This is a genomic window from Streptomyces sp. NPDC002776 (genome assembly GCF_053592195.1).
In genome coordinates this window covers 381029-436704 of the sequence record NZ_JBSFVG010000004.1, presented here as the reverse complement: position 1 = coordinate 436704, position 55676 = coordinate 381029, and the positions used below count along the sequence as shown (strand labels likewise).

Here is a 55676-nt window from a genome sequence, read left to right as displayed (position 1 = left end):
CTGCGGCTGCGGCGGCGGGCCCGGCGCCCACGACACGGCCATCGCGCCGCCGACGAGGGCGAGCAGGAAGCCGATCAGGAAGCCGCCGAGGTTGGACACGGGGAGGGACACCAGCGCCAGCAGGATCGCCGCGACACCCGCGAAGGTGCGTACGTGCTTCTGGAACCAGAGGCTGACGCCGAGGACGACGAGCAGCACGCCGATGATCAGGGACCCGGCGCCCGCGGTGGTGGCCATCGCCAGCGTCAGGTGACCGATCTGGAGGTTCGCGTACGGGAAGTAGGCGATGGGGAGTCCACCGAGGATGATGAACAGACCGGCCCAGAAAGGCCTCTCGCCCCGCCAGACGCGGAAGTGCCGCCTGATGACCCGGAGGTAGTGCTCGTCGCGGCCGGGTACGGCAGGAGTCTCGGCGCTCATGGAAAACAGCTCCCTGGTACGGCTTTGCTGTGGTGGTGAGTTGTGCGGCTCGGGCCGGGGGTGTGCGGACACGGCCGGAGTGGGGACGGGCGGGGGCGCCACCGGCTCCCCCGCCCGTCAGCGAGTGCTTAGTAGCACTCCTTGACACCCGTCGACAGCTTCATCGACAGACCGCTGAGCTTGAAGGTTCCGGCGGTGGTCGCCCACGCCGTCTGCTTCACGTCCTTCAGCACGACCGAGTCGGCCTGCTGCGCGAAGCCGAACGGGTTGGACTGCTCCTTGCCGCCCTTCATGCCGGGACCCTTGACGGCGTCCTTGGCGGCCACACCGATGTCGATGCCCTTGAACGTCGCGTCGGCGTTGAGCTCGGCGACGTCGATGTACAGGTTCTCGGCCTCGACCGGCTTGTCCGGGTCCTGGCCGGCCCGCAGGATCAGGCTGACACTCCCGAGGACCGGGATGTCGGGGGTGACGACCGACTGGCACAGGCTGTTGATGGTCGCGGTCTTGAAGGCCGAGACCGCGACGGGGTGAACCGTCTTCTTGCCGCTGAGCGTGTAGCCCTCGTCAAGGGCGCCGTACTGGCTGAAGCCCGTACCGTCGAGCTGCTTGGTCGTCACCTTGAACGACTGGCCCGACACGCTGAACGACGCGGCGAGAGCGCCCTGCGCGAGGGCGACACCTATCGCTGCCGTGGCGGCCACGCTGGGCACCATCACGACGGCGAACCGCTTCCATCTGGTCCCGCCACGCACCTGGGACTCCATATTTCCTCCTTCTCGGACGTACATCTCCTGGCCCTGACTGCCGCTTTCGAACGCGACGGCTCAGCCGGGCAGGGATGGGAGAAGTGCTACGTCCTCGGAAAGGAGAGCGCCTGCTTCGGCGGCGCGAACCGCGCCCGAATCACCGGCGATCACCCCCGAGCGACAACCACTGGTCGCGCCTGACACGCATCACGCACAACCTTGCTGGACAGGCTTCGCCTGGTGGCGAAGACCCCCCTGCCCGAGAGCCGGCGCCACTGCCGCCGGCTCTGCTCGGTGGGGACCCTGGACTCCCGTGACCCGACCGGCTGTCGGGTAGTTCGGGAATGGACCGAGCGTCGCCGATCGTGGTGCATTCTCGGCGCCCGCACAAGGGGGTTCGTTACTCGCTAGTAACGGCCGGATAACCGAACAACGACCCGCTGGTCTCGGACATCGACGGAGGGTGGTGCGAGGGGGGTGGACATGTCAGTGAATGGCCGGACAGAATCCGACAGAACAACGCCCTCGACTTACTGGAAGTAACAGCGGCCGCGATTACCAAGATTTGGTAAAGCGCGGCCGCTTTGGCACTTCGTCGGCAGTTCTTTCACTCGGGCAACACGCGCCCTCGCGTTTAGTGACTGGTCAGAACGGGGTTCGCGCCCCGGTCAGAACAGAGCGCGCGCCAGTGCCCTGCGCGCCGCCGTCACTCGCGGGTCGTCGGAGCCGACGACCTCGAACAGTTCCAGCAACCGCAGGCGTGCGGCCTCGCGCTCGTCGCCCGCGGTGCGCTGGACGGTCTCGATGAGCCGTCCGAAGGCGTCCTCGACATGACCGCCCACCAGATCCAGGTCGGCGGCGGCGATCTGCGCCTGCGCATCGGTCGGCCGGTCCGCCGCCTCCTTGCGCACCCGCGCCGGATCGGCGCCCTGCACCCGCTGCAGCAACTCGGCCTGCGCCAGGCCCAGTTTCGCCTCGGAGTTCCCCGGGTCGTCGCTCAGCACGTTCTTGTAGGCCTGGACCGCCCCGCCGAAGTCCCCCGCGTCGAGGGCCTGTACGGCGGCCTCCAGCAGCGCGTCGTACGGGCCGGCCGGTGCCGCGGGCGCCGGCTGGGCGGCGCCGGGCTCGGCCTCGGGGTCGACGGCGAGACCGGTGAGGCCGAAGCGCTGCTCGGCCACCGTCACCAGCTGGTCGAGGGTCCCCCGGATCTGCGCCTCGCCGGCGGCACCCTGGAAGAGCGGGAGCGCCTGGCCGGCGACGACGGCGAACACGGCCGGAATGCCCTGCACCCCGAACTGCTGCATCAGCATCTGGTTGGCGTCGACGTCGATCTTGGCGAGGACGAAGCGGCCGTTGTACTCGACGGCGAGCCGCTCGAGCACGGGGCTCAGCTGCTTGCAGGGCTGGCACCACTCGGCCCAGAAGTCGATGACGACGGGCACCTCGGTGGACCGCTGAAGTACGTCTCGCTCGAACCCGGCCTCGTCGACGTCGAGGACGAGGTCGGCGGGCGAGACGGCCCCTCCCCCGCCCTGCCGGGCGGCATCGGCGCGCGCCTGCTCCGCCTTCGCCTTGGCCTCTTGGGCCGCCTTCACCGCGGCGAGGTCGACGACTCCGCTCATGGACATGTTCCGTGGCTGCATGCGTCTATCCTCCCCCGTCTTCGCGCGCGAGTGAAAAGCGATGAGAAAAGCCGATCGGACGCCGGGTCCCCACCCCACGCCAGTGGTTTCGCTACGAGTCGTAGCGTAATGGCACCGGGCGCCTCCGGTACACCGTGCCCCGGTGATCTGTCTCACGGCGGCGACGGGAACCGCGGTGGTTATGGTCGGGGGATGCAGAGCAGCCTTCCCGCCCCACGTGCCACCGGGCGCCCCCGCAGCGCGGCGGCGGACGCCGCGATCCTCGCGGCGACGCGGGAGGCGCTGGTGGAGCTGGGCTGGTCGAAACTGACCCTGTCGGACGTGGCCGTGCGGGCCGGCGTCGCCAAGACGACGCTCTACCGCCGCTGGGCGGGCAAGAACGAGCTGGTGGTCGACGCGGTGGCCGAGCTGTTCGACGAACTCGAACTCCCCGACCGCGGCACCCTGGGCGCGGACATCGAGGGAGTGGTGCTGCAGTTCGCGGCGATCCTGGCCCGCCCGGAGGCCAAGAGCGGCCTGATGGCGGTGGTCGCGGAGTCCACCCGCGACGAGGCGCTGCGCGAGCGCATCCGCACGTCCATCGTCGACCGGCAGAAACGCCTGGTCCTGGAGGGCAGGGCACGGGCCCAGGCCCGCGGCGAACTCCCCCCGGAGACGGACGCGTCGGAGGCGGCCCGCACGGTGGACCTCATCTTCGACGTGGTCGCCGGCGCGGTCGTCCACCGCTGCCTGGTCAGCGCGGAACCGGCGGACGAGCAGTGGGTGCGGGGCTTCACGAAGGTACTGGTGGCGGGGCTGGCGGCAACGGCCGCGGGATGAGGCCGGCTTCGGCCGCCGGGGGGAGGCACTGAGCGACCCTCCCGGCCGCCTCGGCCGGCCCCGGGGTCAGAATCCGGCGGGCTCCGTGTACACGCCCCACTCGTCCCGCAGCACCCCGCAGATCTCGCCCAGCGTCGCCTCGGCGCGTACGGCGTCCAGCATCGGCCCGATCATGTTGGACCCGTCCCGGGCCGCGGCGAGCATCGCGTCCAGCGCGGACCGCACCGCCGCCTCGTCCCGGCCCGCCTTGCGCCCGGCGAGCTCCCGCACCTGCTCCCGCTCCACCTCGTGGCTCACCCGCAGGATCTCCAGATCGCCGGTGACGGACCCGGTGTGGACGTTCACGCCCACCACCTTCTTGTCACCCTTCTCCAGCGACCGCTGGTACTGGAACGCCGACTCGGCGATCTCGCCGGTGAACCAGCCGTCCTCGATCCCCCGCAGGATCCCGGAGGTGATCGGGCCGATCGGATGGCGGCCGTCGGGATGCGCCCGCAGCCCCCGCTCCTTGATCTGGTCGAAGATCTTCTCCGCGTCCGCCTCGATGCGGTCCGTGAGCTGCTCGACGTACCAGGCACCGCCCAGTGGGTCCGCGACGTTCGCGACGCCGGTCTCCTCCATCAGCACCTGCTGGGTGCGCAGCGCGATCTCCGCCGCCTGCTCGCTCGGCAGCGCCAGCGTCTCGTCCAGCGCGTTGGTGTGCAGCGAGTTCGTCCCGCCCAGCACCGCCGCCAGCGCCTCCACCGCCGTCCGCACGACGTTGTTGTACGGCTGCTGCGCCGTCAGCGAGACACCCGCCGTCTGCGTGTGGAAGCGCAGCCACTGGGCCTTGTCGGAGGTAGCGCCGTAGACGTCCCGCATCCACCGCGCCCAGATGCGCCGCGCCGCGCGGAACTTGGCGATCTCCTCGAAGAAGTCGAGGTGCGCGTCGAAGAAGAAGGACAGGCCGGGGGCGAACACGTCCACGTCCAGGCCCCGGGACAGGCCCAGCTCGACATAGCCGAAGCCGTCCGCCAGCGTGTACGCCAGTTCCTGCGCGGCCGTCGCCCCGGCCTCGCGGATGTGGTAGCCGGAGACCGACAGCGGCTTGTAGGCGGGGATGCCGGCCGCGCAGTACTCCATCAGGTCGCCGATCAGCCGTAGATGCGGCTCGGGCTGGAAGAGCCACTCCTTCTGGGCGATGTACTCCTTGAAGATGTCCGTCTGGAGCGTGCCGTTCAGCACCGCCGGGTCCACGCCCTGGCGCTCCGCCGCCACCAGGTACATGCAGAACACCGGCACCGCCGGGCCGCTGATCGTCATCGAGGTCGTGACATCCCCGAGCGGGATGTCCTGGAACAGGATCTCCATGTCCGCCGCCGAGTCGATCGCCACCCCGCAGTGGCCGACCTCGCCCAGCGAGCGCGGGTCGTCCGAGTCGCGGCCCATCAGCGTCGGCATGTCGAAGGCGACCGACAGACCCCCGCCGCCGTTGGCGAGGATCATCTTGTAGCGCTCGTTGGTCTGCTCGGCGTTGCCGAAGCCGGCGAACTGCCGGATGGTCCAGGTACGCCCGCGGTAGCCGGTCGGGTACAGGCCGCGGGTGAAGGGGTACTCCCCCGGCCAGCCGATCCGCTCGAAGCCCTCATAGGTGTCCCCGGGACGGGGACCGTACACCGGCTCCACGGGGTCCCCGGAGAGCGTGGTGAAGTCAGCGTCGCGCTTGCGTGCGGCGTCGTACCGGGCCTGCCAGCGTCGGCGGCCCTCCTCGATGGCGTCAGCGTCCATGACTCCAAATTACTAGGACGTCCTAGTAAATGTCGATGGCTGTCGGCCATTCGCCGGGTCGCCCCAGCAAGGCTCCAGCAAGAACCGCCGGACGGTCGAGGCCGTCCGGCGGTGTACGCGGCTACGCCTTGGCGACCGCGGGTGACTCCTCGGCCACCTGCGCGTCCAGCTCGCGGCTGATCCGCCGCTCCACGAAGAACGCGGCCGTCGGGATCGTCCCGGCGAGCAGCACCCACAGCTGCTTGGCCACCGGCCACCTCGCCTTGGAGCCCAGGTCGAAGGCGAAGACCAGATAGAGGACGTACAGCCAGCCGTGCGCGATCGAGACGACCCGGGTCGCGTCCGCCGCGCCGTCCACGTCCAGCACGTACTTGCCGATCATGCACAGGCACAGCAGCACCAGCAGCACACCGGTGACGTAGGCCATGACGCGGTAGCGGGTGAGCACGCTCTTTTTCATACGGTCGAGCGTAACGACCCGTTCCGGGCGATCTTTCCCCGGGTCACTGCTCCTCGAAGTCGTGCGCGGCGATGCGCAGCGGGCGCAGCATGGCGAAGATCTCCGCGCACTCCTCCGCGTCGTACACCCCGAGACCGAAGTCCATCGCCATCAGGTCACGGGTGGCCGCCTCGACCACCTCGCGGCCCTTCTCCGTGATGGAGGCGAGCGTGCCGCGCCCGTCGTTGGGGTTGGGGCGCTTGTCGACCAGGCCCGACCTGACCAGCCGGTCGACGGTGTTCGTCACGGACGTGGGGTGCACCATCAGCCGCTCGCCGATCTTGGACATCGGCAGCTCGCCGGCCTTGGAGAAGTTGAGCAGCACCAACGCCTCGTACCGGGCGAAGGTCAGCCCGTACGGCTTGACCACCGCGTCGACCTCGGCGAGCAGGATCTGCTGGGCGCGCATGATCGAGGTGATCGCCGCCATGGACGGCACGTTTCCCCAGCGCTGCTTCCAGAGTTCGTCGGCGCGGGCGATGGGGTCGAAAGGAAGACTGAGCGGCTTCGGCACGGCACCAGACCCTACCGGCCGGTCATATGGCGGTCAGCCCTGTCTCGCTCCTCGGTCGGCCTGCCCCGGGAGCGGTGTGCGCCATGTCTTTTCCAGGGCGATTCGCACGGTTATGCAACGATTGATCACACATCGTCATCTATCGCAACCGACCGTCACCTCATCTCACCTCACCAAGGGAGCAGCATGCCCCGGCTGATCCACACCCTCGCGGCTCTCGCGGTGCTCGGAGTCGCGGCGGGCTGTGCCCCCGGCTCCGACGTCGACGAGGCCTCCGCCGTCGGCGCCGCCTCGAGCAAGGGGAGCCCGGCGCCCGCCTCACCGTTCTGGGTCGATCCCGAGAGTCCGGCCGCACGGCAGATCACGCAGTGGGAGCGCGAGGGCCGCACCGAGGACGCGCGGCTGCTGCGCCGGATCGCCGACCGCCCGGCCGCGCTGTGGCCGCCCGCCGAGACCGACCCCGGCCCCCTCGTCCGCAGGGCCACCGCCGCGGCCACCGCCCAGGGGCGGACCGCCCTCCTCGTGGCGTACGACATTCCGCACCGGGACTGCGGCCAGCACTCGGCGGGCGGGGCCGCGGACGCGGACGCGTACCGCGGCTGGATCGAGAAGTTCGCGAGCGCGCTCGGGGAGAGCAAGGCGCTGGTCGTGCTGGAACCGGACGCGGTGGCGCACATCGTGGACGGCTGCACGCCGGGCGAGTTGCACGCGGAGCGGGAGCAGCTGCTGGGCGAGGCGATCCGCCGGCTCAAGAAGCAGCCGCACACCAAGGTGTACCTGGACGCGGGCAACCCGTCCTGGATCAAGGAGCCGGCCAAGCTGGTGGAGCCGCTGCGACGGGCCGGGATCGCCGACGCGGACGGCTTCGCGCTGAACGTCTCCAACTTCCAGACGAACGCGGTGACCGCGGAGTACGGCCTGCGGCTGTCCCGGAGCCTGGGCGGCAAGCACTTCGTCATCGACACCAGCCGCAACGGCAACGGTCCGCTGCCCGGCGTCTGGTGCAACCCGCCGGGGCGCGCCCTCGGCACCCCGCCCTCGACGGACACCGAAGAGCCCGCCCTGGACGCCTATCTGTGGGTGAAGCGGCCCGGGGAGTCGGACGGGACCTGCGCGGGCGGTCCGAACGCCGGGCAGTGGTGGCCGGAGTACGCGCTGGCGCTGGCACGCAACTCCGGCTCCCGGTAGATCACTTCACCTTGATCCAGTGCGCCACGGACGGGGTGCCCTCCGCGTCGGTGACGAACAGCATGTACCAGCCGGGCGGCACCAGCGCCGGGTCCTTCGGCACGGTCACCGTCACCGAGCGGGCGTCCTTGGTCAGGCCGAGCTCGATGGAGCGCTGCTCGACGTCCGTGGTGTGGGTGACCGCGCTGGGGCGCATCAGGCGGGCCTTGACGATCCGCTCCGGGTGCTCGGTGCGGTAGGTCGCCCGGTGCTCGGCGTCGAGGAGCTTCGGTCCCTCCTTCAGTACGGGGCGGTCGGCGCCGTTGCGGTGCAGGGCGGGCGGGGTGAAGACCTCCATGCGCTGCTCGAAGTGGCCGAGCTTGGTGTTCTGCTGGTCGTCGAAGAGGGGGTCGGAGCCGAAGGTGGCGACCCGGCCGTCGGGCAGCAGCAGTGCCTCGGAGTGGTAGTTGCGGCCCACCTTGGGGGCGGCGGCCTCCCGGAAGACGTTCTCCTTGGGCAGGTAGAACTGCGCCTTGAGGATGTTGCTGGCGCTGCGGCCGCGGTAGTCCTCGGAGCCGTTGGCCGTGAAGACGGTGTCGTCCGGCATGATCACGCTGTTCAGGTAGCGGGTGCCCTGGGGCAGGTCGGGGCCGTCCTGGAAGACGGGGTTGTCCTTCTTCAGGTCGATGACGGCCGTGCGCGGGGTGGACTTCTTCGACTCGCCGACGCCTCCGCCGCCGAGGATCATGACCTTCTGGTCCTGGGCGGGGGGCAGCAGGAGGGATGCGGCGGTCTCGGTCGCGTCCGCGTCGCGCAGACCGGGCACCTTCTCGAAGGTGTTGGTCTTCAGGTCCCACAGCCCCGGGTCGCGGCCCATCTCGGCGGGGCCGTAACCGGCGTTGGCCGCCGGGTAGAAGAGCTTGCCGCCCTTGGTGAGGAACAGGGCCGGATAGGTGGGGAAGTAGCGCTTGGGGCCCGGGGACCACTTCTTGGTCTCCGGGTCGTAGATCTCGTTGTCCCCCGGGTCGACCACACCGACGTCGTCCAGCCCCGACACGGCGAGCACCCGTCCGTCGTCCAGGCCGACCAGGGTCGGGTACCAGCGGGCCTTGTCCATGGGGTCGACGGGGATGTACTTCTCGGCGACGGGGTCGAACTCGTAGGCCGCGCGGATGCCCTGGAAGTCCTGCTTCTCCAGCGTGATCTTCTCGGAGAGACCGTAGATGTTCTTGGCGTCCCGGCCGTTCAGCCCGACCACCTCGTACTGCGTCTGGGTGTCGGTGACCGACAGGGGGCCCTTCTCCACGGCCTCCACGAAGACCCGGGCCTCGCTGGCGGTGACCTTCGTCCGCCAGGGCCGCATCGCGCCGCTCTGGGTGTACGTCACCTTGAAGGTGCGCTTGGCCTTGGGGACGGTGACGTCGAAGCGGGTGACGTACTCGACGCCCGCCGGTGAGCGGAAGCGGGTGCCCTTCTTCAGGATCACGGCCTTGTCGGGGTTCTCGTTCTTGACCCGCATGCCGCCGCCGGCCCGCTCGACCTCTCCGTCGAGGAGTTCGTAGCGGGCCGTCCCCCCGGCCACCAGCAGGCGGCCGTCGGGGAGTTGGGCGTGGCCGGAGCAGAAGAAGTCGTCGGGGGTGGGGATCTTCTTGAAGGTGTTGTCCCGCGGGTCCCACAGGACGGTGTCGAAGGACCCCTTGTCGAACTTCTTCTGCTCGTTGCCCGAGCCCGCCACGATCAGCACCTTGCCGGTGTGCAGCAGGGCCGCGTGGATGGCGTTGGTGCGGTACTCCTCCGGGATGTCGATCTGGGTCCAGGAGCCGTAGCGGGCCTTGTAGGCGGGCTGGGCGATCTTGTACTCGTGGTAGCGCTCACCCGCGAAGTCCAGTGCGGCGGGGGCGTTGAGGCCGGCCAGGACCGCGATGCCGCCGATGCCGAGGACGGTCTTCTTGGTCTTCTGCGAGGGCTGGTAGGCCATGAGCTAGTTGCCTCCTGTCGTGCTGCCGGGGGCGGTCGCGCCGCTGGTGGCGAGGGCCGGCTCGGTGCCCTCGACGGGCCGTGGGGCGGGGCGCGGCGCCTGCCGTGCGCGGCGCTCCGCGTACTGGGTGCCGGCCCATACCGCGACCGGGGCCAGGGAGATGGCCATGGCCAGCACCGCCCAGGTGCGCATGGCGGCATGGGTGTGGTCGAGGACCGTCGAGGCGACGAGCGAGACGGCGAGCAGGGCGGCCCAGCCCAGGTGGATGCGGAAGGTGAGCAGCCGGTCGGGGCTGGCGTCCCCGCCCTTGGGGGTGACGACGAACCTGCTGGGACGGCGGATCAGCGCCTCCCCGAAGGACTTGAGGTAGATCGGCGCGGAGAGCGCGGACATCGCCATGCCGGCGAGTCCGCCGGAGCCCCGCGGTTCGTGCGGGGAGACGTTGTGCCGGCGGTTCCACAGGTAGAGGCCGATCTGCAGGGCGGCGGCGTCGCTGTAGAGCATCAGCCACACGGAGGCCGCGACCTGGGTGCCGGAGGCGCCGAACCAGAGGAAGAGGACACAGCTGAGGATGCCGAGGAGCCAGTTGACGGCCGTCATCGGGTAGTAGACGAGCATCATGGTGTACGAGAAGAGACGGCCGGGCGGCATGCTGAACGGCGCCCTCCAGTACTGCTTGAAGAGGGTCTCGTAGGTCCCCCGGGACCAGCGCATCTGCTGGGTGAAGAAGTCGGTCCAGGAGGCCGGTCCCTCGCCGACGGCGAGCACGTCCGGGGTGTAGACGGACTGCCAGTGGGCGCCGGTTCGCGGGTTGCGGTGCCGGTGCAGCTCGAAGCCGGTGGCCATGTCCTCGGTGATGGAGTCGTACAGGCCGCCGATCTGCCGGACGGCGGAGATCCGTACGACGTTGTTGGTGCCGACGAACATGGGGGCGCGGTAGCGGTTCCCGGCGCGCTGGATGAGCGCGTGGAAGAGGAACTGCTGCGACTCGGCGGCCTTGGTGACGGGGTTGTGGTAGTTGCCGTAGACCTGGGGGCCGACCACGAAGGCGACGTCCGGGTCGCGGAAGTAGCCCATCATCCGCTCCAGGAAGTTCGGGAGCGGGACGTGGTCGGTGTCGACGGAGGCGAAGAAGTCGTAGTCGCCGCCGTGCATGGCGATCCACGCGTTGTAGTTGCCGTGCTTGGTGCGGGCCTTGTGGACGCCCTTGGCGCGGTTCCACTCCGGGACGCCGAGGCGGGTGAAGTGGCGGACGCCGAGTTCGGCGCAGAGGGCCTTGGCCCCGTCGTCGTCGCCCTCGTCGAGGAGCCAGATGTCGAGAGGGCCGGGGTGGGTGATCCTGGTCGCGCCCTCGAGGGTGGCGCGGAGCATGGAGAGGGGTTCCTTGCCCGGGACGTAGGTCGTGAGGAAGGCGACTCTGGTGCCGGGTTCGGGGGTGACCGGGACCGGGTCGCGGGCCACCAGGGTGGCGTGGGCGACGGAGGCGACGTTGACGACCATGAAGAGTTCGATGAGCCCGATCGATATGAGCATGGTGACGTCGAGGCCGGTCAGCCAGCGGTCGGCGCCCTCGCGCTCGACCCAGTGGGTCGGCCAGACGAGGTAGACCAGCAGGGCGCCGGTGAGCAGGGGCGCCAGGGTCATCAGGAGGACGGCTCGTATTCGGCGCGGCTCACGGGCGAGTAGCGAGGCGTACTGCACCCGGTACCCCGCGTCGGCCGGCTCGGTGAGCGGTCCGGCGAGTCGGCTGTGGGTGTCGTAGTCATAGCCCTCCGGCCGCACAGCGCCCTCCAGTGATTGAGGAGTCATCGGCGAAATGCGCCGATACCCCTACACAAGATGAGATACGTGGTCGTGTCGAACTGGGGGCGTCCAGGTGGGTGCCCGCCCCGCCAGGAGGACGGACCGGTTCCGGATCCGCCTGACGGGACGGCGAGTTCGGGGGCGCTGCTGCTGTGGGGGGCAGGGGGCGGCCCGGCGGGCTGGAGCAGGGGCCGGTCGCTCGGTAGGTGCGGAATGCCGCCGGGGCTGTGCTCCCGTGTGTCCGGGGGGCTCGGCTGGGGGTGGCGAGGACACCGAGGCCGTTGCGCCGGACGGCGGGTCAGCGCGGGCGGGCGAGGCGCAGGGGTGGTGCGGACTGGGCGCCAGGATGGGTGGGTGTCGGTTCGGGCGGCGGGCGGCGGGCGGCGGGCGGCGGGCGGCGGGCGGCGGGCGGCGGGCGGGCCAGGGTGACGGCCGGGACGGCGCCGACGTCGGTGAGGGGCCGCATGCAGCGGGAGGCGCGGCAGAGCGGGCCACCGAGCCGGTCCAGCGGGTGCCCAGAGCGTACGGTGACGCCGTGGACGGGCAGGTCGGGGGCGCAGCCCCCGGGCGCCGGATGGCGCCGCGACACCCTCACCCCCGCCTGGCACAGCGGGACCACCCACCGCCCGCCGGGACCGTGCGCTGCAGCCGCTGCGGTGAGGAGCAGGTGACGCCCCTGCCGTGCGCCCAACCGCCCGGCACGGCCCGCCGCCCGCACCCGGCCGGACGCCCGTAGGAACACCCCTTCGCCCCCGCCCCACCGACGCTGCGCCGGAACGACTCAACACTGCCCGCGCCGCAGGCGGTACCGGACCGCACGCTCGGCCAGCACCCCTCGACCACACCCCACCCCACCCCGAACCCCTCAGCGCTGCGTCCGCCGCAGGCGGTGGCGGACCGCTCGTTGGGCCACCGGTCCCAGGTCGTCCAGCGCGGCGACCAGGCGCCCGAGTTGCTCCAGTGCGTCCAGCGCCGCGCCCGCCCCTTCCGCGTCCGCGCCCTCGTACAGCTCGATCCCCACGAACGACGCCGCCACCGCCCGCGCCAGACCGGGCGGGTCCACGAACTCGCCGAACGGGGTGTGCGCCAGGACCCGGGTGAGGACCTGCTCGATCTCGGTGATCCACAGGTCGAGTCCGGCGGCCGTGGCGGGCCCGAGACTCTCGTGGGTCTGGGCACCGGCCAGCAGCTGGCCGAGCAGGGAGACATGACCGAAGGCCCGCTCCTCCTCGTGCATCTCACGGCCGAAGGCGAGGAGTTCGGAGAGCGAGCCGATCGCGGCGAAGCGGTCGCGATAGCGGGCGACCCGCTGTTCCGCGCCGTACCGGCAGGCCGCCGCGAGCAGGTCGTTCAGGGAGCCGAAGTGGTAGAAGACCAGCGCCTGGTTGACCCCGGCGGCCGCCGCGACCGTACGCGCCGACGTCTTGGCGATGCCCTGCTCGGTCAGGGTCCGCAGTGCCCCTTCGAGGAGCTTGGTCTTCGTCTCCAGGGACTTGGCGGTCTCCGGGCTCACGCGCGCACCTCCTCGCGCACCGGGCGCAGACCGGGTCGCACACCGCAGTCCCGGATGTCGGTGTACGTGACCCGGAAGGAACCCTCGTAGCCGAAGAGCGGCCCGAAGTACCGGTTCTCCACCCGGACCCGGATCCGGAAGCGGCCCGTGGCGTCGTCGTAGGACTCGCGCACCTCGGCCGTGGCGCCGATCAGTTCGGGCACCCGGACGTCCACCATGCCCTCGCGGAACCGGTGTTCGCCGGAGCGGACGAGGAGCGATCCGTCGGGCTCGGCCGAGAAGTACAGGTCGGTGGCGAGGTGCTGGTGGGTGCCGAGGTAGTCGAGGACCCGGTCACCCCGGGGGCCGAGCACCATCTGGGCGTCGAAGCGGCGGGGGCGGCCGGGCAGGTCGAAGGTGCGCACGAAGGTCACCGTCTCACGCCCGAAGCTGTCGGTGTACGGCACGTTCTCGATCACGAACGGCACCTGGCGCCCCGCTCTGGGGACCAGAATGTTGCGGGTGGCGCCGAGGGCCAGGAACGGCTTCACGAAGGCCCCGCCGTGCCAGACACGGTCCATGACACCCCGGCCGGTGCAGGCCTCCCCGCTGGTCAGGCCCACGGAGAAGCGGCGCTGGAGCTGCGGGTGCAGCCGGTCGAAACCGGCGCCCATGGCCGTACGGAAGATCGAGGTCATCGCGGGTCCTCCAGGGTGCGCAGCAGCCGGGGTGCCCGCGCCCGCGCCGGCGGCCGTCGCAGACAGCGGCGGGCGGCCGGGGTGCCGGGCAGCGGCGGCGCGACCAGCGTCAGGCAGCACACGACCGCCAGGAGGAGCGGCCAGAGGAACGCCATCGCCGCGGCCAGCGGCCCGAAGGCGGGGAGTACGGACTCGGTGACCAGCCCCGTGGCCGTGGCGGCCAGCAGCAGGGCCCGGACCAGCAGTTCCGTCAGCCAGTTCCGGCGGGCCCGCTCGGGGGTGACGCCGCGCTCCAGCCACAGCCGCAGCCGGTCGAAGGACCAGGCCGTCGCCCAGCCCATGAGCGGGCGGAACAGCAGGCGGTCGGCGAGCGCGCCGAGGGCGCCCCAGCGGGGGCGGTAGTCGTAGCCGGTGAGGAAGCGGACGCCGTCGCCGTCGGGGACGTAGCGCCAGTAGCCGCTGCCCTCGGTGAGCAGCGAGAGCGGGTGGGCGGACGAGAAGCGCAGGGCGGAGGTGCGGGTGCCGTCGGGGCGTTCCTTCTCGCCGGCCGAGACGCCGGTGCCCGCGACGGTGAGGAAGGGCAGCACGCGCGTGGCGTAGCGGAAGCGCTGCGGTTCGCCCTCCGCGCGCGGAAGGTGGTCGATCTCGGTGAAGCGGAGGTCCCAGCGCTGGTGCTGGGACGGCTCCTGCGTACGTGACCACAGGTCGTCGAGGTCGGCGCGGATCCGCGCCTCTATGTACAGACCGGTGTGACCCATGTGATTCCCCCAGGTCAGGCCATTGTTTGAGCGACTGCTCAAACTCACTGATCGGGAAGGTACACCGTTTTGAGCGACCGCTCAAACAAGGGGCACGCAAAAACCCCGGCCCGCGCGGGGCCGGGGTTCACGGTGGTGCGGGTCAGCTACTCGGCGGCGAGGTACCGCTCGACCGTCTCCACCTTGGAGGTCAGACCGTCGGTCACTGCGGGGCGGATGTCCGCCTTGAGGACCAGGGACACCCGCGGGGCGCGTGCCTCGACGGCGGCGACCGCCCGCTTCACGACGTCCATGACCTCGTCCCAGTCGGCACCCTCGATCGAGGTGAACATCGCGTCGGTGCGGTGGGGCAGGCCGGACTCGCGGACCACGCGGACGGCATCGGCGACGTACTCCCCCACGTCCTCGCCGACACCGAGCGGTGTCACGGAGAAGGCGACGATCACGAGGTCTTCACCGCGCCCTGCTGGCGGGCACGGGAGGCGATGACCGCGTCCTCGGCCTCCCGCTTGAGCTTGCGCTCGGCGAAGAAGCCGCCGGCGGGCAGGACGGAGAGGACGAAGTAGACGGCGGCGGTCCCGAAGGGCCACTTCGCGCGGTTCCAGGCGTCGGCCCAGAAGATCACGTACAGGATGAAGAGGAAGCCGTGGATCGCGCCCATCACGGGCACCGCGTTGAATTCCGTGGTCCGCTTCAGCACCGAGCAGACCAGCAGGAGCAGGAAGGAGACCGCCTCGGGCGCGGAGACGAGGCGGAGGCGGCGGAGGGCGGTGGCGGTCTTGATGTCCACGGGTCACCTTCGGTGGGAGAAACGACGGGTGTTTGTGAACGCATGCACAAACGTTCGTCCATTGTGGCAAACGGGCGGGGGTGCTCCGAGCCGGGGGCCCACGGCACTCCCCGCACACCGCCCCGCACACCGCCCCTAAGGGCACATTCAGGGTCCATCTCCCCCTTCGGGCTCTGTTCGGCGGCAGGCCCCCGCGGCTACCGTCGCTGCGTGGCGATGTTCCGACTTCAGGGCAGCAAGGTGCTCGCCGTCGAGATGACCGGGGACGCCGTGAAGGCGAAGAACGGCTCGATGGTCGCGTACGACGGACAGATGGCGTTCAAGAAGATGAGCGGCGGCGGTGAGGGCATCCGGGGCATGGTGACCCGGCGCATCACCGGCGAGCAGATGACGGTGATGGAGGTGAAGGGGCACGGGACCTGCTGGTTCGCGGACCGGGCGGCCGAGATCAACCTCGTCGGGCTCCAGGGGGACAAGCTCTACGTGGAGTCGAGCAACCTGCTCGCGACCGACAGCGGACTGCGGACCGGCACGACCTTCACCGGAGTGCGCGGGGCCTCGCAGGGCAACGGCCTGTTCACCACGACCGTGGAGGGACACGGACAGGCGGCGATCACCTCGGACGGCCCGGCGGTCGTGCTGCGGGTGAGCGCGCAGTACCCGCTGACCGTCGACCCGGGGGCGTACATCGCCCACCAGGGCAACCTGCGGCAGTCCTTCCAGTCGGGCGTGACCTTCCGCACGCTGATGGGCGAGGGCGGCGGCGAGGCCTTCCAGATCCGCTTCGAGGGCGACGGCCTCGTCTACGTACAGCCGAGCGAGCGGAACACTATCGCGGGGGACGTCTGACATGACCCTGCGTGAGATCAACTCCAAGGTGGTCGAGGCCACCGTGACACCCGGGCAGCGGCTGTTCAGCCAGCGGGGCGCGATGCTCGCCTACCGGGGCGAGGTGTCCTTCACCCCCAACTCCAGCGGCGGCCAGGGCGGGCTGATGTCGATGGTCGGACGCCGGGTGGCCGGCGAGGCCACGCCGCTGATGACCGTCGAGGGCAGCGGCACCGTCCTGTTCGGGCACGGCGGCCACCACGTCCAGGTGATCGGCCTCACCGGCGACACCCTGTACGTCGAGGCGGACCGGCTGCTGGCCTTCGAGGGCACCCTGGAGCAGGGCACGATGTTCCTCGGCGCGCAGGGCGGCGTGATGGGCATGGTCCGCGGCCAGGTCACCGGCCAGGGACTGTTCACCACGACCCTGAAGGGACACGGCTCGGTCGCCGTCATGGCGCACGGCGGTGTCCTGGAGATCCCCATCACCCCCCAGCGCCCGGTCCACGTCGACCCGCAGGCCTACGTCGCCCACCACGGCGACGTGCGCAACAAGCTGTCGACCGCGCTCGGCTGGCGGGACATGGTGGGCCGGGGCTCCGGCGAGGCCTTCCAGCTGGAGCTCAGCGGCAGCGGTGCGGTGTACGTCCAGGCGTCGGAGGAGAAGCTGTGAGCACCCATCCGGGCGCGGGTCCGGTCGTCCACGACCCGATGACCCTGCCGTCCGACGACAAGGTCAACCCCTACACCTTCTGCGTCGAGCTCAAGGGAACCCAGTGGTTCCTGCAGAAGGGGAAGATGATCGCCTACTACGGCTCGATCGACTTCAACGGCATCGGGCACGGCCGGCTGGACCGCCTGGTGCGTTCGTCGTTCCATTCGCCTCTGCACGCGAGCGACTGGGTGGTGGCCGAGGGCTCGGGCAAGATGCTCCTCGCCGACCGGGCCTTCGATGTGAATTCGTACGATCTCACCAACGGCAACTTGACCATTCGCTCAGGCAACCTGCTCGCTTTTCAGCCAAGTCTTTCGCTGAAGCAGTCGATCGTGCCCGGTTTTCTGACACTCATCGGAACCGGCACGTTCGTGGCCGCATCTAACGGTCCGGTGGTGTTCATGGAGCCCCCGATCCGGGTGGATCCCCAGGCGCTCGTCGGCTGGGCCGACTGCCCCTCCCCGTGCCATCACTACGACTACGGCTACATGACCGGCCTGATGGGCGGTCTACGTGCGATGACGGGCCTCGGAGGGGCCTCCGGAGAGGAGCACCAGTTCGAGTTCGTGGGCGCCGGCACGGTGCTCCTGCAGTCCTCCGAGGCACTCATGGCCGAGCAGGCGACGGGGGCCGTTCCGCACCAGGCGGGGGTGCCCGGAAGTGGTGGTTCCACAGGTGGCTCACCGCAAGCCGGCTCACCGCGCCTTCCCGGACAGCTGGGAGACCTCCAGCGTCGCTTCGGGCTGTGAGCGGTAGTCTGCGGAGTGTGACGAACTCGAACGCGTGCGCACAGTCACACCGCCCTCACTAGTTCGCTTTTCAACATTTTAGGTAGACTTCATTCATGGAGACCGAGACGGCCACGCGCTGGCTGACCGATGCGGAGCAGTGCGCCTGGCGCACCCACCTGGAGGTCAACAGGCTGTTGACGTACCAGCTCGAGAGGGACCTCCAGCCGTTCGGCCTGACAATGAACGACTACGAGATCCTGGTGAACCTCTCCGAGTCCGAGGACGTACGGATGCGGATGAGCGACCTCGCGTCCGCCACCCTGCAGTCCAAGAGCCGCCTCTCCCACCAGATCACGCGCATGGAGAACGCGAACCTGGTGCGGCGCGAGAACTGCGAGTCCGACCGCCGCGGGCTCTACGCCGTCCTCACCGAGCACGGCATGGAGACGATGAAGAAGGTCGCCCCGCACCATGTGGCCTCGGTGCGCCGGCACTTCATCGATCTGCTCTCCCCCGAGGCGCTGACCGAGCTCAGCAAGGCGCTCAAGCCGATCGCGGAGCACCTGCGCGGGCAGCGCGGCCGCCCCTGACCTCCCGCTCGGCGACCGGCAGGCGGAGCTCGAACAGGGCTCCGCCTGCGGGCGCGTCGCCGACGGTGAGGGTGCCGCCGTGCCGCTCGGCGACATCGCGGGCGATGGCCAGTCCGAGCCCGGCGCCGCCGTCGTCGCGGCTGCGGGCCTCGTCGAGACGGACGAACCGCTCGAAGATCCGCTCCCGGTCGGCCTCGGCCACCCCGTCCCCGTCGTCGGCGACCTGGAGCACGGCCCGCTCCCCCTCCCGCCGGACCGTCACGGTGACCGCGGAACGGGCGTGCCGGCCCGCGTTGTTCAGCAGATTGGCGAGCACTCGCCCCAACTGCCCCCGGGATCCGGTCACTTCCACCGGCCCGTCCGCCACCACGGTCATCCCGGCCCGCCCCTCGGCCTCCTCCACGGCCAGCGCGGCCAGATCCACCCGCGCGTCGGCGGGCCGCTCCCCCGCGTCGAGTCGGGCGAGCAGCAGCAGGTCGGCGGCCAGCCGCTGCAGCCGTACGGTGTCCTCGACCGCCCCGTCCAGGTCCAGGAACTCCGGGTGGGCGGCGGCCACTTCGAGCTGGGTGCGCAGCGAGGCGATCGGGCTGCGCAGTTCGTGGGAGGCGTCGGCGACGAAGCGGCGCTGGCGTTCCACGGAGGTCTCCAGGGCACTGAGTGTCTCGTTGGTGGTCCGGGCCAGCCGGGCGACCTCGTCGTGCGTGCCCGGCTCGGGCACCCGCCGGGACAGGTCCTCGGAGGCGGTGATCTCCGCCATCTCCCGCCGGATGTCCTCCACCGGGCGCAGGGCGCGCCGGGTGACCAGCCAGGTCACCGAGCCGACCACGGCGAGCAGGGCGGGCAGCCCGATCAGCATGACGGTCGAGGCGGTGCGTACGGCGTCCCGCTCGGCCTCCAGGGAGGCGCCGGCGTGGACGAGGACGGTCCGGTCGCGCGGGTCGGTGACCTCGATCCGGGCGAAGCGGTACTCGGTGCGCTCGCCGTCGACGGTGGCCCAGCCCTGACCGTGCCAGGAGATGTCCCCCACCTCACCGACCTGGAGGTCGTCGTCATCGTCATCGTCGTCGTCGGGTCTCTCGGTGCTGCCCGTGGTGGGCGTCACTCCGGCGACACCGGTGCCGCTGATCGTCTCCAGGCCCTCGCTCACCGCGAGCACCCGCCGGTCCTCGTCCACCACCTGCACGGGGTGGTCCTCGTCCAGGTCGAGATCGGCGTACGGGACGTTCTGCGCGATCTGGGTGGCGACCGAACGGGCGGCGTCGTCGGCCTCCGAGTCGGCCTGCCCGGTGAGGTTGCTGCGCAGGGTGAGCAGGACGACGGCCCCGGCGGCGACCAGGGCCACGGCCACGACGAGGGTGGCGGCGAGGGTCGCTCGCGCGCGGACGGAACCGAACAGGCGCCTCATCGGCCGGACTCCAGTCGGTACCCGGCGCCGCGGACGGTGCGGATGAGCCCGGCGCCGAGTTTGCGGCGCAGGTTGCTGACGTACACCTCGACGATGTTGGGGTCCCCGTCGTAGGCGAAGTCCCAGACGTGGTCGAGGATGTGCGTCTTGGAGATCACCTGGCCCGCGTGCAGAGCGAGCTGCTCCAGCACCGCGAACTCCTTGGCGGTGAGCGGGATCTCGGTGCCGTCGCGGAAGACCTGATGGGCGCCGGTGTCGACGCGGAGCTCGCCGAGGGTGAGCACCGGGGAGCCGGTCCCGGTGTTGCGGCGGCGAAGCAGCGCCTTGATCCGAGCGACGAGGACGACGTAGGAGAAGGGCTTGGTGAGGTAGTCGTCGGCGCCGGTGTCCAGCCCCTCGGCCTCGTCGTACTCGCCGTCCTTGGCGGTGAGCATCAGGATCGGCACCTCGTGACCGGCGGCGCGCAGGGCGGCGCAGACGCGGTAGCCGTTCATGCCGGGCAGCATGATGTCGAGGATCACCAGGTCGTACGACCCCTCCGAGGCCCGGTACAGCCCTTCGCGGCCGTCGTGGACGACGTCCACGGCGAAGCCCTCGGCCGTCAGGCCCTTGGCGAGCGACAGGGCGAGCCGCTTCTCGTCCTCCACGATCAACAGGCGCATGGGCACAGCTTGGCAAAGGGAAGCTGAAGAGTTCTTCAGGGTCCTTCAGGTTCCCCTCAGCGTCGGTTCGCCAGATTGGTTCCCGTCGCAACGAAACGACGTGAAACTCATCGACTCGGGAGGAACCAGGATGAAGCGCAACCTCGTCATCGCCACCGTCGCCGCCGCGGCACTCGTCACGGGCGGCACCTTCGCGGCCTACGCGTCCGGGGACGACGACGGCGCACCCGCCCAGCGGGACTCGAACACCCGGGTCGCCGACGACCGGGACGACAGCCAGGACGGTACCCGGGACGACGACACCGCCGAGGTCCGTACCGCCGGAGTGACCGCGGCCGACGCCGTGACGGCCGCGCTGAAGCACACCCCGGGCACGGCCGTCGCCGTCGACCTGGAGGACGACGGCGAGGACGCCTGGGAGGTGGATGTCGTGACGTCGGACGGCACCGAGTACACGGTCAGGATCGCCACCGGCTCCGGAAAGGTCCTCGGCGCCGACCGGGACGACGACAGCGACGGCCGTGACGACCTCGCCGCCCTGAAGGGCACGAGCGTGGACGCCCGCGAAGCCGCCCGGGCCGCCGCGGCGCGGGGCACCGTGACCGAGGTCGACCTGGACGACGACGGCCCCGCGGTGTGGACCGTGGAGACCACGAAGGGCGAGTGGAAGGTCGACCCGAGGACGGCCGAACTCACCCAGGACCGCGACGACACCGACACCGACACCGACACCGACACCGCCGGCGACCGAAACCAGGACGACAAGGACGCGCAGGACGACCGGGACGACCGCCAGGCGGACGACGACTGACGGCGGTCCGCAACCGCGGCACCCCCGTCCCCCGCCCGCTCGGCGCCGCCGCCTCAGCCCTCCGTCAGCCCCGCCACGAGTTCGTCCGCCGCCCGGTAGGGGTCCAGTTCCCCGGCCACGATGCGCTCCGCGAGAGCGCTCAGGCGGCGGTCGCCGTGCAGGTCGCCGATGCGTTCGCGCAGGGCCGTGACCGCGATGGTCTCCACCTCGCGGGAGGCGCGGGACCGGCGCCGTTCCGCCAGGACCCCCCGCTCCTCCATCCAGGCGCGGTGCTTCTCCAGGGCTTCGACGACCTCGTCGACGCCCTCGCTGCGCGCCGCCACCGTCTTCACGATCGGCGGCCGCCAGTCTCCCGGCCCCCGGGACTCGCCCAGGCCCAGCATGTGGTTCAGCTCGCGGGCGGTGGCGTCCGCGCCGTCCCGGTCGGCCTTGTTGACGACGTACACGTCACCGATCTCCAGGATGCCCGCCTTCGCGGCCTGGATGCCGTCGCCCATGCCCGGCGCCAGCAGCACCACCGAGGTGTCCGCCTGGGAGGCGATCTCCACCTCGGACTGGCCCACCCCGACCGTCTCCACCAGGATCACGTCGCAGCCCGCCGCGTCCAGGACCCGGATCGCCTGCGGGGCCGCCCAGGCGAGGCCGCCCAGGTGGCCCCGGGTCGCCATCGAGCGGATGTAGACCCCGGGGTCCGAGGCGTGCTCCGACATCCGCACCCGGTCGCCGAGCAGCGCCCCGCCGGAGAACGGCGAGGAGGGGTCCACCGCGAGCACGCCGACCCGCCTGCCCTGCTTGCGGTACGCCGTCACCAGCGCGGACGTCGACGTCGACTTGCCGACCCCCGGCGAACCCGTCAGGCCCACCACATACGCCCCGCCGGTCAGCGGGGCCAGCGCCGCCATGACCTCCCTGAGCTGCGGGGACGCCCCCTCCACCAGGGAGATCAGGCGAGCCACGGCCCGCGGCCTGCCCTCCCTGGCCTGGGCCACCAGCGTGGAGACGTCCTGCATCACAGCTCCGTTCACTCAGAGAAAGTCGGTCAGGCCTTCGGTACCCGCACGATCAGCGCGTCGCCCTGACCGCCACCGCCGCACAGCGCCGCCGCGCCCACGCCACCGCCCCGGCGCTTGAGCTCCAGCGCCAGGTGCAGCACGAGACGGGCGCCGGACATGCCGATGGGGTGGCCGAGGGCGATCGCGCCACCGTTGACGTTCACCTTTTCCGTGGACACCCCGAGGTCCTTCATTGACTGGACCGCGACCGCCGCGAACGCCTCGTTGATCTCGATCAGATCAAGGTCGGAGACCTCCAGGCCCTCCTTCTTCAGGGCGTGCAGGATGGCATTGGACGGCTGCGACTGCAGGCTGCTGTCCGGGCCCGCCACATTGCCGTGGGCGCCGATCTCGGCGATCCACTCCAGGCCCAGCTCCTGCGCCTTGGCCTTGCTCATCACGACGACCGCGGCGGCGCCGTCGGAGATCTGCGAGGCCGAACCGGCGGTGATCGTGCCGTCCTTCGCGAACGCCGGACGCAGCTTGCCCAGGGACTCCGCCGTGGTCTCGGCGCGGATGCCCTCGTCCTTGCTGAAGACGACCGGCTCGCCCTTGCGCTGCGGGATCTCCACCGGCGTGATCTCGGCCTCGAAGATGCCGTTCTTCTGCGCGGCGGCGGCCCGCTGGTGGGACAGCGCGGCGATCTCGTCCTGCGCCTCGCGGGCGATGCCGAGACGCGTGTTGTGCTTCTCCGTCGACTGGCCCATGGGGATGTTCTCCCAGGGGTCGGTCAGTCCGTCGTAGGCCATCGCGTCGAGCATCTCGATCGCGCCGTACTTGAAGCCCTCCCGGGACTTCGGCAGCAGGTGGGGGGCGTTGGTCATGGACTCCTGGCCGCCCGCGACGATCACGTCGAACTCGCCGGCGCGGATCAGCTGGTCGGCGAGGGCGATGGCGTCGAGGCCGGAGAGACAGACCTTGTTGATGGTGAGCGCCGGGACGCTCATCGGGATGCCGGCCTTGACCGCGGCCTGGCGCGCCGGGATCTGCCCCGCCCCGGCCTGGAGCACCTGGCCCATGATCACGTACTGCACCTGGTCGCCGCCGATCCCCGCACGGTCGAGGGCGGCCTTGATCGCGAAGCCACCGAGATCGGCTCCCGAGAAGGACTTGAGTGAGCCGAGCAGTCGCCCCATGGGCGTCCGAGCGCCCGCGACGATCACGGAAGTTGCAGAAGACATATCGTGCGATCCCCTTCCAGCCTGCACAGCCGAGGAGTGAACGAGGGTTTACTTCGAATGTACTGATGGCACTCCGTGCCGTCACCGGGCTGTCGGTGTGATCGCTGGCACGTTGCGTAACCACCTCCGGAGCGCTGCACTAACAGCATGCTGACGCGAATCGACCACATCGGGATCGCCTGCTTCGACCTCGACAAGACCGTCGAGTTCTACCGGGCCACCTACGGCTTCGAGGTGTTCCACTCCGAGATCAACGAGGAGCAGGGCGTGCGCGAGGCCATGCTCAAGATCAACGATACGTCCGACGGCGGCGCCTCGTACCTCCAGCTGCTGGAACCCACCCGCGAGGACTCCACCGTCGCGAAGTGGCTCGCCAAGAACGGCGAGGGCGTGCACCACATCGCCTTCGGCACGGCGGACGTCGACGCGGACGCCGCGGACATCAAGGACAAGGGCGTACGCGTGCTGTACGAGGAGCCGCGACGCGGCTCCATGGGGTCACGGATCACCTTCCTGCACCCCAAGGATTGCCATGGCGTCCTGACAGAACTGGTCACTTCGGCGCCCGTTGAGTCACCTGAGCACTGACCCTCGTACATAGGGGCCGGTAGGGTTGGGGTCGGTCGTCGCTCTTCGGGCGTTCGACCGCGGGCCGGGGTCCGGGTTTCGGGGGACGAGCGTCGGGGCAGCAGCCCATGCTCCGTCGTTGATCTGACACCATTCCCCGGGGGCCCCGTTCGGCGGATGGACGGTGCTCGTATGGAGTGACTTGCGACCAGGGGACGGATGGGACCGCGCAGTGCGGGGCTACGAACGCCAGGAGCGAGAGCCGGCGGCTGACGTCGACCACCTCTCTCGGTTCGAGGCCGAGATGGAGCGGCTGAAGACCGAGCGGGAAAAGGCGATCCAGCACGCCGAGGACCTCGGCTACCAGGTCGAGGTGCTGCGCGCCAAGTTGCACGAGGCGCGGCGCACCATCATGTCCCGGCCCGACTTCGGCGGCGGTGACATCGGCTACCAGGCCGAGCAACTGCTGCGCAATGCGCAGATCCAGGCCGACCAGCTCCGGCAGGACGCCGAGCGCGAGCTGAGCCAGGCGCGCGCGCAGACGCAGCGGATCCTCCAGGAGCACGCCGAGCAGGCCGCGCGGCTCCAGGCGGAGCTGCACCAGGAGGCGGTCACCCGCCGCCAGCAGCTCGACCAGGAGCTCGCCGAGCGCCGCCAGACCGTCGAGTCGCACGTCAACGAGAACGTGGCCTGGGCCGAGCAGCTGCGCGCCCGCAGCGAGTCCCAGGCCCGCCGGCTCCTCGACGAGTCCCGCGCCGAGGCCGAGCAGGCCATGGCGGCCGCCCGCGCGGAGGCCGAGCGGCTCACCGCCGAGGCCCGCCAGCGCCTCCAGAGCGAGGCGGAGGCCGCCCGCGCGGAGGCCGAGCAGTTGCTGCGGCGGGCCCGCGCCGACGCCGAGCGGCTGCTGAACGCCGCCTCGACCCAAGCCCAGGAGGCCACCGACCACGCCGAGCAGCTGCGCAGCTCCACCGTCAGCGAGTCGGACACCGCCCGCCGCGAGGCCGCCGAGCTGAGCCGGGCCGCCGAGCAGCGCATGGCGGCGGCCGAGGAGGCACTGCGCAAGGCGCAGGCCGAGGCGGAGAAGGTCCTCACCGAGGCCAAGGAGGCCGCGGGCAAGACCCTCAGCAGCGCCGAGTCGGCCAACGAGCAGCGCACCCGTACGGCCAAGGAGCAGGTCGCCCGGCTGGTCAGCGAGGCCACCAAGGAGGCCGAGGCCACCAAGGCGGAGGCCGAGCAGATCGTCGCGGACGCCCGCGCCGAGGCCGAGAAGGTCCTGGCGGAGGCCGCCGAGAAGGCCCGTACGCTCACCGCCGAGGAGAGCGCGACCCAGCTGTCGAAGGCGGCCAAGACCGCCGAGGACGTCCTCAACAAGGCGCAGGAGGACGCGCGCAGCACCACCAAGGCCGCCGCCGAGGAGGCCGAGCGGATCCGCCGGGAGGCGGAGGCCGAGGCGGACCGGCTGCGGGCCGAGGCGCACGACATCGCCGAGCAGCTCAAGGGCGCGGCGAAGGACGACACCAAGGAGTACCGCGCCAAGACGGTCGAGCTCCAGGAGGAGGCCCGCCGGCTGCGCGGGGAGGCCGAGCAGCTGCGCGCCGACGCGGTCGCCGAGGGCGAGAAGATCCGCGCGGAGGCCCGCCGGGAGGCCGTCCAGCAGATCGAGGAGGCGGCCAGGACCGCCGAGGAGCTGCTGGCGAAGGCCAAGGCGGACGCGGACGAGCTCCGCCAGAGCGCCACGGCGGACAGCGAGAAGGTCCGCACCGAGGCCATCGAGCGCGCCACCGCGCTGCGCCGACAGGCCGAGGAGACGCTGGAGCGCACCCGGCAGGAGGCCGAGCGGCACCGCGCCGAGGTCGTCGAGCAGGCCGAGGGCATCCGGGAGGAGGCCGAGCGGGCCGCGCGCGAGCTGCGCGAGGAGACCGAGCGGGCCATGGAGGCCCGCCGGGCGGAGGCGGCCGCCGAGCTGACCCGGCTTCAGACGGAGGCCGAGCAGCGGGTGACCGCCGCCGAGCAGGCGCTGACCGAGGCCCGTGAGGAGGCCACGCGGATCCGCCGCGAGGCCGCCGAGGAGACCGAGCGGCTGCGCGCGGAGGCCGCCGAGCGGATCCGTACGCTCCAGCAGCAGGCCGAGGCGGAGGCCGACCGCCTGCGCACCGAGGCCGCCTCGGACGCGTCCGCCTCCCGCGCGGAGGGCGAGGCCCTCGCCGTACGGCTGCGCTCGGAGGCCGCCGCCGAGGCGGAGCGGCTGAAGTCGGAGGCCCAGGACAGCGCCGACCGGGTGCGGGCGGAGGCGCAGGCCGCCGCCGAGCGGATCGCCGCCGAGGCGTCGGAGACGCTGGCCGCCGCCCAGGAGGAGGCCGCCCGGCGCCGCCGCGAGGCCGAGGAGACCCTCGGTTCCGCACGGCAGGAGGCGGACCAGGAGCGCGAGCGGGCCCGCGAGCAGAGCGAGGAGCTGCTGGCCTCGGCGCGCAAGCGCGTGGAGGAGGCGCAGACCGAGGCGGTACGGCTGGTCGAGGAGGCGGACCGGCGGGCCACCGAGATGGTGTCGGCCGCCGAGCTCCACGCCCAGCAGGTGCGGGACTCCGTCGCCGGACTGCACGAGCAGGCCCAGGAGGAGATCCAGGGGCTGCGCAGCGCGGCCGAGCACGCGGCGGACCGTACCCGGCGCGAGGCCGAGGAAGAGGCGGACCGGGTCCGCGGCGACGCCTACGCCGAGCGGGAACGGGCCTCGCAGGACGCGGGCCGGATCCGGCGCGAGGCGACGGAGGAGACGGACGCCGCCAAGGCGCTGGCCGAGCGCACGGTCTCGGAGGCCATCGCGGAGGCCGAGCGGCTGCGCTCCGACGCCTCCGAGCACGCCCAGCGGGTGCGCACCGAGGCCTCGGACGCCATCGCCGAGGCCGACCAGGCCGCCGCGCGTACCCGGGCCGACGCCCGCGAGGACGCCAACCGCATCCGGTCGGACGCGGCGACGCAGGCCGACACCCTCATCACCGAGGCGCGCGCCGAGGCGGAGCGGCTCACCACGGAAACCCTCACGGACACCGACCGGCTGCGCACGGAGACGGTCGCCGAGGCCGAGCGGCTGCGGTCCGAGACCGTCGCCGAGGCCGAGCGGGTCCGGGCCGAGTCGGTCGCGGCGGCCGAGCAGCTGCTGTCGGAGGTCACCGGCGACGCGGAGCGGCTGCGTGCCGAGGCCGCCGAGACGGTCGGCTCCGCGCAGCAGCACGCCGAGCGGATGCGCGGCGAGTCGGAGCGGCTGAAGGCGGAGGCGCTGGCGGAGGCCGAGCGGGTCACCGCGGCCGCGCGCGAGGAGGCCGAGCGGACCCTGGACGAGGCCCGCAAGGACGCCAACAAGCGGCGTTCGGAGGCCGCGGAGCAGGTCGACACGCTCATCACGGAGACCGCGGCGGAGGCCGACAAGCTGCTCGCCGAGTCGCAGAAGCAGGCGCTGAAGACCACCGCGGACGCCGAGTCGCAGGCCGACACCATGGTGGGCGCCGCCCGCAAGGAGGCCGACCGGCTGGTCTCGCAGGCGACGGTGGAGGGCAACTCCCTGGTGGAGAAGGCCCGTGCGGACGCGGACGAGCTGCTGGTCGGTGCCCGCCGGGACGCCACCGCCATAAGGGAGCGCGCGGAGGAGCTGCGCGACCGCATCACCAGCGAGATCGAGGAGCTGCACGAGCGGGCCCGCCGCGAGGCCGCGGAGACGATGAAGTCGACCGGCGACCGCTGCGACGCGCTCATCAAGGCCGCCGAGGAGCAGCTGGCGAAGGCCCAGGCGAAGGCGAAGGAGCTGGTCTCGGAGGCCAACTCCGAGGCGGGCAAGGTCCGTATCGCCGCGGTGAAGAAGGCCGAGGGGCTGCTCAAGGAGGCCGAGCAGAAGAAGTCCTCGCTGGTCAAGGAGGCCGAGGAGCTGCGGGCCGAGGCGATCCGCGAGGCGAAGCGGACGGTCGAGGAGGGCAAGCGCGAGCTGGAGGTGATCGTGCGCCGGCGTGAGGACATCAACGCCGAGATCTCCCGTGTCCAGGACGTGTTGGAGGCGTTGGAGTCCTTCGAGGCCCCGGCGGCCGGCAAGGACGCCGGCGTCAAGGCGGGTGCGACGGTCGGCGCCCCTCGATCGGGTGGCAAGGCGTCGGAGAGCTAGTCGGGCGAACCGGTTCCGGTGCCTTCTGGGGCCTTTGCCCAACTTTTTGGCAAGCGGTCCGCCGGTTAGCCACTCAAAAGGGGTGTCATTCTCCAGATCAAACACGTATCCGCTCGATGACACACCGCTTCGGCCCCTAGGATTCCACCTATCACCTCACCGGTCTCATTCGACAGGAACCCCATGAGCGACACTTCCCCCTACGGCTTCGAGCTTGTGCGGCGTGGGTACGACCGCGCTCAGGTGGACGAACGCATCTCCAAGCTCGTCTCCGACCGTGACAGCGCTCTCGCCCGCATCACCGCTCTGGAAAAGCGCATCGAGGAGCTCCACCTCGAGACGCAGAACGCCCAGGCCCAGGTAACCGACGCCGAGCCGTCGTACGCCGGTCTGGGCGCGCGTGTCGAGAAGATCCTCCGCCTCGCCGAGGAAGAGGCCAAGGACCTGCGCGAGGAGGCCCGTCGCGCCGCCGAGCAGCACCGCGAGCTCGCCGAGTCGGCAGCCCAGCAGGTCCGCAACGACGCAGAATCGTTCGCGGTGGAGCGCAAGGCCAAGGCGGAGGACGAGGGCGTCCGGATCGTCGAGAAGGCCAAGAGCGACGCCTCCCAGCTGCGCTCCGAGGCGCAGAAGGACGCGCAGTCCAAGCGTGAGGAGGCCGACGCCCTCTTCGAGGAGACCCGGGCCAAGGCGGCGCAGGCCGCGGCGGACTTCGAGACGAACCTGGCCAAGCGCCGCGAGCAGTCCGAGCGCGACCTGGCCTCCCGTCAGCAGAAGGCCGAGAAGCGCCTCGCGGAGATCGAGCACCGCGCGGAGCAGCTCCGCCTGGAGGCCGAGAAGCTGCGCACGGACGCCGAGCGCCGCGCCCGGCAGACCGTGGAGACCGCGCAGCGCCAGGCCGAGGACATCGTGGCGGACGCCAACGCCAAGGCCGACCGCATCCGTTCGGAATCCGAGCGCGAGCTCGCGGCGCTCACCAACCGCCGCGACTCGATCAACGCCCAGCTGACGAACGTGCGCGAGATGCTGGCGACCCTCACCGGTGCCGCGGTGGCCGCCGCGGGCACGCCGGCCGAGGACGAGCCGATCTCCCGCGGGGTTCCCGCGCAGCAGTCCCGGTAACGCTCCGGCGTACAGCTGCTGAACACCTGCAAAGCCCTCTGCCACTGAGGTGGCAGAGGGCTTTGTCCCGTTTTAGCGTTGCCGCATGATCGAGCTCGAGGGGCTGACCAAGCGGTACGGCGAGAAGGCGGCGGTCAACAATCTCACCTTCACCGTCAGACCCGGCATCGTGACCGGGTTCCTCGGCCCCAACGGCGCCGGCAAGTCCACCACCATGCGCATGATGCTGGGCCTGGACCGGCCGACCGCGGGGGACGTGCGGATCGACGGCAAGCACTACGACCAGCTCAAGGACCCGCTGACGTACATCGGCGCCCTGCTGGACGCGAAGGCCATGCACGGCGGCCGCAGCGCCTACCACCATCTGCTCTGTCTCGCGCAGAGCAACGGCATCCCGAGGAAGCGGGTGACCGAGGTGCTCGACACCGTCGGTCTGACGCCGGTCGCGCGGAAGAAGGCCAAGGGGTTCTCGCTCGGCATGGGCCAGCGCCTCGGCATCGCGGGGGCGCTGCTCGGCGATCCGCGGATCCTGATGTTCGACGAGCCGGTCAACGGGCTGGACCCCGAGGGCATCCACTGGATCCGCAATCTGATGAAGTCGCTGGCCGCGCAGGGCCGGACGGTGTTCGTGTCCTCGCATCTGATGAGCGAGATGGCCCTGACCGCCGACCATCTCGTGGTCATCGGCCAGGGCCGGCTGCTCGCCGACACCTCCATGGCCGACTTCATCGCGCAGAACTCGCGCTCCTACGTCCGCATCCGCACCCCGCACCGCGAGCGGCTGCTCGATGTGCTGCGGCGGGCCGGGATGACGGTCGTGCAGACCGGGAGCGGGGCACTGGAGGTGGGTGGCGGGCACTCGGAGCGGATCGGTGAACTGGCGGCGCAGCACCAGCTCGTGCTGCACGAACTGAGCCCTCAGCAGGCGTCGCTGGAGGAGGCGTTCATGCAGTTGACCGCGGAGTCCGTGGAGTACCACGCGCACTCGGACCCACCCGCCGGGCAGCGGCAGGCGTGGGGCGCCGGCCGGCGACAGGAGAGCTGAGCGATGGCGACGAGTCAGGTCATCCGTTCCGAGTGGACCAAGATCCGGTCGGTGGCGTCGACGGTGTGGACGCTGTCCCTCGCCGTGGTGGTCACGATCGCGCTGGGCATGCTGATCTCGCTGCTGTCGAAGAACGAGTTCGACAAGATGAACCGCGAGGACCGGCTCTCCTTCGACCCGACCTTCATCAGCTTCGCCGGCATGAGCCTCGGCCAGCTCGCGATGATCGTGTTCGGGGTGCTGGTGGTGTCGAACGAGTACAGCACCGGCATGATCCGCACCTCGCTGGCCGCGGTGCCGCAGCGCGGCTCCTTCCTGTTCAGCAAGATCACGGTGGCGACGGCCCTGGCGCTGCTGGTCGGTCTCGTCACCAGCTTCGTCACCTTCTTCCTGGGCCAGGCGATGCTCGGCGAGCACAAGGCGTCCATCGGCGACGACGGGGTGCTGCGGGCGGTCATCGGCGGCGGTCTCTACATGACGCTGATCGCGATGTTCTCGATGGGCGTCGCCGCGATGCTGCGGTCGCCGATGCTGTCGCTGGGCATCCTGATGCCGTTCTTCTTCCTGGTCTCCAACATCCTCGGCAATGTCCCGGCCACCAAGAAGATCGGCCGCTACCTCCCCGACCAGGCCGGCAGCAAGATCATGCAGGTGGTCACCCCGGTCGACGACGACACGCCGTACGGGCCCTGGGGCGGCCTCGGCATCATGGTGCTGTGGGTGATCGCGGCGCTGGCGGGCGGATTCCTCCTGCTGAAGAAGAGAGACGCCTAGAGCCCGCGGAAGCGGGATGCCTGGCGCCCGCGGACGAGGGCGCCTGGAGCCCGCCGATTTTGCCCGCTCTTGAAGGGAACCGTCAGCGCCCCGATATCCTCCTAACCCTTACGGGGGCGTGTGCCCCGCTGTCCTGAACCTTTCGATGGGTGCGGAGCATGATCGAGGCAGTCGGCCTGACCAAGCGCTACGGCGACAAGACCGCTGTGTACAACCTTTCCTTCCAGGTGCGGCCCGGGTCCGTCACCGGCTTCCTGGGGCCCAACGGCTCCGGCAAGTCGACGACGATGCGGATGATCCTCGGCCTGGACAACCCCAGCTCGGGGCAGGTGACGATCGGCGGCTACCCGTACCGCAAGCTGCCCAACGCCCCGCGACAGGTCGGCGCGCTGATCGACGCCAAGGCCGTGCACGGCGGACGCACCGCCCGCAACCATCTGCTGAGCCTGGCCCAGCTGTCCGGCATCCCGGCCCGCCGGGTGGACGAGGTGCTCGGCGTGGTGGGCCTCCAGGACGTGGCGAAGCGGCGCTCCAAGGGCTTCTCGCTCGGCATGGGGCAGCGGCTCGGCATCGCCGCGGCGCTGCTCGGCGACCCCCAGGTGCTGCTGTTCGACGAGCCGGTCAACGGCCTCGACCCCGAGGGCATCCTCTGGGTGCGCAACCTGATGAGGTCGCTCGCCGCGGAGGGCCGTACGGTCTTCGTCTCCTCGCACCTGATGAGCGAGATGGCGCTGACCGCCGACCACCTGATCGTGATCGGCCGCGGCCAGCTGCTCGCCGACATGAGCGTGCGGGACTTCATCGCGGCGAACTCCGCCGGCTTCGCCCGGGTACGGACGCCCGACACCGAGCCGCAGCTGCGCGAGAAGCTGTCCACGGCGCTGGCCGAGGCGGGCGGGCACGTGCTGTCCGAGCAGGACGGCGCGCTGCGCGTGACGGGGCTGCCGCTGCCGCGCATCAGCGACATCGCGCACGAGTCGGACGTACGGCTGTGGGAGCTGTCGCCGCACCAGGCCTCGCTGGAGGAGGCGTACATGCGGATGACGCAGGGCGCCGTCGACTACCGCTCCACCATCGACCAGAAGGCCGGGCTGCAGCAGCCGGTGCCGCCGGGCGCGCAGCCGCCGATGCCGGTTCCGGGGCAGGGCCAGCCGGGCTGGTATGCCCCGCCGCCGCCCCAGCAGGGCGGTCAGCCGTTCGCGATGCCCCAGGGGCAGCCCGGACAGCCCGCGGCGCCCTCAGGGCCGCCTCAGGGCCCCTACGGCGCCCCGGCCGCGCCCGCCGCGGCCCCGAACCCCTACGCGCAGCCCGCGCCCGCCGCGCCCGCCGCCCCAGCTCCCGCTGCCGACACGACCAAGCCCGAGGACGCCCGATGAGCACCCCGCAGCCCCCGATGCCGCAGACCGCCGCACCGAACTGGCAGGCGGCGCCCGGCGCTTCGTACCCCGGTTACACCTCGCCGATCCCGGTGAAGCGCACCCACCTGGGCAACGCCCTCGCCTCGGAGTGGACGAAGATCCGGTCGGTGCGCTCCACGATGTGGACGCTCGGCGTTTTCGTCGTGCTCGTCATCGGCATCGGCCTGGCCACCGCCGCCCTGGTCTCCGCCAACGCCGGCCAGGGCGAGCTGGCGGGCGAGAACCCGCTGTCGTTCGGCTTCTTCGGGCTGCTGCTCGGCATCATGTGCGTCATCACGCTGGGCGTGCTGACCACGGCCTCGGAGTACGGCACGGGCATGATCCGCACCACGATGGCCGCGTGCCCGACCCGCGGGCGGGTGCTGGCGGCGAAGGCGATCGTGTTCTTCGTGGTGGCGTTCACCGTCACCCTGGTCTCGGTGCTGATCGTCGCCATGGCGGACGTGGCCATGCTCACCGACGCCCGGGAGCCGTCGAGCTCGGAGTGGCTGAAGGGCACGGTCGGCGTCTCGTTCTACATCGCGCTGATCGGCCTGCTCTCGCTGGTCGTCGGCTCGGTCATCCGGCACTCCGCGGGCGCCATCACCATCATGATCGGCCTGGTGCTGGCCCCGCTGGTGATCGCGCTGTTCATGTTCTCGCAGTCCCTGGAGGACCTGCGCGAGGCCCTGTTCGAGTACTCGATCCCGAACCAGCTCAGCGTCTTCTACTCGCAGTCCCTCACCGAGACCGGCCCGTCCGGCTGGGACCCCCTGTGGATCATGCTCGGCGTGACCGCGGCCGCCTTCGCCGGCGCCTACGCCCTGCTGGAGAGGCGGGACGTCTAGCCCACAGAGCGTGGCCCCGGCTAGAACCTCGGCGCGTTACGGGACCGCTGCACTCGCGTGGTGCGGCGGTCCTTCGCGTTCCAGCAGGACTTGTGCCAGTGTCTGCGGTCGTCGATGCCGACATGCGCGGGCCAGGCCACGACGTGCGGAACACCGTCCGGGATCAGCTGGTCGCAGCCGGGACAGCGGTACGCCTTGCCCTGCGCGCTGGACCCCGCCACATGCCGTACGTTCCACTCCTCGCCCTGCCACTCCTCCGCGGCCTGCCAGCCGCCGTAGCGCCCCGGGCGCTCGTCCTCGGCGCTCCGGCCGGACGGGGCGGAGCCACCGCCGGCCTTGGGACGGTTGCGACGCGGGGACACAGGACACCTCACGGGGCTATACAGGGGGCATGGGCCATGTCCAGCCTACGCGGCGCACACGGGGGTACACGTAGGCCGCCAATCCCCACAAGTCCCCTGCCGCGGCGGGTCATTCTGCAGACAATCCGCAAATCTCTCCGTCGAGCCGTGTCCTCGGCACGTGTCAGACGGTTATGCCGAGTGGGGGAGCTCCGCGTCGGAGCCAAGGAAGCAGGAAGAGCCATGCGCGTTGGAAGTTTCGTGTTGGCGGCCCAGTTCCCGGGTCAGGGCCAGGGGGAGGCGCTGCACCGCGCCGTCCGCTCGGCCGAGGCCGCGGAGGAGGCGGGGCTCGACTCGGTCTGGCTGGCCGAGCACCACTTCGTGCCCTACGGCACCTGTCCGTCCGCGATCACCCTGGCCGCCTTACTGCTCGGCCGTACCCGCCGGATCCGCGTCGGCACCGCCGTCAGCGTACTGCCCACGACCCACCCGGTGACCCTGGGCGAACAGGCCGCGCTGCTGCATCTGACGAGCGGCGGGCGCTTCTCCCTGGGCGTCGGGCGCGGCGGGCCCTGGGTCGACCTGGAGGTCTTCGGCTCGGGTCTGGAGGCCTACGAGTCGGGGTTCCCGGAATCACTCGATCTGCTGGTGCGCTGGCTGCGCGAACCGTCGGTCGCGGCGGCCGGGGACCGCTACTCCTTCCGCGAGGTCCCGGTCGTCCCGCGTCCCTCGGAGTCCTTGTCGGGCGAGCCCGGCCCCGAGGTCGTGCTCGCCTGCACCTCACCGCAGAGCGTGCGGCTCGCGGCCGAGCGCGGGCTGCCGATGCTGCTCGGCATGCATGTGGGCGACGAGGAGAAGGCCGAGATGGTCGCCCTGTGGCGGGAGCACGCGCGCGCGGCCGGGCGGACGCCGGAGGAGATCCGTGCCGCGCCCCATGTCTCGGCCGGCGTCTGCCAGATCGCCGACCGGCGCAGCGACGCGGCGGAGACGCTGCTGAAGGCGATGCCGGACTGGCTGAGGCAGGGGCTGGAGGCCCATGTCACGGTGGACGGCCGCCATCGGGCGATGCGGGACCCGCTGGCGTACACCGAACTCCTCTGCGGGCTGCACCCGGTGGGCACTCCCCGGCTGTGCGCCGACCGGCTGGCCGCGACCAGCGAGCGGACCGGCATCTCCCGCTTCGCCCTGCTCGTCGAGGGCTCCGGCGACCTGGCCGCCACGGAGGAGAACGTACGGCGGCTGGGTGCCGAGGTGCTCCCGCACCTCGGCTGAACGGCCTGTCCGACCGGAAGCTTGCCGCCCGTACTGAATGCACCTCCCGCGTACGGAGCGGCAAGCAAACGGCTCTCGGGCTCAGCAGTCCCGGAACTCCGGAGACTGGTTCAACAGCTGGTTGCGTACCGAGGTGAAGCGGGCCAGCGTCTCGTCGACCGACGAGTCGACCGGGAACACCGCCACCCGGTGGCAGTTCTGGAAGGCCAGCCGCACACCGAAGTGCCGCTGCAGCGCGCCGCGTATCGCGTCACTCGCAAGCGCACGCAGCAGCTGGCCACGCGCCTGCTCGTCCGGCGGGGGCGTCTGGTTGTCGGCGAACTCTCCACCGTCGACCTTCAGCTGGGCCACCAGGGAGCTGATCATCTCCCACGCGTAGGGCAGGGAGGTCCGGACGCAGTCGACGAAGGCGGCTTCGTCGACCTCGCCTCGCTCGGCCTGTTCCAGTAGGGCCGGTGAGACGTCGAGCGACATGAGTTCTCCTCTCGCACCCCCGAACAACAGGGGTTGCCGGACAGGGACGGGAGTTCACGTCTCGAACACGCTGCGTGCACAGTCCGCGACCTCCCGTTTACTACCGTAGGCAACAGACCGTGACGGCACCAGAAGAATGCGTACATGGGCAAGTCCCCGTGGGCACACAATCGGCCACAACCGAACAGGGGTCTTCCAGGGCGAATCGCGTGCACCTACGACCGTCGAGTAGCGTTGCCGACCATGCGTCTCGTCATTGCCCGATGCTCCGTCGACTACGCGGGCCGGCTCACCGCCCACCTGCCGTCCGCACCCCGTCTGATCCTGGTGAAGGCGGACGGCAGTGTGTCCATCCACGCGGACGACCGGGCCTACAAGCCCCTGAACTGGATGTCCCCGCCGTGCTCGTTGAAGGAGGGCGCGGGTGACGAGGACGGCGTGTGGACCGTCACCAACAAGGCGGGCGAGAAGCTCATCATCACGATGGAGGAGATCCTCCACGACTCCTCGCACGAACTCGGCGTCGACCCCGGCCTGATCAAGGACGGCGTGGAAGCACACCTTCAGGAGCTCCTCGCCGACCGCATCGAAACCCTGGGCGAGGGCTACACACTGATCCGGCGCGAGTACATGACGGCCATCGGGCCGGTGGACATCCTGTGCCGGGACGCGGACGGACAGACCGTCGCGGTGGAGATCAAGCGCCGGGGCGAGATCGACGGCGTGGAACAGCTGACGCGCTACCTGGAACTGCTCAACCGCGATCCCCACCTGGCCCCGGTGAAGGGCATCTTCGCGGCCCAGGAGATCAAGCCCCAGGCCCGGGTCCTCGCGACGGACCGGGGCATCGGCTGCGCGGTCCTCGACTACAACGCGCTGCGCGGCATCGAGGACGACAAGCTGCGGCTGTTCTGAGCCGGGTGCCACGAGGGTTCCGCGGCGGTTCTACGACGACGAAGGCCGGGTCCGTGCGGCGGACCCGGCCTTCTTGTGCCGTGCGCGGCCTCAGATCAGGCTGGCCGAGGTGCTGGGGCTCTCGGGTGCACTCGCCGAACTGCTCGCCTCCGCCGGGGCGCTGGAGGACGCCGGGCCGCTGGCCGAGTCCGAGGTCTCCGGGGAGGACGGCGGGTCCGTGGGCGGCTCGCTGGACGTCGGCGGCTCGCTCGTGGGCGGCTCCGAGGTCGGCGGGTCGCTGGTGGGCGGCTCCGACGTCGGCGGCTTGGTGGTCGTCGGCGGCTTCGTCGTCGAACTCGGCGGCTTGGTCGGGGTCTTGGTCGGGTCCCCGCCCGGCCCCTCCGTGCCGCTCGGGTCGTCCGACGGCTCCGCCGTCGCCGTGGGCGCCGGGTCGTCGGAGGTGCCGTACGTGCCGTCGGGACCCGGGTCCGTCGGGCGGCTCGTCGCCGTGCCCGTGTCGCCGGAGCCCTCGCCATCGTCCGCCTTGTCCGCACCGAGGCTGCCGTCACCGGCGCCCTGGCTGGCCGACGGGTTGACGCCCACCTGGTCGGAGGGGGTGCCGGTGTCGCCGTCGGAGGTGGCGCCGAGGGTCACCACGGTGCCCAGAACGGCCACCAGCAGCGCACCGGCGCCCGCGGCCACGAGGTTCCGCTTGGCGAGGCCCTTCAGACCGCCCCCGGCCTTGCGCGAGGGCGCCGGACCCGAGGTGCGGTGGATGACGAGCGCGGGGTCGTCGTTGGGCGGCTGCAGCGACGGGAAGGCCGCCGGGATGCCGCGGGGCGGCGACTGCGACTCCTCGGAGCGCGCGCCCGACACCTCCTCGCCCGCCGTCGCGCCGGCCACCGCCGCCACGATGCCGACGCCCGGGGTGTCACCGGTGCGGTCGGCGACCAGCGCCAGGGCGCGGCGGCCCGCGACGGTGCCCCGCTTGTCGGCGAGGGCGCCCCGCAGGCCGATGGAGGCCTCCAACTCGGCACGGGCCCGGTCGTACTGTCCGCCGCAGAGCGCGAGGATCCCCAACTCGTGGTGGAAATAGGCTTGTTCACTCACGTCCCCGGCGAGCCGCGCCGCCTCCGCGCCGGACCTGAGCGCCCGTTCCCAGGCGCTCCAGTGCAGTCCGGCGGCGAACGCGGGAGCGGCGGTACGGGCGAGCAGGACCGCCGGGCTCTGCGTCCCCTCGTCGAGGGGCGCGGTGGTGGCCGGCACCAGCACGCTCAGCGCGGCGAGCAGGGCGTCCGCCTCGGCGCACACCCGCTCCGGGGTGACCGAGGGATGCCCGGCCCACCAGGCGTAGTGCTGGGCGGCGGCCAGGGCCCCGGCGTCGACGTCGTCGGCGTATCCGGCGGCGGCGAGCTGGGTGCGTACGCCCGCCGCGAGGCGGTAGCGGGCGCCGACCGGCGAGACCAGACCGCAGGCGGCCAGCTCGCCGAGGGCGGCGTCCGCGTGGGTGTCGTCGACCAGGGCGGGCAGATGGGCCTGATCCGGCACCTCCCCGCCGAGCGCGACGGCGATGCGCAGCGTGGCGCGGGCGGAGGCACTGAGCCGGGAGGCGAGCAGCGGGGCGGGCGCGGCGGCCTCACCGAGCGCCGGCAGGGGTATCTCGACGCCGTCCTCGGCGTCGAGGGACGGGTCGAAGGGCACGTCGACGGGCAGCGCGTCCTCGAAGACGCCGTACTCGTCGACGGCACCGGCCCCGGCCCGCTGCTGGTCGCGCTGGCGCAGCAGGGCGCCGGCCTGGACGAACCGCAGGGGCAGGCCCTCGGACTCGAACCAGAGGTCGCCCGCCCAGTTGGCCTCGTCCTCGGTCAGCGCACGGCCGGCGGCCCGCTCCAGCAGTTCCAGCCCCGCGGCGCGCTCCAGACCGCCGAGGAAGACCTCTTCGAGTGCGGAGTCGGCGGACGGGGCCGGGACGTCGGGCGTGGCCGCGATCAGGAACGCGCACTCGGGGGTGGCGTCGAGCAGTTCGTCGAGGGCGGCGCCGCCGATCTCGACGTCGTCGAGGACGACGACCGCGCCGATCTCACCGACGCAGGCGAGCAGTTCGTCCCGGTCCGGGCGGTGCAGGGGCGCGTCGTAGACGGCGTGGAGCAGGTCGTACAGCAGATCGCTCGCCGTGCGGTGGAAGCCGTTCAGGCGCACCACGCCGTCGGGGGCGAGGTCCGCGCAGTCCTCGGCGACGACGTCGAGCAGGCTGGTGCGGCCCGATCCGGCGGGGCCGGTCAGCCGGACGGAACGACCGCGCGCGAGCAGTCGTACGAGCCGTTCGCGCTCCTCCTGGCGGGCCAGCAGGGGAAGTTCCGGCCGGGCCGGTCCGGGCGGCACCGGGGGCCTGGCCGCGCGGTCGGCCTCGGCGCGGTCGGCCGCGGTGAGCTTCGCGGGCCGGGTGGGCCGCTCGCCGGGCGGGCAGGCCTCGATCTCGCTGCCGTCGACCGGATTGACGGTGACCAGGAAGTCGCCCGAGACGAGCTGGGCGGTGCGGGCCAGTGCGGGCGCGTGCTGGCCGAAGTCGGGTGTGAGGGGGTCCCTGGGCGGGCGTTGACGCGGCGCGTTGGCGTCGTCGTCGTGGCCGTACTCCTCGGGCCCCCGGTTGTTCGGGTCCATAGGTTTCAAGCCCCCCAAAAGCGTCGTGTGCCGAAGCCCCTCCCGGCCTTGCTGCACACCGCGCTGTCGCTTCTGGTCCGGGCCCGCTCGAAGGGTTGTCACGCAGCGGGCGACCGAACCCTAAACCTTGGCACAGTATCTACGACAGGCCGGGGTACCGCGCCGTCCGAGACGTCACAGGTTCATGAGGATTGCGCACGTGATGCGCTTCGCGACCGGAACGTCCGACCGCTGGTCCCCACCCGTGCCGGTCGTCACACGCGCGGCAGTGACTCCACCCCGATGCCGCCCTCGATGGCCAGGATCCGGTGCAGCCGGGTGGCCACCAGCAGGCGTTGCATCTGCGGCGGCACCCCGCGCAGCACCAGGCGTCTGCCGCAGCGTCCGGCGCGCCGGTGCGCTCCCATGATCACTCCCAGACCGGTGGCGTCCCAGGAGTCCAGCTCGGACAGGTCCAGCACCAGATCGCCGACTCCGTCGTCGACGGCGTCGTGCAGGACCGTACGGGCGTCCGCCGCGCTGCGGACGTCGAGGCGGCCCCCGACGACCAGCTCGGCGTGGTCGCCCCTGATGTGCATAGCGCTCCCCTAAGCGTGCGTCTCGTGCTCCGCGATGTGTGTCCGGTGATGCAACCTCTGACGGCCCGAAGGGGTCAGAGGTTGCCGTCTGTAAGCGAACCGATACCGAATTCACCCCGGGGAGTGACCCTCCTGGGGCGTGTGCGGTTTCAGTGCTTGTAGAAGCCCTGCCCGCTCTTGCGTCCGATGTCACCGGCGTCAACCATCCGGCGCATCAGCTCCGGGGGAGCGAACTTCTCGTCCTGGGACTCGGTGTAGATGTTGCTGGTGGCGTGCAGCAGGATGTCGACGCCGGTGAGGTCCGCCGTGGCGAGCGGGCCCATGGCGTGGCCGAAGCCCAGCTTGCAGGCGAGGTCGATGTCCTCGGCGGTCGCGACGCCCGACTCGTAGAGCTTGGCGGCCTCGACGACGAGGGCCGAGATGAGCCGGGTGGTGACGAAGCCCGCCACGTCCCGGTTCACGACGATGCAGGTCTTGCCGACGGACTCGGCGAACTCCCGCGCGGTGGCGAGGGTTTCGTCGCTGGTCTTGTAGCCGCGCACCAGCTCGCACAGCTGCATCATCGGGACCGGCGAGAAGAAGTGGGTGCCGACCACGCGCTCGGGGCGCTCCGTCACGGCCGCGATCTTGGTGATCGGGATGGCGGAGGTGTTGGAGGCGAGCACGGTGTCGTCGCGCACGATCTTGTCGAGCGCGCGGAAGATCTCGTGCTTGACCTCGAGCTTCTCGAAGACGGCCTCGACGACGATGTCGGCGTCCGCGGCGGCGTCCAGGTCGGTGGTGGTGGTGATCCGGCCGAGGGCGGCGTCGGCGTCGTGCGCCTCCATCCGGCCCTTGCTCACGAACTTGTCGTAGGAGGCCTTGATGCCGTCGGTGCCCCGCTCGAGGGCCTCGTCGGTGACGTCGCGCAGCACGACGTCCCAGCCCGCCTGCGCGGAGACCTGGGCGATTCCGGAACCCATCAAGCCGGCGCCGATGACGGCAAGCTTCCGTGCCACTGTGCGACTCCCCATTACACGCTGTTTAAGTGCCTCTCGGCCGGACCCTAGCGGGAGTGAGGCGGTGTGTGACCGGTTAGTAACGCGAGTCACGTCTCATCTGACGGACATCACACCGGCCCGGCTCATTGCGGGCCCCGTACGGCGTAGTTGGCCCCCGCGGCTACGCTGGCCGCATGGTCAATCTGACGCGTATCTACACCAGGACCGGCGACCAGGGCAGCACCGCTCTCGGCGACATGAGCAGGGTCGCCAAGACGGACCTGCGGATCTCGGCGTACGCCGATGCCAATGAGGCGAACGCGGTCATCGGGACGGCGATCGCGCTGGGCGGTCTGGACGAGGAGGTCGTCAAGGTCCTCACCCGGGTGCAGAACGACCTGTTCGACGTGGGCGCGGACCTGTCGACGCCGGTGGTGGAGAACCCGGAGTTCCCGCCGCTGCGGGTGGAGCAGTTCTACATTGACAAGCTGGAGGCCGACTGCGACCGCTTCAACGAGCGGCTGGAGAAGCTGCGGTCCTTCATCCTCCCCGGCGGCACCCCGGGCGCGGCCCTGCTCCACCAGGCCTGCACGGTCGTACGCCGGGCCGAGCGCTCGACGTGGGCGGCGATGGAGGTCCACGGAGCCCAAGGAAAGGATGGCGGTATGAACCCGCTCACCGCGACCTACCTCAACCGGCTATCGGACCTGCTCTTCATTCTGGCGCGGACGGCCAACATCGGCGTCGGTGACGTGCTCTGGGTTCCGGGCGGGGAGCGCTGACGCGGGCTCCTTGCGGGGGAAGACCGTATAGGAGAGGGCGATCAGGCCGTAGATGCCGACCGTGCGGATCGCCACCCACTGGAAGGACCGCAGGGAGCTGATGTCGCCGTCCTCGCCGACGTACCAGACGGCGAGCTGGAGCAGGGCGAGGGCGACCGCTCCCCCGAACACCGCGCGCAGCCACAGCTTGGCCTCGTGGACGGCGCGGGCGCGGCCGTAGCGCGGGGGCTTCGGCGGGCGGGGGGCGCCGGCCAGGCGGTGGGCGGCGTGGCCGTCGAGCCAGCGGATCGTGTAGTGGCCGAACGCGACGGTGTAGCCGATGTACAGCGCCGCGAGTCCGTGCTCCCAGCTCGGTACGGCGCCGTTCTTCAGGTCGATCGCCGTGGCGACGAACAGCACCAGTTCCAGCACCGGCTCGCACAGCAGCAGCACCACGCTGGTCCGGCGCCACTTCAGCAGATAGCGGACGGCCAGGCCCAGCGCCAGCAGCACCCAGAAGCCGACCTCACAGGCGATGATCAATCCGACGATCACGGCACGCTCCTCTCGGTCACCCTTCCAGGCTCCCGGCCCGGGGCGCCGCTTTCGTCGTCGGCGGTGACGAACCGCCGGTACATCGAAAGATGCAGCGCGGGACCGTTCCCGGGCATCAGGCGACGGGGGCACGGGCCGTGTTGGATGGGTGCATGGCCGTACCGCTCCCCCGCCCGCACCCGGACGACGTGCGCATCGCCGTCGCCGGGCTGCTCGGCGGACTCCTCATCTGGGGCGTCGGGCTCGGCACCCGCACGGCGAAGGACCCGATCGTGCTGTGGGAGGGGCGCTGGCCCGTTCTGGTGCCGCTGGCCGTCATGGCCGCCTGCGAGCTGCTGCGCCGCGTGCGCCCCCGTACGGGTCTGATCGTCGGCATGGCCGCGCTGACCGCGGACGTCGTCACCCAGGGGAACCTGGTGACGGTCGTGATGTTCACGGACCTCATCTACGCGGCCGTCCTGTACGGCCCGCCCGGCACCGCCCGCCGGGTGCCCTGGATCACCGGACTGCTGACGGTGGCCGGCACGGTGGTGCCGCTGGCCGTCTGGCAGGAGCCGGAGGCACTGCTGATCGGCGTGGTCATCGGGCTGGTGGCGTTCACGCCCGCCGGCACCGGCTGGATCGTGCGCAACCACCGCGACGCCGCCGAGGCCGCCCGGCTGCACGCCGAACAGACCGCGCTGCTCGCCGAGATGGACCGCGTCCAGGCGGTCACCGCCGAACGCGCCCGGATGGCCCGGGAGCTGCACGACATGGTCGCCAACCACCTCTCCGCCATCGCCATCCACTCCACCGCCGCGCTCTCCCTGGACGACCCGAAGACCTCCCAGGACGCCCTGGCGGTCATCCGGGAGAACAGCGTCGAGGGACTCGCCGAGATGCGCCGGCTCATCGGCATCCTGCGCGACAGCAGCGGCGACCTGGAACCGGCGGCGGCCCCGACGCTGGACGGACTGACCGCGCTCGTGGAGGGCGCCCGCACCAACGGCCTCGACGTCACCCTCGGCACCGCGCACGGCAAACTGCCCGCCCCCGTCGAACTCGCCGCCTACCGCATCGTCCAGGAGTCCCTCACCAACGCCCTCAAGCACGCCTCCCCCGGCCCGGTCACCGTGACGCTCGCCCAGCGCGACGGCGTCCTGGACATCCGGGTGACCAGCCCCTACGGCGACCGGGACGGCCCGCGCGCCCCCGGTTCCGGTGCCGGTCTGGTCGGGATGCGGGAGCGGGCCGCGCTGCTCGGGGGGAGCTTCGAGGCGGCCCCCGACGACTCCCCCGACGGCAGGGTCTGGGCCGTGCACGCCGCGCTTCCCGTGACCGACCACGCACAAGGAGACCCCGAATGATCCGCGTCCTCGTCGCCGAGGACCAGTCCGCCGTCCGTGCCGGGCTCGTCCTGATTCTGCGCAGCGCGTCCGACATCGAGGTGGTCGGTGAGGCGGCGGACGGCGAGCAGGCGGTGACGCTGGCCCGGGAGCTGAGCCCCGATCTGGTGCTGATGGACGTACAGATGCCGCGTCTGGACGGGGTGTCGGCCACCCGGAAGGTCGTCGAGGAGGGGCTCGCGGACGTGCTCGTGCTGACCACCTTCGACCTCGACGAGTATGTGTTCGGGGCACTGCGGGCCGGGGCATCCGGGTTCCTGCTGAAGAACACCGAAGCCCGGGATCTGCTGGAGGCGGTGCGGACGGTCGCGCGGGGCGAGGGGATCGTCGCCCCGGCCGTCACCCGGCGGCTGATCGCGGAGTTCGCCGCCAGGCCGGTACGACAGCCGAAGGCCGATCCGGCGGTACTCGACGCGCTGACCCGGCGGGAGCGCGAGGTGCTGTCGTGTCTCGGTGAGGGGCTGTCCAACGCGGACATCGCGCACCGGCTGGACATGGCGGAGGCGACGGTGAAGACGCACGTCAGCCGCCTGCTGGGGAAGCTGGAGCTGCGCAGCCGGGTGCAAGCCGCGGTTCTGGCGCAGGAGTTGGGGATGTAGGGGCGTCTGTCCCGAACTGGTCTGGACCTATTGACCTGTGGTCCAGACCTTTCTATTCTCGCGGCACCGTGGGCGTGAAGGCTCAGCGCGCCCATCACCCCTCTTACCCAGACAGGGAGGCGCAGCATGCGCTTCAGACACAGAGTTGCGGCAGGGTTCGCGACGCTGTTGCTCCCCTTCGCCGGCCTGGTCGGACTCGCCAGCCCGGCGCAGGCGGCCACCGAGGCCACCGCCACCTACTCCAAGCCCCAGGACTGGGGCACCGGCTTCGAGGGCAAGTGGACGGTGAAGAACACCGGCACCACGACCATCACCTCCTGGACCGTCGAGTGGGACTTCCCCTCCGGCACCACGGCCGGCTCCGCCTGGGACGCCGACGTCACCTCCTCCGGCAACCACTGGACCGCCAAGAACAAGTCCTGGAACGGCGCCCTCGCCCCCGGCGCGTCCGTCTCCTTCGGCTTCAACGGCTCCGGTTCCGGCTCCCCGTCCAACTGCAAGCTCAACGGCGGCAGTTGTGACGGCGGCCCGACGGTCCCCGGCGACGCGGCGCCCTCCGCCCCGGGCACCCCGACCGCCTCCGGCATCACCGACACCTCGGTGAAGCTCGCCTGGAGCGCGGCCACCGACGACAAGGGCGTCAAGAACTACGACGTCCTGCGCGGCGGCACCAAGGTCGCCACGGTCACCGGCACCACGTACACGGACACCGGCCTGACCGCCGGCACCGACTACTCCTACACCGTGCAGGCCCGGGACACCGCCGACCAGACCGGCCCGGTCAGCGGCGCCCGCGCGGTCCGCACCACCGGCGGCAGCACCGACCCCGGCCCGCAGCCCGGCTCCAAGATCAACCTCGGCTACTTCACCGAGTGGGGCGTCTACGGCCGCAACTACCACGTCAAGAACCTGGTGACGTCGGGCTCCGCGGCCAAGATCACGCACATCAACTACGCCTTCGGCAACGTCAAGGAAGGCAAGTGCGTCCTGGACGACGCCTACGCCGCCACCGACAAGGCGTACACCGCCGACCAGTCCGTCAGCGGCGTCGCCGACACCTGGGACCAGCCGCTGCGCGGCAACTTCAACCAGCTGCGTCAGCTGAAGGCCAAGTACCCGCACATCAAGGTGCTGTACTCCTTCGGCGGCTGGACCTACTCCGGCGGCTTCGGCCAGGCCGCGCAGAACGCCGCCGCGTTCGCCAAGTCCTGCAAGGCCGTGGTGGAGGACCCGCGCTGGGCCGATGTCTTCGACGGCATCGACATCGACTGGGAGTACCCGAACGCCTGCGGTCTGACCTGTGACACCTCGGGCCCGGCGGCCTTCAAGAACCTCTCCCAGGCCCTTCGCGCCGAGTTCGGCTCGAACTACCTGATCACCGCGGCGATCACCGCCGACGCCTCCAGCGGCGGCAAGATCGACGCGGCCGACTACGGCGGCGCCGCGCAGTACCTCGACTGGTACAACGTGATGACGTACGACTACTTCGGCGCCTGGGACAAGACCGGCCCCACCGCCCCGCACTCCCCGCTCACCTCGTACAGCGGCATCCCGAAGGCGGGCTTCACCTCCGCCGACGCGATCGCCAAGCTCAAGGCCAAGGGCGTCCCCGCGGCCAAGCTGCTGCTCGGCATCGGCTTCTACGGCCGCGGCTGGACCGGCGTCACCCAGTCCGCCCCCGGCGGCACGGCGACCGGCGCGGCACCCGGCACCTACGAGGCGGGCATCGAGGACTACAAGGTGCTCAAGAACTCCTGCCCGGCCACGGGCACGGTCGGCGGCACCGCGTACGCCCACTGCGGCACCAACTGGTGGTCCTACGACACCCCGGCCACCATCGGCACCAAGATGGCCTGGGCGAAGAGTCAGGGCCTGGGCGGCGCCTTCTTCTGGGAGTTCTCCGGTGACACCGGCAACGGTGAGCTGGTGAGCGCGATCAACAACGGACTGAAGTAAAGATCACCCGAGAGAAAACCTAAGCGACATTGACGCGCTGACCGGGCGGGGCTGCCTCAAGCCACGCGAGGAAACCGGTCAGCGCGTCTTCGCTCATCGCGAGCTCCAGCCGCGTGCCCCGGTGCAGACAGGTCAGGATGACGGCGTCGGAGAGCAGCGCCAGCTCCTCCTCGCCCTCGGGCAGCCGGCGCCCGGCGACCTCGATCGCGACGCGCTCCAGGATGCGGCGCGGGCGGGGGGCGTAGGAGAAGACGCGGTACCACTCGATGCGGTCGCCGTTGTAGCGGGCGACGCCGTAGGACCAGCCCTTGCCGCTGGTGTCGGTCTTCTCCGGAGTGTCCCAGCGCAACGAGCAGTCGAAGGTGCCGCCGGAGCGCTGGATGAGCCTGCGGCGCAGCCCGAAGACGAACAGCCCCAGCGCCACGAGGGCCACGACGATTCCGCACACAGTCAGAGCGAGGACCATCGACACCGACCTCCTCGTCTCCTAGGTACCTTCACATCAGGTAACGGAACGGAAAAAACATCCATATCTGCCTCAGCCGCGGCCGGCACCGGATCGCTCCGGTCCCAGCCGCGGCTGAGTGACGTCACTACGGGCGCGCGCTGCGGTCAGCGCGCCGCCGCGGTGCGCAGGCGGACATCGGCCCGGCGCTCGGCGAGGGCGTCACCCTCCGCCTTCGCCTGCTCCAGCTCCCGCTCCGCGCGCTGGACATCGATCTCGTCCGACAGCTCGGCGATCTCGGCCAGCAGCGACAGCTTGTCGTCCGCGAACGAGATGAAACCGCCGTGCACCGCGGCGACGACCGTTCCACCTTCACTCGTACGGATGGTCACCGGGCCCGACTCCAGCACACCGAGCAGCGGCTGGTGACCGGGCATGACGCCGATGTCGCCGGACGTGGTGCGCGCGACGACCAGGGTGGCCTGGCCCGACCAGACCTCACGGTCGGCGGCGACCAGCGCGACGTGCAGCTCAGCAGCCAAGGGTGGCTCCTCGGGTCACCACCCGGCGGTTGTGCCGGGTGTTGGTTACAAGTCTAGTGGGCGTGACGGAGGGGGCGGGACGTGCCCCGCCCCCTCCGCAAGAGCGCGAGGCTCAGGAGACGCCCAGCTCCTTCGCGTTCTTCTTCAGGTCCTCGAGACCACCGCACATGAAGAACGCCTGCTCCGGGAAGTGGTCGTACTCGCCGTCGCAGATCGCGTTGAAGGCCGCGATCGACTCGTCCAGCGGGACGTCCGACCCGTCGACGCCGGTGAACTGCTTGGCGACGTGGGTGTTCTGGGACAGGAAGCGCTCCACGCGACGGGCACGGTGGACGACGAGCTTGTCCTCCTCGCCGAGCTCGTCGATACCGAGGATCGCGATGATGTCCTGGAGGTCCTTGTACTTCTGCAGGATCGTCTTGACGCGCATGGCGGCGTCGTAGTGCTCCTGCGCGATGTAGCGCGGGTCCAGGATGCGGGACGTGGAGTCCAGCGGGTCCACGGCCGGGTAGATGCCCTTCTCGGAGATCGGACGGGACAGAACCGTCGTCGCGTCGAGGTGGGCGAAGGTGGTGGCCGGGGCCGGGTCGGTCAGGTCGTCCGCGGGGACGTAGATCGCCTGCATCGAGGTGATCGAGTGACCACGGGTCGAGGTGATGCGCTCCTGGAGGAGACCCATCTCGTCGGCCAGGTTCGGCTGGTAACCCACCGCGGAGGGCATCCGGCCGAGCAGGGTCGACACCTCGGAACCGGCCTGGGTGAAGCGGAAGATGTTGTCGATGAAGAACAGCACGTCCTGCTTCTGCACATCGCGGAAGTACTCCGCCATGGTCAGACCGGCCAGGGCCACGCGCAGACGGGTGCCCGGGGGCTCGTCCATCTGACCGAAGACCAGCGCGGTCTTGTCGATGACGCCGGACTCCGACATCTCCTCGATCAGGTCGTTGCCCTCACGGGTGCGCTCACCGACACCGGCGAACACCGACACACCGTCGTGGTTGTTGGCGACGCGGTAGATCATCTCCTGGATGAGCACCGTCTTGCCGACGCCGGCACCACCGAACAGACCGATCTTTCCACCCTTGACGTACGGGGTGAGAAGGTCGATGACCTTGACGCCGGTCTCGAACATCTCGGTCTTCGACTCGAGCTCGTCGAAGTTCGGCGCCTTGCGGTGGATGGTCCAGCGCTCACCGTCGTAGGACTCGTCGACGTTCAGCACCTCACCGAGGGTGTTGAACACCTTGCCCTTGGTGAAGTCGCCGACCGGGACGGTGATGCCCGTGCCGGTGTCGGTGACGGCGGCCTGGCGGACCAGACCGTCGGTGGGCTGCATGGAGATGGTGCGCACCAGGCCGTCACCCAGGTGCTGGGCGACCTCCAGGGTCAGCGTCTTCCTCTCGCCGGCGTTGGCCGGGTCGGCCACCTCGACGTGGAGGGCGTTGTAAATCTCGGGCATCGCGTCGACGGGGAACTCCACGTCGACGACCGGGCCGATGACCCGGGCGACGCGGCCCGTGGCAGCGGCCGTCTCAACTGTCGTCGTCATTTACCTGTCACTCCCCGCGCTCGCGTCGGCCAAGGCTGCGGAGCCACCGACGATCTCGCTGATTTCCTGGGTGATTTCGGCCTGGCGGGCCGCGTTCGCAAGCCGGGAGAGCGTCTCGATGAGCTCTCCGGCGTTGTCGGTGGCCGACTTCATCGCGCGCCGCGTGGCGGCGTGCTTGGAGGCGGCCGACTGCAGGAGCGCGTTGTAGACACGGCTCTCCACATAGCGCGGCAGCAGGGCGTCGAGGACGTCCTCCGCCGACGGCTCGAAGTCGTACAGCGGGAGGATCTCGCCCTTCGGCGCGGCCTCCTGCGCGACCTCTTCGAGGCTGAGCGGCAGCAGACGGTCGTCGAGCGCCGTCTGCGTCATCATCGAGACGAACTCGGTGAAGACGATGTGGAGCTCGTCCACCCCGCCCTCGGCCGTGTCCTGCTGGATGGCCTCGATGAGCGGCGCCGCGACCTTCTTGGCGTCCGCGTACGTCGGCTCGTCCGTGAACCCGGTCCACGACTCCGAGACCTTGCGCTCACGGAAGTTGTAGTGCGCCAGGCCACGCCGGCCGACGATGTACGTGTCGACCTGCTTGCCCTCGCGCTCCAGGCGCTCGGTCAGCAGCTCCGCCGCCTTGATGGCGTTGGAGTTGAAGGCACCGGCGAGACCACGGTCGCTCGTCAGGAGCAGCACCGCGGACCGCGTGACCGTCTCGGCCTGGGTGGTCAGCGGGTGCTTGGTGTTCGAGCCGGTACCGACCGCCGTGACCGCGCGGGTCAGTTCCTTCGCGTACGGCGTGGAGGCCGCCACCTTGCGCTGCGCCTTGACGACGCGCGAGGCGGCGATCATCTCCATCGCCTTCGTGATCTTCTTGGTCGCGGTGACGGATCGGATGCGACGCTTGTAGACCCGGAGCTGGGCTCCCATGAGTCAGGTCCCTTCCTTACGTCACTTGGCGGCGGCCGGAGCGTCCTCGCCGAGAAGCCTGCCGTCCGAGGTCTCGAACTGCTTCTTGAAGTCGGCGATCGCGTCGGCAACAGCGGTGAGGGTGTCGTCCGAGAGCTTGCCGCCCTCCCTGATGGAGGTCATGAGGCCCTGCTCCTTGCGGTGCAGGTACTCCAGCAGCTCCTTCTCGAAGCGGCGGACGTCGTTGACCGGCACGTCGTCCATCTTGCCGGTGGTACCCGCCCACACGGAGACGACCTGGTCCTCGGTGGACATCGGCTGGTACTGAGCCTGCTTCAGCAGCTCGACCATGCGCTGACCGCGCTCCAGCTGCGCCTTCGACGCGGCGTCCAGGTCGGAACCGAAGGCGGCGAAGGCCTCCAGCTCACGGAACTGGGCGAGGTCGACGCGCAGTCGGCCGGAGACCTGCTTCATCGCCTTGTGCTGCGCGGAACCACCGACTCGGGAGACGGAGATACCGACGTTCAGGGCGGGGCGCTGACCGGCGTTGAACAGGTCCGACTCCAGGAAGCACTGGCCGTCGGTGATGGAGATGACGTTGGTCGGGATGAACGCCGAGACGTCGTTGGCCTTGGTCTCGACGATCGGCAGACCGGTCATCGAGCCGGCGCCCATCTCGTCGGAGAGCTTCGCGCAGCGCTCCAGCAGACGGGAGTGCAGGTAGAAGACGTCACCCGGGTAGGCCTCACGGCCCGGCGGACGGCGCAGCAGCAGCGACACGGCACGGTAGGCGTCCGCCTGCTTCGACAGGTCGTCGAAGATGATGAGGACGTGCTTGCCCTCGTACATCCACTGCTGACCGATGGCCGAGCCGGTGTACGGCGCCAGGTACTTGAAGCCGGCCGGGTCGGACGCCGGGGCGGCGACGATGGTCGTGTACTCCAGCGCGCCGTTCTCCTCCAGCGCGCGGCGGACCGACGCGATCGTCGAGCCCTTCTGGCCGATGGCGACGTAGATGCAGCGGACCTGCTTCTTCGGGTCGCCCGAACGCCAGTTGTCGCGCTGGTTGATGATCGTGTCGACGGCCAGGGCGGTCTTGCCGGTCTGGCGGTCACCGATGATCAGCTGACGCTGACCGCGGCCGATCGGGGTCATCGCGTCGACGGCCTTGTAGCCGGTCTCCATCGGCTCGTGCACCGACTTACGGGCCATGACGCCCGGAGCCTGCAGCTCGAGGGCGCGTCGGCCGCTGGTCTCGATCTCGCCGAGGCCGTCGATCGGGTTGCCGAGGGGGTCGACGACACGGCCGAGGTAGCCCTCGCCGACGGCCACGGAGAGGACCTCACCGGTACGGGAGACCGGCTGCCCCTCCTCGATACCGCTGAACTCACCGAGGACGATGGCGCCGATCTCGCGCTCTTCCAGGTTGAGCGCGAGGCCGAGGGTGCCGTCCTCGAACTTCAGCAGTTCGTTGGCCATGGCCGAGGGCAGACCCTCGACCTTCGCGATGCCGTCGCCGGCAAGGGTGACCGTACCGACCTCCTCGCGCGAGGCCGCGTCCGGCTTGTACGACTGGACGAAGGTCTCCAGTGCGTCCCGGATCTCCTCCGGCCGGATCGTGAGCTCCGCCATCTGGGTTCCCTGCTCTCCTTGTTGGGCCCGAAGTTTCACTTTGGGGGTCTGGGGGCGACCCCCAGGATTCTTCTGTACGGCCCAACCAGGGCCGTCGTAAGTACGTACTGCTATGAAGTTGCTGCTAGCTCGCCAGTCGGCGGCCGGCGTCCTCGATACGGTCGGCGAGGGAGCCGTTGATGACCTCGTCACCGACCTGCACCCGGATCCCGCCGAGGACCGCCGGGTCCACGTCGAGGTTGAGGTGCATGCGGCGGCCGTAGAGCTTCGCCAGCGCGGCGCCGAGGCGCTGCTTCTGGCCGTCGCTCAGCGGTACCGCCGAGGTGACGACGGCGACCATGCGGTCCCGGCGCTCGGCGGCGAGCTTGGACAGGGACTCGAGGCCCGTCTCCAGGCTACGTCCACGCGGCGCGGTCACAAGGCGCGTCACCAGACGCTCGGTGGTCGCATCGGCCCGTCCGCCGAGCAGGCTGCGCAGCAGCTCGCTCTTGGCCGAACCGGTGGCCGCACGGTTGGTCAGCGCGGCACGCAGCTCGGTGCTCGAGGAGACGATCCGGCCGAACCGGAAGAGCTCGTCCTCGACGTTGTCGAGGGTGCCCGTCCGCTGCGCGGCGGTGAGGTCGGCGGTGTCCGCCAGCTGCTCCAGTGCGTACACCAGGTCGCGGGACTGCGACCAGCGGGAGCGCACCAGACCGGCCAGCAGGTCGGCGGTCTCGCCGCTGACCTGGCCGCCGAGCAGGCGCCGGGCCAGCTCGGCCTTGGCCTCACCGGCCTGCGCCGGGTCGGTGAGGACCCGACGCAGCGACACCTCGCGGTCGAGCAGCGCGGTGACGGCCGCCAGCTCGCCGGCGAGCTGCGCCGCGTCCACGGACGTGTTGTCCGTCAGCGCGTCGAGACGCTCACGTGCGGCTGCCAGGGCCTCGCGGCTCGCTCCGTTCATCGCGTGGCCTCGGCCTTCTCCTCGAGCTCGTCGAGGAAGCGGTCGATGACACGGCTCTGGCGGGCGTGGTCCTCGAGGGACTCGCCGACGAGCTTGCCGGCCAGGTCGGTGGCGAGCTTGCCGACGTCCTGGCGCAGCGCGGAAGCGGCGGCCTTGCGGTCGGCGTCGATCTGGGAGTGACCCGCGGCGACGATCTCCTCGCGCTGCCGCTGGCCTTCCGCACGCATCTCGGCGATGAGCGCGGCACCCTGCTCCTGCGCCTCCTGGCGCAGACGCGCGGCCTCGTGCCGGGCCTCGGCGAGCTGTGCCTTGTACTGCTCAAGGACGCTCTGGGCCTCGACCTTCATGGCCTCGGCCTCTTCGATACCGCCTTCGATCGCCGCGCGGCGCTCCTCCAGAACCTTGTTGATGTTCGGAAGCAGCTTCTTCCAGAAGAAGAAGAACACGATGGCGAAGGCGATGGTGCCGACGAGCAGCTCGGGGCCGGGCGGGATGAGCGGGTTCTGCTCTTCCTCGGCCGCCAGCTGTACCAGGTTGGCGATCACATCAGTGCCTTTCGTCGATTCGTGTCAGTAAGGGTTGATCACTTACCGAACACGAACGGCATAACGATGCCGATGAGGGCGAGAGCCTCACAGAAGGCGAAGCCCAGGATCTGGTTGGCGCGGATCAGACCGGCAGCCTCGGGCTGGCGGGCGAGAGCCTGCGTGCCGTTACCGAAGATGATGCCGACGCCGACGCCGGGGCCGATGGCGGCGAGACCGTAGCCGATGGAACCGAGGGAACCGGAGACCTCAGCGGCAAGCTGCACAGCGGACATGCTGTAACTTCCTTCTCTTTGCGGACCGGTGGGGGTTGGCCACCGGACGACTGGGGGTGTGCGGGCGGGTTGGGGCTCAGTGGTGCTCGGCGAGAGCGCCCTGGATGTACGAGCAGGCGAGGAGCACGAAGACGTACGCCTGGACCGCCTGCACGAAAAGCTCGAAGAGGATCATGACGATGGTCATGACGAAGGAGACGCCGGCCGCCGGGATCATCCAGCTGTTCAGCAGGTACCAGGAGGCGACGGTGAACATGACCAGCATCAGGTGGCCGGCGAACATGTTCGCGAACAGTCGGACCGCGTGCGTGAACGGGCGGACCAGGACGTTCGAGAAGAACTCGATGACGACGACGAGCGGCAGGACCGCGCCGAGCTCCTTGTCGTAACCGGTGAGGTTCTTCAGGCCGCCGACGAAGCCGTGCCTCTTGAAGGTCAGCGACATCCACACGATGTAGACGATGAGCGCCAGCACGATCGGGTACGCGATGATCGACGACACCGGGAACTGCGCCAGCGGGATCACGGACCAGATGTTCATGATCCAGATGAAGAAGAACAGCGAGACCATCAGGGGGACGTACTTCTCGCCCTCCTTCTTGCCGAGGGTCTCGTACACGATGCCGCGGCGCACGAAGTCGTAACCGGCCTCGCCGACCATCTGCAGCTTGCCCGGGACGACCTTGGCCTTGCCGAACGCAGCCCAGAAGAAGCTGACGACAAGGAGGGTGGTGATGAGCGCGAGCAGCATCACCTTGTTGAACTCGAACCCGCCTACCGTGGCGATCGGCTTGAAGAGGAACGAGTACAGGCCCGGAGCCGGAAAACCACACCCGTTGTCGGACATGATCCGACAGCTCCAGTCAAAGGCGAGCTGGGTCTGGTCAGCACTCACCGCGGGCTCCTTCGGCGTGACGCATGGGTACGGCAACCTCGTTGTGTCGGCGCGGCGCGCAGCCGCGGGTCGGCACCGGACTGGTGTTACGGATGTGAGGGCGGCTCTGGGGCATCAAGCCTCGCGATCGAGCAGGCGTCAGCTCAGATGCCCGCGCCCGCGATGCCGCAGTTGGCACCGGACGATAGCAGGAGTTCCCCCAGGCCTTTATCCCGCCCCTACCCCTCACGTCGACGGCCCTGTCTTCTCGGTCTTCTCACTCTTCGCGGAGTCCGGGTCGATGTAGAAGATCTTGGCCTTCATGTGCGCGCGTGCCTGCGCGGCCATCCACACGACGGTTGCGACGACGAGCGAGACCGCGAAGGCCTTCGCATTGAAGAGAGAGGTGTCCTTGAAGAGGGCGACGAAGATCAGGAGCAGCAGGAGCTGGGCGACATAGAGCATCAGCCCCATGGCCTGGAACAGCTGCGGGAGCGTTTTTGCCGTCCACTGGAGAACGTACAGACCGATTCCCATGAAGAGGATGGCCAGCAGTGTGCCGATCGCCGCACCCAGCGCGCCCTTGCCACCGGCGACCGCAGCGCTGACGGCGACGACAATCGCGCCGGCAGCCGCTGTGGGCACAGCGATCTGCAGAAGATTCCGGGCGTCATTGGACGGCATGGCGGCAACTCCGCTTTCACAGGGGGAGGGGTGTCGTCATGGACGAGCGTAATCCCGGGCTGAGAGAGAACCTCACTCCGATGGGCCGTCGCACTGCGGTCCTTCGGCTCTATCCGGGGTTCTCGTGAACCGTATCACAAACTATTTGATGAGGTCTTTACCTGCCGGGTGTGCTCGGTGTCACACATGAGAGTGACAGCGCGCGTATGTGCAGGAACCTCGCCCCTTTGTCTGGTATTGGGGGACTTCGTTCCCCCACGGTTTGGCAATGCTCTAGTCAGATTCTTACCTTGCCGTCAGCGCGACGATCCGGCCTTACGCCGGTCCAGGAAGCGCGAACGGGCGCCGAGCGCGGTCGCGCCGTTGACTCGGGCGGCCCCGGCCGCCACCGGAGTGCGCGGCTCCGCCTCCGCCGGGTCGCCCTCGCCGCCCGGCGTCTGACGGGTGGCCGCCGCCGGTTCCGACACGGCCGCGGGGCGCCGGTAGCGCGGCGGCACGAAGGCCTGGGCCCACCTCGGGGTGCGCGGCGTGAAGCGCGGCAGCAGGAGCAGGGCCAGGCCGATGGCGCTGAGGAACACGATGCCGAGCACGATCCACATGGACGCCGAGTTCACCGAGTAGGCCAGGGCGCCGAACGCGATCAGCGCCGACCAGAAGTACATGATCAGAACGGCCCGGCTGTGGGAGTGGCCGATCTCCAGCAGCCGGTGGTGCAGATGCCCCCGGTCGGCCGCGAACGGGGACTGGCCCCGCCAGGTGCGGCGCACGATCGCCAGCACCAGGTCGGCGGCCGGGATCGCGATGATGGTCAGCGGCAGCAGCAGCGGGATGTAGACCGGCACCGTCTGGTGCACGGCCGCCTTCTCGGACCCGGCGAACAGCTTCAGCGCGTCCGGGTCGACCTGTCCGGTGATGGAGATCGCGCCCGCGGCGAGCACCAGGCCGATCAGCATCGACCCGGAGTCGCCCATGAAGATCCGCGCCGGGTGCATGTTGTGCGGCAGGAAGCCCAGGCACATGCCCATGAGGATCGCCGAGAACAGGGTGGCCGGGGCGGCGGCCTCGATGCCGTAGGACACCCAGACCCGGTAGGCGTAGAGGAAGAACGCCGCCGACGCGATGCACACCATGCCGGCCGCGAGGCCGTCGAGGCCGTCGACGAAGTTCACGGCGTTGATGGTGATGACGACCAGCGCGACCGTGAGCAGGGTGCCCTGCCACTGGGTCAGCGCGACCGAACCGACGCCCGGGATGGGCAGCCACAGGATGGTCAGACCCTGCATGACCATCACGCCGGCGGCGATCATCTGGCCGCCCAGCTTGATCAGGGCGTCGATCTCGAACTTGTCGTCCAGGACACCGATCAGCCAGATCAGCGCGGCGCCCGAGAGCAGCGCGCGCGGTTCGTTGGAGTTGTCGAAGACGGTGCTGAGGTTCGCCAGGTGGTCGGCGACCAGCAGGCCCGCGCACAGCCCGAAGAACATGGCGATACCGCCGAGCCGCGGAGTGGGTTCCCGGTGCACGTCACGTGCCCGGATCTCCGGCATCGCCCCGGCCACGATCGCGAACTTCCGCACCGGCCCTGTGAGCAGGTACGTCACCGCGGCCGTGATGCAGAGCGTCAGCAGGTATTCACGCACGGGCTTCCCCACAGGTCTCGCTGGCCATCTCAGCCCCACACCCTAGCGAGGCGCGCATATGGTTGGGGACTTCCGGGTAGCGACGATGGTTGCACGTGAGGCTGTGCACACGAGTGCGTCTACCCCGGCTCAGCCCGGATAGGGCGGAAATGCCCCGGCCAGGTCCCGCACTTCCGCCCGCGTGCGCACGACGTCCGACTCCCCGCGCACCACCCCCGCCAGCAGGGC

56 protein-coding genes (2 of these 56 running past the window's edge) are annotated in these 55676 nt (G+C 70.5%); 20 read left to right on the top strand and 36 right to left on the bottom strand.

The features are described from left to right. The 3 genes from ACWD11_RS11920 to ACWD11_RS11910 all read right to left on the bottom strand — a co-directional run. Positions 1 to 420, bottom strand: partial view of a DUF6114 domain-containing protein gene (locus tag ACWD11_RS11920; protein WP_451282711.1) — the 5' portion only. 153 nt of this gene lie to the left of the window's left edge; 420 of the gene's 573 nt are visible here — the first part of the coding sequence; its start codon is at positions 418 to 420; its stop codon lies off the left edge, out of view. A gap of 128 nt (positions 421 to 548) precedes the next feature. Then, a complete protein-coding gene (locus tag ACWD11_RS11915) occupies positions 549 to 1187 on the bottom strand; it encodes a DUF6230 family protein (RefSeq protein ID WP_389414890.1) in 639 nt (212 codons plus the stop codon). Positions 1188 to 1837: 650 nt separating this feature from the next. Next, entirely contained in the window at positions 1838 to 2812 is a 975-nt protein-coding gene (locus tag ACWD11_RS11910; RefSeq protein WP_389414891.1) for a tetratricopeptide repeat protein, read from the bottom strand. A 192-nt stretch (positions 2813 to 3004) separates the two neighbouring features. Between ACWD11_RS11910 and ACWD11_RS11905 the strand changes: the two genes are divergently transcribed. Further along, the gene (locus ACWD11_RS11905; RefSeq protein WP_389414892.1) at positions 3005 to 3631 is read left to right on the top strand and encodes a TetR/AcrR family transcriptional regulator; all 627 of its coding nucleotides are present in this window, start codon (positions 3005 to 3007) and stop codon (positions 3629 to 3631) included. 66 nt (positions 3632 to 3697) lie between these two features. Here ACWD11_RS11905 and ACWD11_RS11900 read toward each other — a convergent pair whose 3' ends face one another. From ACWD11_RS11900 to ACWD11_RS11890, 3 genes are all read right to left on the bottom strand, one after another. Beyond that, entirely contained in the window at positions 3698 to 5398 is a 1701-nt protein-coding gene (locus ACWD11_RS11900) for an acyl-CoA mutase large subunit family protein (RefSeq protein ID WP_451282708.1), read from the bottom strand. Between the two features lie 121 nt (positions 5399 to 5519). Then, complete coding sequence (locus ACWD11_RS11895) at positions 5520 to 5858, bottom strand: DUF3817 domain-containing protein (protein ID WP_389414894.1); 339 nt, start codon at positions 5856 to 5858, stop codon at positions 5520 to 5522. A gap of 43 nt (positions 5859 to 5901) precedes the next feature. Further along, entirely contained in the window at positions 5902 to 6411 is a 510-nt protein-coding gene (locus tag ACWD11_RS11890; protein WP_389414895.1) for a MarR family winged helix-turn-helix transcriptional regulator, read from the bottom strand. A gap of 186 nt (positions 6412 to 6597) precedes the next feature. Here ACWD11_RS11890 and ACWD11_RS11885 point away from each other — a divergent pair, with 186 nt between their 5' ends. Next, positions 6598 to 7599 carry a glycoside hydrolase family 6 protein gene (locus tag ACWD11_RS11885; protein WP_389414896.1) on the top strand — a complete coding sequence of 334 codons (1002 nt, stop codon included), beginning with the start codon at positions 6598 to 6600 and terminating at the stop codon, positions 7597 to 7599. 1 nt (position 7600) lies between these two features. Here the strand turns inward: ACWD11_RS11885 and ACWD11_RS11880 are convergent, their stop codons facing one another. The 8 genes from ACWD11_RS11880 to ACWD11_RS11845 form a co-directional block, all read right to left on the bottom strand. Beyond that, on the bottom strand, positions 7601 to 9556 hold the full coding sequence (locus ACWD11_RS11880; protein ID WP_389414897.1) for a radical copper oxidase GlxA: 1956 nt from the start codon (positions 9554 to 9556) through the stop codon (positions 7601 to 7603). Between the two features lie 3 nt (positions 9557 to 9559). Next, positions 9560 to 11365 carry a glycosyltransferase family 2 protein gene (locus ACWD11_RS11875; RefSeq protein WP_389414898.1) on the bottom strand — a complete coding sequence of 602 codons (1806 nt, stop codon included), beginning with the start codon at positions 11363 to 11365 and terminating at the stop codon, positions 9560 to 9562. A 292-nt stretch (positions 11366 to 11657) separates the two neighbouring features. Further along, positions 11658 to 11948: a hypothetical protein gene (locus ACWD11_RS11870; protein WP_451282705.1), complete on the bottom strand. Its 291-nt coding sequence runs from the start codon at positions 11946 to 11948 to the stop codon at positions 11658 to 11660. Positions 11949 to 12224: 276 nt separating this feature from the next. After that, on the bottom strand, positions 12225 to 12872 hold the full coding sequence (locus ACWD11_RS11865; RefSeq protein ID WP_451282703.1) for a TetR/AcrR family transcriptional regulator: 648 nt from the start codon (positions 12870 to 12872) through the stop codon (positions 12225 to 12227). Continuing rightward, complete coding sequence (locus ACWD11_RS11860; RefSeq protein WP_451282701.1) at positions 12869 to 13549, bottom strand: DUF4166 domain-containing protein; 681 nt, start codon at positions 13547 to 13549, stop codon at positions 12869 to 12871. The genes ACWD11_RS11865 and ACWD11_RS11860 overlap by 4 nt, the downstream gene beginning before the upstream one ends. Continuing rightward, entirely contained in the window at positions 13546 to 14307 is a 762-nt protein-coding gene (locus tag ACWD11_RS11855) for a hypothetical protein (RefSeq protein ID WP_451282699.1), read from the bottom strand. Before ACWD11_RS11855 ends, ACWD11_RS11860 begins: the two co-directional genes overlap by 4 nt. A gap of 146 nt (positions 14308 to 14453) precedes the next feature. After that, positions 14454 to 14753, bottom strand: a complete 300-nt coding sequence (locus ACWD11_RS11850) for an MTH1187 family thiamine-binding protein (protein WP_389414902.1) — start codon at positions 14751 to 14753, stop codon at positions 14454 to 14456. Further along, positions 14750 to 15097 (bottom strand): DUF3817 domain-containing protein, encoded by a 348-nt coding sequence (locus ACWD11_RS11845; RefSeq protein ID WP_389414903.1) that lies wholly within the window; start codon positions 15095 to 15097, stop codon positions 14750 to 14752. Before ACWD11_RS11845 ends, ACWD11_RS11850 begins: the two co-directional genes overlap by 4 nt. A 216-nt stretch (positions 15098 to 15313) precedes the next feature. On the opposite strand from ACWD11_RS11845, the gene ACWD11_RS11840 reads away from it, so the two are divergent. From ACWD11_RS11840 to ACWD11_RS11825, 4 genes are all read left to right on the top strand, one after another. Continuing rightward, a complete protein-coding gene (locus ACWD11_RS11840; RefSeq protein ID WP_451282756.1) occupies positions 15314 to 15946 on the top strand; it encodes an AIM24 family protein in 633 nt (210 codons plus the stop codon). A gap of 1 nt (position 15947) precedes the next feature. Next, positions 15948 to 16598 (top strand): AIM24 family protein, encoded by a 651-nt coding sequence (locus ACWD11_RS11835; RefSeq protein ID WP_389414904.1) that lies wholly within the window; start codon positions 15948 to 15950, stop codon positions 16596 to 16598. Continuing rightward, on the top strand, positions 16595 to 17389 hold the full coding sequence (locus ACWD11_RS11830) for an AIM24 family protein (RefSeq protein WP_389414905.1): 795 nt from the start codon (positions 16595 to 16597) through the stop codon (positions 17387 to 17389). Before ACWD11_RS11835 ends, ACWD11_RS11830 begins: the two co-directional genes overlap by 4 nt. Before the next feature lie 95 nt (positions 17390 to 17484). Further along, a complete protein-coding gene (locus tag ACWD11_RS11825) occupies positions 17485 to 17961 on the top strand; it encodes a MarR family winged helix-turn-helix transcriptional regulator (RefSeq protein WP_389414906.1) in 477 nt (158 codons plus the stop codon). Here ACWD11_RS11825 and ACWD11_RS11820 read toward each other — a convergent pair. Together ACWD11_RS11820 and ACWD11_RS11815 are read right to left on the bottom strand one after the other, a co-directional pair. Continuing rightward, complete coding sequence (locus ACWD11_RS11820) at positions 17915 to 19366, bottom strand: sensor histidine kinase (protein ID WP_389414907.1); 1452 nt, start codon at positions 19364 to 19366, stop codon at positions 17915 to 17917. The genes ACWD11_RS11825 and ACWD11_RS11820 overlap by 47 nt on opposite strands. Further along, positions 19363 to 20028, bottom strand: a complete 666-nt coding sequence (locus tag ACWD11_RS11815) for a response regulator transcription factor (RefSeq protein ID WP_451282696.1) — start codon at positions 20026 to 20028, stop codon at positions 19363 to 19365. The genes ACWD11_RS11820 and ACWD11_RS11815 overlap by 4 nt, the downstream gene beginning before the upstream one ends. 130 nt (positions 20029 to 20158) lie before the next feature. Between ACWD11_RS11815 and ACWD11_RS11810 the strand changes: the two genes are divergently transcribed. Further along, on the top strand, positions 20159 to 20839 hold the full coding sequence (locus tag ACWD11_RS11810; RefSeq protein WP_451282694.1) for a PepSY domain-containing protein: 681 nt from the start codon (positions 20159 to 20161) through the stop codon (positions 20837 to 20839). Positions 20840 to 20892: 53 nt separating this feature from the next. Here ACWD11_RS11810 and meaB read toward each other — a convergent pair whose 3' ends face one another. After that, complete coding sequence (gene meaB / locus ACWD11_RS11805; RefSeq protein ID WP_389414910.1) at positions 20893 to 21849, bottom strand: methylmalonyl Co-A mutase-associated GTPase MeaB; 957 nt, start codon at positions 21847 to 21849, stop codon at positions 20893 to 20895. A 29-nt stretch (positions 21850 to 21878) separates the two neighbouring features. After that, complete coding sequence (locus ACWD11_RS11800; protein WP_389414911.1) at positions 21879 to 23072, bottom strand: acetyl-CoA C-acetyltransferase; 1194 nt, start codon at positions 23070 to 23072, stop codon at positions 21879 to 21881. A gap of 147 nt (positions 23073 to 23219) precedes the next feature. Between ACWD11_RS11800 and mce the strand changes: the two genes are divergently transcribed. The 7 genes from mce to ACWD11_RS11765 all read left to right on the top strand — a co-directional run bounded on the left by mce (position 23220) and on the right by ACWD11_RS11765 (position 32969). Next, entirely contained in the window at positions 23220 to 23660 is a 441-nt protein-coding gene (gene mce, locus ACWD11_RS11795; RefSeq protein ID WP_210572649.1) for a methylmalonyl-CoA epimerase, read from the top strand. A 211-nt stretch (positions 23661 to 23871) separates the two neighbouring features. Next, positions 23872 to 27786, top strand: a complete 3915-nt coding sequence (scy, locus tag ACWD11_RS11790; protein WP_451282692.1) for a polarized growth protein Scy — start codon at positions 23872 to 23874, stop codon at positions 27784 to 27786. A 183-nt stretch (positions 27787 to 27969) separates the two neighbouring features. After that, entirely contained in the window at positions 27970 to 28905 is a 936-nt protein-coding gene (locus ACWD11_RS11785) for a coiled-coil domain-containing protein (protein WP_389414913.1), read from the top strand. Between the two features lie 85 nt (positions 28906 to 28990). Then, positions 28991 to 29950 (top strand): ABC transporter ATP-binding protein, encoded by a 960-nt coding sequence (locus tag ACWD11_RS11780; protein ID WP_451282691.1) that lies wholly within the window; start codon positions 28991 to 28993, stop codon positions 29948 to 29950. A 3-nt stretch (positions 29951 to 29953) separates the two neighbouring features. Next, positions 29954 to 30724 carry an ABC transporter permease gene (locus tag ACWD11_RS11775; protein ID WP_451282689.1) on the top strand — a complete coding sequence of 257 codons (771 nt, stop codon included), beginning with the start codon at positions 29954 to 29956 and terminating at the stop codon, positions 30722 to 30724. A 158-nt stretch (positions 30725 to 30882) separates the two neighbouring features. Continuing rightward, the gene (locus ACWD11_RS11770; protein WP_389414916.1) at positions 30883 to 32100 is read left to right on the top strand and encodes an ABC transporter ATP-binding protein; all 1218 of its coding nucleotides are present in this window, start codon (positions 30883 to 30885) and stop codon (positions 32098 to 32100) included. Beyond that, positions 32097 to 32969, top strand: coding sequence for an ABC transporter permease subunit (locus tag ACWD11_RS11765; RefSeq protein WP_389414917.1), 873 nt, complete (start codon positions 32097 to 32099; stop codon positions 32967 to 32969). Before ACWD11_RS11770 ends, ACWD11_RS11765 begins: the two co-directional genes overlap by 4 nt. A gap of 20 nt (positions 32970 to 32989) precedes the next feature. Here the strand turns inward: ACWD11_RS11765 and ACWD11_RS11760 are convergent, their stop codons facing one another. Then, positions 32990 to 33331, bottom strand: coding sequence for an ATP/GTP-binding protein (locus ACWD11_RS11760; RefSeq protein WP_389414918.1), 342 nt, complete (start codon positions 33329 to 33331; stop codon positions 32990 to 32992). Positions 33332 to 33553: 222 nt separating this feature from the next. On the opposite strand from ACWD11_RS11760, the gene ACWD11_RS11755 reads away from it, so the two are divergent. Next, complete coding sequence (locus ACWD11_RS11755; protein ID WP_451282686.1) at positions 33554 to 34582, top strand: LLM class flavin-dependent oxidoreductase; 1029 nt, start codon at positions 33554 to 33556, stop codon at positions 34580 to 34582. Positions 34583 to 34663: 81 nt separating this feature from the next. Here the strand turns inward: ACWD11_RS11755 and ACWD11_RS11750 are convergent, their stop codons facing one another. Next, positions 34664 to 35056, bottom strand: coding sequence for an SCO5389 family protein (locus tag ACWD11_RS11750; RefSeq protein WP_250076035.1), 393 nt, complete (start codon positions 35054 to 35056; stop codon positions 34664 to 34666). A 243-nt stretch (positions 35057 to 35299) separates the two neighbouring features. On the opposite strand from ACWD11_RS11750, the gene nucS reads away from it, so the two are divergent. Then, positions 35300 to 35971, top strand: a complete 672-nt coding sequence (gene nucS / locus ACWD11_RS11745; protein WP_389414920.1) for an endonuclease NucS — start codon at positions 35300 to 35302, stop codon at positions 35969 to 35971. 90 nt (positions 35972 to 36061) lie between these two features. On the opposite strand, the gene ACWD11_RS11740 is transcribed toward nucS, so the two are convergent. The 3 genes from ACWD11_RS11740 to ACWD11_RS11730 form a co-directional block, all read right to left on the bottom strand. Further along, on the bottom strand, positions 36062 to 38611 hold the full coding sequence (locus tag ACWD11_RS11740; RefSeq protein ID WP_451282684.1) for an ATP-binding protein: 2550 nt from the start codon (positions 38609 to 38611) through the stop codon (positions 36062 to 36064). 254 nt (positions 38612 to 38865) lie between these two features. Continuing rightward, complete coding sequence (locus tag ACWD11_RS11735) at positions 38866 to 39189, bottom strand: STAS domain-containing protein (protein WP_389414922.1); 324 nt, start codon at positions 39187 to 39189, stop codon at positions 38866 to 38868. A 149-nt stretch (positions 39190 to 39338) separates the two neighbouring features. Further along, the gene (locus ACWD11_RS11730; protein WP_389414923.1) at positions 39339 to 40187 is read right to left on the bottom strand and encodes a 3-hydroxyacyl-CoA dehydrogenase family protein; all 849 of its coding nucleotides are present in this window, start codon (positions 40185 to 40187) and stop codon (positions 39339 to 39341) included. A 176-nt stretch (positions 40188 to 40363) separates the two neighbouring features. On the opposite strand from ACWD11_RS11730, the gene ACWD11_RS11725 reads away from it, so the two are divergent. Beyond that, a complete protein-coding gene (locus ACWD11_RS11725) occupies positions 40364 to 40951 on the top strand; it encodes a cob(I)yrinic acid a,c-diamide adenosyltransferase (protein WP_451114226.1) in 588 nt (195 codons plus the stop codon). On the opposite strand, the gene ACWD11_RS11720 is transcribed toward ACWD11_RS11725, so the two are convergent. Continuing rightward, positions 40868 to 41485 (bottom strand): hypothetical protein, encoded by a 618-nt coding sequence (locus tag ACWD11_RS11720; protein WP_451282682.1) that lies wholly within the window; start codon positions 41483 to 41485, stop codon positions 40868 to 40870. The genes ACWD11_RS11725 and ACWD11_RS11720 overlap by 84 nt on opposite strands. A gap of 152 nt (positions 41486 to 41637) precedes the next feature. On the opposite strand from ACWD11_RS11720, the gene ACWD11_RS11715 reads away from it, so the two are divergent. The 3 genes from ACWD11_RS11715 (at position 41638) to ACWD11_RS11705 (ending at position 45425) form a co-directional block, all read left to right on the top strand. Then, entirely contained in the window at positions 41638 to 42831 is a 1194-nt protein-coding gene (locus tag ACWD11_RS11715) for a sensor histidine kinase (RefSeq protein ID WP_389414926.1), read from the top strand. Then, positions 42828 to 43469 carry a response regulator gene (locus ACWD11_RS11710; protein ID WP_451282680.1) on the top strand — a complete coding sequence of 214 codons (642 nt, stop codon included), beginning with the start codon at positions 42828 to 42830 and terminating at the stop codon, positions 43467 to 43469. Before ACWD11_RS11715 ends, ACWD11_RS11710 begins: the two co-directional genes overlap by 4 nt. 126 nt (positions 43470 to 43595) lie before the next feature. Then, complete coding sequence (locus ACWD11_RS11705) at positions 43596 to 45425, top strand: glycosyl hydrolase family 18 protein (RefSeq protein WP_451282678.1); 1830 nt, start codon at positions 43596 to 43598, stop codon at positions 45423 to 45425. A gap of 19 nt (positions 45426 to 45444) precedes the next feature. On the opposite strand, the gene ACWD11_RS11700 is transcribed toward ACWD11_RS11705, so the two are convergent. The 12 genes from ACWD11_RS11700 to ACWD11_RS11645 all read right to left on the bottom strand — a co-directional run. Then, complete coding sequence (locus ACWD11_RS11700; protein WP_383312254.1) at positions 45445 to 45891, bottom strand: DUF2550 domain-containing protein; 447 nt, start codon at positions 45889 to 45891, stop codon at positions 45445 to 45447. A gap of 146 nt (positions 45892 to 46037) precedes the next feature. Beyond that, positions 46038 to 46412, bottom strand: a complete 375-nt coding sequence (locus tag ACWD11_RS11695; RefSeq protein ID WP_389414929.1) for a F0F1 ATP synthase subunit epsilon — start codon at positions 46410 to 46412, stop codon at positions 46038 to 46040. Between the two features lie 112 nt (positions 46413 to 46524). Then, a complete protein-coding gene (gene atpD, locus ACWD11_RS11690; protein WP_389414930.1) occupies positions 46525 to 47961 on the bottom strand; it encodes a F0F1 ATP synthase subunit beta in 1437 nt (478 codons plus the stop codon). Continuing rightward, positions 47962 to 48879: a F0F1 ATP synthase subunit gamma gene (locus tag ACWD11_RS11685; protein ID WP_250076005.1), complete on the bottom strand. Its 918-nt coding sequence runs from the start codon at positions 48877 to 48879 to the stop codon at positions 47962 to 47964. It lies immediately after the preceding gene. A 21-nt stretch (positions 48880 to 48900) separates the two neighbouring features. Beyond that, positions 48901 to 50490: a F0F1 ATP synthase subunit alpha gene (gene atpA, locus ACWD11_RS11680; protein ID WP_389414931.1), complete on the bottom strand. Its 1590-nt coding sequence runs from the start codon at positions 50488 to 50490 to the stop codon at positions 48901 to 48903. A 124-nt stretch (positions 50491 to 50614) separates the two neighbouring features. Next, positions 50615 to 51430 (bottom strand): F0F1 ATP synthase subunit delta, encoded by an 816-nt coding sequence (locus ACWD11_RS11675; protein WP_389414932.1) that lies wholly within the window; start codon positions 51428 to 51430, stop codon positions 50615 to 50617. Further along, a complete protein-coding gene (locus ACWD11_RS11670; RefSeq protein WP_389414933.1) occupies positions 51427 to 51975 on the bottom strand; it encodes a F0F1 ATP synthase subunit B in 549 nt (182 codons plus the stop codon). The genes ACWD11_RS11675 and ACWD11_RS11670 overlap by 4 nt, the downstream gene beginning before the upstream one ends. A gap of 38 nt (positions 51976 to 52013) precedes the next feature. Further along, a complete protein-coding gene (locus ACWD11_RS11665) occupies positions 52014 to 52250 on the bottom strand; it encodes an ATP synthase subunit c family protein (RefSeq protein ID WP_186284969.1) in 237 nt (78 codons plus the stop codon). A gap of 76 nt (positions 52251 to 52326) precedes the next feature. Next, the gene (gene atpB, locus ACWD11_RS11660; RefSeq protein ID WP_389415614.1) at positions 52327 to 53097 is read right to left on the bottom strand and encodes a F0F1 ATP synthase subunit A; all 771 of its coding nucleotides are present in this window, start codon (positions 53095 to 53097) and stop codon (positions 52327 to 52329) included. 273 nt (positions 53098 to 53370) lie between these two features. Continuing rightward, complete coding sequence (locus ACWD11_RS11655; protein WP_389414934.1) at positions 53371 to 53808, bottom strand: hypothetical protein; 438 nt, start codon at positions 53806 to 53808, stop codon at positions 53371 to 53373. A 296-nt stretch (positions 53809 to 54104) separates the two neighbouring features. Beyond that, positions 54105 to 55448 (bottom strand): MraY family glycosyltransferase, encoded by a 1344-nt coding sequence (locus ACWD11_RS11650; protein WP_389414935.1) that lies wholly within the window; start codon positions 55446 to 55448, stop codon positions 54105 to 54107. Positions 55449 to 55577: 129 nt separating this feature from the next. Next, on the bottom strand, positions 55578 to 55676 hold the 3' portion of the coding sequence (locus tag ACWD11_RS11645) for a serine hydroxymethyltransferase (protein ID WP_389414936.1). Its footprint extends 1140 nt past the window's final position; only the last 99 of its 1239 coding nucleotides appear in the window; its start codon lies off the right edge, out of view; it ends in the stop codon at positions 55578 to 55580.

Bases quoted from the DNA above. Each gene is read 5' to 3' on its own strand.
- ACWD11_RS11685 (WP_250076005.1), bottom strand. From the start codon at position 48,879: ATGGGAGCCCAGCTCCGGGTCTACAAGCGTCGCATCCGATCCGTCACC.
- ACWD11_RS11705 (WP_451282678.1), top strand. From the start codon at position 43,596: ATGCGCTTCAGACACAGAGTTGCGGCAGGGTTCGCGACGCTGTTGCTC.
- mce (WP_210572649.1), top strand. From the start codon at position 23,220: ATGCTGACGCGAATCGACCACATCGGGATCGCCTGCTTCGACCTCGAC.
- ACWD11_RS11800 (WP_389414911.1), bottom strand. From the start codon at position 23,072: ATGTCTTCTGCAACTTCCGTGATCGTCGCGGGCGCTCGGACGCCCATG.
- ACWD11_RS11880 (WP_389414897.1), bottom strand. From the start codon at position 9,556: ATGGCCTACCAGCCCTCGCAGAAGACCAAGAAGACCGTCCTCGGCATC.
- nucS (WP_389414920.1), top strand. From the start codon at position 35,300: ATGCGTCTCGTCATTGCCCGATGCTCCGTCGACTACGCGGGCCGGCTC.
- ACWD11_RS11900 (WP_451282708.1), bottom strand. From the start codon at position 5,398: ATGGACGCTGACGCCATCGAGGAGGGCCGCCGACGCTGGCAGGCCCGG.
- ACWD11_RS11785 (WP_389414913.1), top strand. From the start codon at position 27,970: ATGAGCGACACTTCCCCCTACGGCTTCGAGCTTGTGCGGCGTGGGTAC.
- ACWD11_RS11755 (WP_451282686.1), top strand. From the start codon at position 33,554: ATGCGCGTTGGAAGTTTCGTGTTGGCGGCCCAGTTCCCGGGTCAGGGC.
- ACWD11_RS11700 (WP_383312254.1), bottom strand. From the start codon at position 45,891: ATGGTCCTCGCTCTGACTGTGTGCGGAATCGTCGTGGCCCTCGTGGCG.
- ACWD11_RS11725 (WP_451114226.1), top strand. From the start codon at position 40,364: ATGGTCAATCTGACGCGTATCTACACCAGGACCGGCGACCAGGGCAGC.
- ACWD11_RS11675 (WP_389414932.1), bottom strand. From the start codon at position 51,430: ATGAACGGAGCGAGCCGCGAGGCCCTGGCAGCCGCACGTGAGCGTCTC.
- ACWD11_RS11820 (WP_389414907.1), bottom strand. From the start codon at position 19,366: ATGAGGCGCCTGTTCGGTTCCGTCCGCGCGCGAGCGACCCTCGCCGCC.
- ACWD11_RS11750 (WP_250076035.1), bottom strand. From the start codon at position 35,056: ATGTCGCTCGACGTCTCACCGGCCCTACTGGAACAGGCCGAGCGAGGC.
- ACWD11_RS11740 (WP_451282684.1), bottom strand. From the start codon at position 38,611: ATGGACCCGAACAACCGGGGGCCCGAGGAGTACGGCCACGACGACGAC.
- ACWD11_RS11835 (WP_389414904.1), top strand. From the start codon at position 15,948: ATGACCCTGCGTGAGATCAACTCCAAGGTGGTCGAGGCCACCGTGACA.
- ACWD11_RS11895 (WP_389414894.1), bottom strand. From the start codon at position 5,858: ATGAAAAAGAGCGTGCTCACCCGCTACCGCGTCATGGCCTACGTCACC.
- ACWD11_RS11875 (WP_389414898.1), bottom strand. From the start codon at position 11,365: ATGACTCCTCAATCACTGGAGGGCGCTGTGCGGCCGGAGGGCTATGAC.
- ACWD11_RS11655 (WP_389414934.1), bottom strand. From the start codon at position 53,808: ATGCCGTCCAATGACGCCCGGAATCTTCTGCAGATCGCTGTGCCCACA.
- ACWD11_RS11810 (WP_451282694.1), top strand. From the start codon at position 20,159: ATGAAGCGCAACCTCGTCATCGCCACCGTCGCCGCCGCGGCACTCGTC.
- meaB (WP_389414910.1), bottom strand. From the start codon at position 21,849: ATGCAGGACGTCTCCACGCTGGTGGCCCAGGCCAGGGAGGGCAGGCCG.
- atpD (WP_389414930.1), bottom strand. From the start codon at position 47,961: ATGACGACGACAGTTGAGACGGCCGCTGCCACGGGCCGCGTCGCCCGG.
- ACWD11_RS11885 (WP_389414896.1), top strand. From the start codon at position 6,598: ATGCCCCGGCTGATCCACACCCTCGCGGCTCTCGCGGTGCTCGGAGTC.
- ACWD11_RS11815 (WP_451282696.1), bottom strand. From the start codon at position 20,028: ATGCGCCTGTTGATCGTGGAGGACGAGAAGCGGCTCGCCCTGTCGCTC.
- ACWD11_RS11775 (WP_451282689.1), top strand. From the start codon at position 29,954: ATGGCGACGAGTCAGGTCATCCGTTCCGAGTGGACCAAGATCCGGTCG.
- ACWD11_RS11765 (WP_389414917.1), top strand. From the start codon at position 32,097: ATGAGCACCCCGCAGCCCCCGATGCCGCAGACCGCCGCACCGAACTGG.
- ACWD11_RS11905 (WP_389414892.1), top strand. From the start codon at position 3,005: ATGCAGAGCAGCCTTCCCGCCCCACGTGCCACCGGGCGCCCCCGCAGC.
- atpB (WP_389415614.1), bottom strand. From the start codon at position 53,097: ATGTCCGACAACGGGTGTGGTTTTCCGGCTCCGGGCCTGTACTCGTTC.
- ACWD11_RS11855 (WP_451282699.1), bottom strand. From the start codon at position 14,307: ATGGGTCACACCGGTCTGTACATAGAGGCGCGGATCCGCGCCGACCTC.
- ACWD11_RS11840 (WP_451282756.1), top strand. From the start codon at position 15,314: ATGTTCCGACTTCAGGGCAGCAAGGTGCTCGCCGTCGAGATGACCGGG.
- ACWD11_RS11770 (WP_389414916.1), top strand. From the start codon at position 30,883: ATGATCGAGGCAGTCGGCCTGACCAAGCGCTACGGCGACAAGACCGCT.
- ACWD11_RS11710 (WP_451282680.1), top strand. From the start codon at position 42,828: ATGATCCGCGTCCTCGTCGCCGAGGACCAGTCCGCCGTCCGTGCCGGG.
- ACWD11_RS11860 (WP_451282701.1), bottom strand. From the start codon at position 13,549: ATGACCTCGATCTTCCGTACGGCCATGGGCGCCGGTTTCGACCGGCTG.
- ACWD11_RS11715 (WP_389414926.1), top strand. From the start codon at position 41,638: ATGGCCGTACCGCTCCCCCGCCCGCACCCGGACGACGTGCGCATCGCC.
- ACWD11_RS11910 (WP_389414891.1), bottom strand. From the start codon at position 2,812: ATGCAGCCACGGAACATGTCCATGAGCGGAGTCGTCGACCTCGCCGCG.
- ACWD11_RS11665 (WP_186284969.1), bottom strand. From the start codon at position 52,250: ATGTCCGCTGTGCAGCTTGCCGCTGAGGTCTCCGGTTCCCTCGGTTCC.
- ACWD11_RS11735 (WP_389414922.1), bottom strand. From the start codon at position 39,189: ATGCACATCAGGGGCGACCACGCCGAGCTGGTCGTCGGGGGCCGCCTC.
- ACWD11_RS11915 (WP_389414890.1), bottom strand. From the start codon at position 1,187: ATGGAGTCCCAGGTGCGTGGCGGGACCAGATGGAAGCGGTTCGCCGTC.
- ACWD11_RS11780 (WP_451282691.1), top strand. From the start codon at position 28,991: ATGATCGAGCTCGAGGGGCTGACCAAGCGGTACGGCGAGAAGGCGGCG.
- ACWD11_RS11825 (WP_389414906.1), top strand. From the start codon at position 17,485: ATGGAGACCGAGACGGCCACGCGCTGGCTGACCGATGCGGAGCAGTGC.
- atpA (WP_389414931.1), bottom strand. From the start codon at position 50,490: ATGGCGGAGCTCACGATCCGGCCGGAGGAGATCCGGGACGCACTGGAG.